This window comes from Dermabacter sp. HMSC08H10 (assembly GCF_001807585.1).
Taxonomy (GTDB): domain Bacteria; phylum Actinomycetota; class Actinomycetes; order Actinomycetales; family Dermabacteraceae; genus Dermabacter; species Dermabacter hominis.
The window spans coordinates 57,672-105,923 of record NZ_KV789426.1; the positions used below are offsets into that span (position 1 = coordinate 57,672).

The following is a 48,252-nucleotide window of genomic DNA, read 5'->3' on the forward strand; positions in this document are numbered from 1 at the left end:
CTTATGGGTGATGGGCACGGTTCCTACCCTCGTGTTGGCAACGATCCTGGCGCTTATGCTCAACTCAACGCTCAGGTTCTCGACGACCTACAAGGTCATCTACCTCATCCCGAACATCACCTCGATGGTCGCGATGGGCATGCTCTTCAGCTCAATCTTCTCCAGCCAGTTCGGCATCGCCAACGTTCTCATCAACCTGGTGGGATTCGACAACATCGCCTGGCTGCAAAACGAGTGGGGCATCAAAATTGCGATCTCGTGCCTCACCACCTGGGCGTTCGTGGGATATAACGCTCTGCTGATCTTGGCTGGGCTTCAAGCGATCGATAAGTCCCTCTACGAAGCCGCGGCACTCGACGGGGCGAACTCGTGGCAAATCTTCTTCCGCATCACGCTCCCGCAGTTGCGGCCCATCGTGCTGTTCGTGACTCTCATGTCCACGATCGGCTCCCTTCAAAGCTTCACCGAGTCGCAAGTTCTGACGTCCTCCAATAATTCAGGGGCAGCAAACTCCGGCGGCGTCAACAACTCGGGCCTCACAATGGTCATGTACTTCTACTCGGTGGCATTCCAAGAAAACCGCTACGGCTACGGCGCCGCAATCGCGTGGGGAGTCTTCATCGTGGTCATGTTCTTCTCGATCATCAACTGGCTCGTCACGCGCGAGAAAAAGGACTAGGGGAGCAACGTCATGAGTTCGACTACGCAAGCAAAGCCCCTCGCGAACGCGGTTCCACGCAGGCGAAAGCCCATTCACCTTTCGACCGTGCTGAAATACGTCGCCCTCACGATCGGCGCGCTCATTTCGCTGTTCCCGTTCTACTGGATGTTCATCCTCGCGACACACCCTTCATCTGCGATCTTCAAGTTTCCGCCAGATGTTCTCCCCGGCGATCGACTCGGTCAAAACATCGGAACGATCACCTCGAAGATCAACATCTGGGCAGCGATGGGCAACACACTTGTCGTAGCAGTGTCCGTGACGGTCCTCGCCCTCATCATCGCGTCCCTCACCGCGTTTACGTTTGCGAAGTTTAATTTTCCGGGTAAGCGTGGTCTGTTTCTCATCGTCATGGCGACGTTCCTATTGCCGAGCCAGCTCGCGAGCATCCCGCAGTTCCTCTTTATGAGCAAACTCGGCTGGACCGGCGATCTCAAAGCCCTCGTGTTCCCCTCACTCGCGAGTGCCTTCGGCGTGTTCTGGCTTCGGCAATACGCCACTAATTCCATCCCCACCGAGCTGCTCGAAGCAGCCCGCATGGATGGCTGCGGGTTTTTCCGCCAGTACCTTCACGTGTGCCTGCCGATCATCAAACCGGCACTCGCGTTCCTCGGAATGTTCACCTTCATCGGCGCGTGGAACGACTTCATGTGGCCCCTCATCGTACTCACCGACCCCAGCAAGCTGACTCTTCAGGTCGCGCTGAGCCAGCTCAAGACCGCCCACGGCAGCGACTACGGCATGCTCATGGCCTCGGCGCTCATCGCGGTGGTGCCGCTCATCATCGTGTTCATCATCGGCGCGAAGCAGTTCATCGCCGGCATCGCAGAGGGAGCCCTCAAGTAGCCCTCCCTCGCGCGTACGCATGACAGCCATATAACGCCGTCAATCCGCGATGGGGAGATCACGCGATGGGTGGAGCATGTGTGGCCCATCGCGGGGCACCACTTTGCTGGTGGGGTTCAGCTGGTGCACGGCGACCGTCGGAATTTCCGACGCCTGCCCCACCTCACGGCGCGTCGGCGTTCTCGCCTCGCTTGACCGCGAAAAGGTCGACCTCCGAGCGGCCTTCAAGAACATCGAGAGCATGCCACACGCGCTCGGCGCCCCACGGCGAAAGAATCGCCGCTTCCCGCGGGTCGATGAGATCCCACGCCTCAAGCTCTTCCTCCTGCAGACGCACTCGATCGCGAAGCTCCGCCTCGGGAACCACCCCGGCATCGAACACGAAATGGACCCCCATCGGTGCGCCGTAAGCGGCACTCGACGGCACCCAGCTCACCGAAAGGAGCCGGCCGACCGGAAGATCCAGGTTGAGCTCTTCGCGCAGCTCCCGGGCGGTTGCCTCTCGCGCGTCCTCGCCGGCATCCACGCCTCCGCCCGGCAAGAGCCAATGATCTCGATAGTTCGGTTTCTCCACGAGGATTCGACCGTGCTCGTCGCGGATCACGGCCGCACCCGAGCTAAAGAGGGTAGGCAGCTGCTGGTAGAAGTAGGGGTTCGGGAGGAGGTCGCTCATGCCTCCACGGTAGCGAGGCGGCCTGAGCCCGGTCAGGGTCGGCGGGCGCCGGCAATGGTTCTCGTCGATGCTCGTCGAGGTCGCCTTACCCGGTGCACCGCTCCCGTGCCGCACCCCGTACGCCACCCCGGGCCACGTAATCTGTATACAGATCTTTTCGCCAACAAAAACCTCTCCCATCAATTTGTAAAAGCCACCCAAAGCCGCGCATCTAATGCGATTACAGTCGGCGCACTCTCGGGCACGAGCAGCCGCCCGTGCACCGCGCACTGCGCGCGGGCAAAAGTCCCCCGCTCGCGCGCTATACTCGAACGGGCAGCGGAGCCAGCGAATTGGGGCACCGCGGCCCTTCCCGCCACCGTCGGCGGGGCGCACACAATTCATAACCCCAACCGTGTGGATAGCTTTATATCCCCGCGGATTTTCACATCATCAATACCCGGAAGTAAGGTTCAGTGCTCCGTGTTCGCGACGGCTGCGGACTCAGTAGCTCCTATAACCTCACGCTTTCCGAATTACGGAGTTTTCCATGGATATCTCACGCCGTTCGCTTCTGGGCGCCAGCGCGCTCACCCTCGGCCCCATCGCTCTCGCCCTCACGGGCTGCTCAACCGGTAAATCTGGCTCCGCTTCGGGCGGAGGCAGCGACAAGGACTTCATTCTGTGGACATGGCCCGAGGGCTTCAGCGAGGACACCCTCAAGGCCGTCAAAGAACAGTTCCCCGACATCAACTTCCGCCAAAATGTCATCGGTGGCGACTTCAAGCAGAAGCTCACGACCACCTTCAGCGCCGGTTCCGGCCTTCCCGACATCACCGGCGTCAAGGGTGAAGACATCGCCTTCTTCCTCTCGAAGACCGACTACTTCGAGGATCTCAACGAGCTCGGCGCGAAAGACATCAAGGGCGACTACCTCGACTGGAAGTGGCAGCAGGCCACCTCGAAAGACGGCAAACAGCTCGGTATCCCGATCGACATCGGCCCCACTGCCCTCTTCTACCGCATCGACGTTTTCGAAGAAGCGGGCCTGCCCTCCGAGCCAGCCGAACTCGAAGCCGCGATTCGCGAGTGGGACGCCTACTTCGAACTCGGCAAGGAACTCATCGCCAAGAAGCCCGGCACCTACCTGATCCGTAACAGCTCCGGCATTTTCAGCACCGCGTACCGCCAAAGCGGCAAGGGCTTTATCGACGAGAACCAGATGTTCATCGGCGATCAGGACCACATCCGCAAAGCCTGGGATCTCGCGGTCAAGGCGAATACTGCCGGCATCAATGCCGCACTCGACTCGCAGACCGCTGACTCCGCGGCAGCTGTCAACGAGGGGCGCCTGCCCGCCGACTTCGGCGCGTCCTGGCACCTCGCCGACATGAAAGTCGACGCCCCCGAAACTGCCGGCAAGTGGCGCGTGTGCAAGCACCCGGGTGAGGCCGTCAACCAGGGCGGTTCGTTCCTGACAATCCCGAAGGGCGCGAAGGACCCGAAGAAGTCGTTCGAGCTCATCTCCTTCATCCTCAACGCGAAGAACCAGGCAGTCGAGTACACCTTCAGCGGCAACTTCCCCGCTGCACCCGAGGCGCACTCGATGCCCGAGGTCGACGGTGCCGTCGAATTCCTCGGCGGCCAAAAAGCCGCGGAGGTCTTCAGCGCCGCCGCCGAAACCGTGCGCCCGCTGTATGAAGACCCGAACTCCGAATCGGTCATCGCACCGTTCACTGCAGAGCTCGAACAAATGGAATCGACAGGCAAGGACCCTGAAAAGGCGTGGAACGACGCGGTCACGGCCGCGAAGCGCATCGCCGAACAGGCCGGCATCAAGGTGAAGTAACAGATATGAGCAATCCCCAACCCCGGCCACTCGGGACGCGCATCAAAAAGGCGCTGCCGCAATACCTGGCCATCTCGCCGTACTTTTTCTTCTTTTTCGTGTTCGGTGCGATGCCGGTCGTTTTCACGATGGCGCTCGCGTTCACGAACTGGTCGGGGTTGGGCGACTTCGACTTGATCGGCTTCACCAACTTCAAGTACCTGGTCTCCGATCCCCTCTTCTACAAATCCCTCGTCAACACCCTGATTCTGTGGGTCATGGGCACTGTGCCGACTCTCGTTCTCGCGACGATCCTCGCCCTCATGCTCAACTCGACCCTCCGGTTTTCGACGACCTACAAGGTCATCTACCTGATCCCAAACATCACGTCGATGGTCGCGATGGGTATGCTGTTCAGCTCGATCTTCTCGAGCCAATTCGGTATCGCAAACGCCATCATCAACGTCTTCGGGTTCGAGAACATCGCGTGGCTTCAAACCGAATGGGGCATCAAGATTGCGATCTCATGCCTCACCACCTGGGCGTTTGTGGGCTACAACGCGCTGCTTATCCTCGCCGGCCTCCAGGCGATCGATAAATCCCTCTACGAAGCCGCCGCACTCGACGGTGCAAACTCGTGGCAGATCTTCTTCCGCATCACCCTCCCCCAGCTGCGGCCGATCATCCTGTTCGTCACCCTGATGTCGACGATCGGCTCGCTCCAAAGCTTCACCGAATCGCAGGTGCTGACCTCCTCGAACTCCGGAGGTGCAGCAAGTGCGGGCGGCATCAACAACTCTGGTCTCACCATGGTGATGTACTTCTACTCGGTGGCCTTCCAAGAGAACCGCTACGGCTACGGCGCCGCGATTGCGTGGGGCGTTTTCGTTGTCGTCATGTTCTTCTCGATCATCAACTGGCTCGTGACCCGCGAGCGCAAGGACTAAGGGGCGCCTCGACATGACAGCTCAGACTCATACGGACACGATTGTGCGCCGCCGGAAGCCGATCCGGATCACCACGATTCTCAAATACATTGCGCTCACGGCGGGTGCGCTCGTCTCGCTGTTCCCGTTCTACTGGATGTTCATCCTCGCGACCCACCCGTCGTCCGCGATCTTCAAGTTCCCGCCGGATGTGCTTCCCGGCGATCGTCTCGGCACCAACATCGAGACCATCACCTCGAAGATCAACATTTGGGCGGCAATGGGCAACACCCTGGTCGTGGCCCTGTCCGTGACGGTACTCGGGCTTTTCATTTCGTCGATCACCGCATTCACCTTCGCGAAGTTCGAGTTCCCCGGCAAAAAAGGCCTCTTCCTCATCATCATGGCCACGTTCCTTCTGCCGGCCCAGCTCGCGAGCATCCCGCAGTTCCTGTTCATGAGCAAGCTCGGTTGGACCGGCGACCTCAAGGCCCTGATTTTCCCGTCGCTCGCAAGCGCGTTCGGCGTGTTTTGGCTTCGTCAATACGCGACGAACTCGGTGTCAACCGAGTTGCTCGAGGCTGCCCGCATCGACGGTTGTGGCTTCCTGCGCCAGTACCGCCACGTGTGCCTCCCGCTCATCAGGCCGGCCCTCGCCTTCCTCGGCATGTTCACGTTCATCGGCGCATGGAACGACTTCATGTGGCCCCTCATTGTGCTCACGAACCCGGATAAGCTCACGCTTCAGGTCGCATTGAGCCAGCTGAAGACCGCCCACGGAAGTGACTACGGCATGCTCATGGCTTCGGCTCTCATCGCCGTTGTTCCGCTCATCATCGTGTTCATCATCGGCGCGAAGCAGTTCATCGCCGGCATCGCTGAGGGCGCGGTGAAGTCCTAGCCCGCTCCTTCATGAGCGGGGGCAATTACTCCCCCGGCGCTCAGGCTTTGCGGGTTTCGACGTTCGCGTCGCCAACGAGTTCGGCAAGCTTCGCGTCGTACCAGGCCGCTGCCTGTTCCGGCGTTTTGTCGCCCACCATCACGGTGTCCATCGCGTCCTGGATAGCGGAGGACACCTCGGGATAGACCGCGAAGGCGGGCCGGTAATGGGCGCCCTCGAGCATGTCGGTGAAGAATCCGACGGTTGGCGAATACCCCCTGTACTCCTCGTTTTGCGCGACGTCCCTCCTCGTCGTCAGCGTGCCTCCCGTGATGTTGCGCTGAACCTGGTGCTTGAGGCTGCATAGCTCCTTGACGAGTGCAAACGAGAGGTCGCGATCACGCGCGTGCGTCGGGATCGCCCAGCCCCAGCCTCCCGCGAGAGTTGTCGATCCCGGGGCCTTGCCGTGCTGGGTGGGCATGAAGGCGACACCGACGTCATCGGGCCACGTGGGCCAGGGGGCGAGGCTGCCTTCGGCCCAGAGGAATGAGATCCACGATCCATCGATGAGGATGCCGAGCTCGCCCGCGGGGAACATCGTGGCCTGCACGGCGTCCATGAGATTAGGGTCGAAGTGCCGGGCTGCGGGGAGCGTGAGGCCTTCGTCGAACTGGCGCTTATAGAACGCGAGCGCGTCGATGAAGCCTTGCGATCCCGCGACCCACTTCTTCGTGTCGGAGTTGTAGAGCGTGTCGTTCGTGCCGTAGAGGAGCATCTCGAGGCCCTGCATCGAGGCTGATTCGCCCTGCGCTTTTCCGCAGTACATGAACATCCCGGTCGCGCCGATGTCGGCGTCGCGAATGACCGCGGCAGTCTCGGCGATGTCTTCCCACGATTGCGGCTGCCACTCGGTGGGAAGTCCCGCCTTCTCGAACACTCTCTTGTGGTAGTAGATGCCGCGCGTATCGGTCTCGGTGGGAATAAAGTGCACGCGCCCCTCGGTGTCCTTGGCAGCCTCCTTGGAGGCCGGGTAGAAACTCTCCCAGGCCTCCCACGCGTCAACGAGATCATCGATCGGTTGGAGGTAACCGGCGGCGATGTCGGACTGGAGAATGAAGGAATCTTCGAAGACGACGTCGGGGCAGCTGCGCGGCGAGGCCATGAGCAGCTCATTTTTCGTGAAGTAGTCATTCGTCGCGGCAACGATCGGCACAAGCTCAACGCTCACTCCCGCGTGCTTCGCGGTAAAAGCCTCGGCGACGTCTGTCAGCCATCGCTGGAGGTTCGTGTCGGAGCCGAACTGTTGGAACGCGATCCGCAGCGTCGAGGCGTCGCGTTCGCTCGCGCACCCGGTCAGCATCGACAGCGGGAGCGTTGCCGCCACACCACCCGTCACCGTGAGGAAGTTTCGGCGCGACGGCCGGTCCGTGACTCTCGCGGCGTGGTGCATGATGGCGGTCCTCTCGTTCGCGGGCCACCGGAGTGCGTGGCTGAGCTGCCCCGTACTCCACGCGAGGGGCCGGGGAGACTCCCGTAGCCTATCGATGACCGGGCTGCCTGCGGAACTTTGGCCGGATCGCGGGCACGCGATCGCCTCGCCGCGGTGCTTCACTCACCCCTTAACCGCGCCGTCTTCCACTCCCTTGAAGAAGAAGCGCTGGAACACGGCAAAGAACAGGATGATCGGCACGAGCGCAATCATGGTGCCCGCGGCGATCACGCGCGGGTTGGAACCGAAGTTCGAGTTGAGGTACTGCATGCCCACGGTGAGCGTGTATTTGTCGGGATCGCTCAGCACGAGCAGCGGCCACAGGAAGTCATCCCACCCGCCGATGAACGCGAAGATGGCGACGACACTCGCCATGCCCCGCACGTTCGGCCACACCACTCGCGTAATGATTTGCCACGTGTTCGCGCCGTCGATCACGGCCGCGTCAAGGAGCGCCGGCGGGATCGATCGGCACGCCGCCATCATGAGGAGAACGTTGACAGCACCGATGAGGCCGGGAAGCACGACGCCCGCGAGCGAGTCGGCGAGGCCAAGCGACTTGATCGTGAGGAACTGGCTCATGAGGGTCACTTCGCCAGGCAGGAGAAGCGTCGAAAAGAGGATCCCGAGCGCGATTTTCTTGCCCTTGAACTGCAAGCAGCCCAGTGCGTAACCGGCGATCGTCGAGAAGACCACGTTCGCGAGTGCGAGTGACACGGCGACAATGAGCGAGTGCCAGGCGTAGCCGAGGATCGGCACGGTGTTGGCAACCTCCACATAGTTGTGGAGCGTGAAATCACTCGGCAGAAGCGACGGCGGGAACTGATAGATCGGGTCCCTCGGCCCCTTGAAGCTCGTACTGAGCTGCCACAGGAACGGCCCCACCGACACGAAGAACATCGCGACGAGCAGAATGTAGCGCACGATCAAGCCGGCAAGCGTCGGCTTATTAAATCCCCCGGATTCCTTACTGCGCCACGGGCGGTTCGTGTTGCGGTAGGTGCGGGAAGAAGTTCCGACGGCTTCCTTATTCACGGTGCCGGCTCCGGTTTCGAGAGTGGACATTCCGATCAGTTCCTTATCGCGCGTTCGAGTCTGGCCGGTTGTTGAGGTAGGCCACGAGAATGAGCGGCCCCACCGTGAAGAGGAAGAGGAGCACGGAAAGCGCCGATGCGTATCCGAGCCTGCCGTTGAGGCCTGAGCCGACTTGCTGGACGAGCATGACGAGCGAGGATGCCTCGCCACCGGGCCCGCCCGAGCCTTTCGAGAGCACGTACAGTTCGGAGAACACGCGCATGCCGCTCACGGTGATGAGGGCGCTCACGAGAAACATTGCACCGCGCACGCCCGGAACGGTGACGGACCAGAAGCGGCGCCAGGCGCTCGCGCCGTCCATGGCTGCAGCCTCGTGGAGCTCGTTGCCGACGTTGGCGAGTGCCGCGAGGTACACGACCATGTAGTACCCGAGGCCTTTCCATACGGTGAGGACGACGGCCGTGAAAATGAGGCCCCATCGCGAGGCGAGGAACGGCAACGGGCCTTGAACGAGGCCGAGGAATTGCAGGGTTTCGTTGATGACGCCGTGTGAGTCGAAGAGCCACTGGAAGATGAGGGCCACGACAACAACCGAGGCGATGACGGGGAAGTAGAAAGTCGTTCGGAAGAACGAAATGCCGGGAATTATGCGGTGCACGAGGAGAGCGAGCAAGAGCGGCAAGAAGGTCAGGAGGGGGACGCACGCGACGGTGAAGGCAAGCGTCGTTCCGAGCGATGTCCACACGCGCGCATCGCTAAAGAGCGCCGCATAGTTGTCGAAGGCGACGAAGGTTCCTCCGGTGAGCGGGCGCGCATTCGTGAAGCTCAGGACGACCGTGTTGACGAACGGCCACAGAGCAAAAACGGCGACCCACACAACTGCGGGGCCTACGAGGAGCCACGGGACGTACCACTTGTATGAACGCACGCTACTTCTTTCCTTCCAACGGTGCGGCGTAAAGGGGCCGGGCGAGGCCCGAGGGGCTTCGCCCGGCGACGGGTGTCAGCTGAGCTGATCGTTGCCGTACTTTACGGCTGCGTCGAGCGCTTCTTTAGCCGTGATGTCGCCGCGCATGGCGAGCGCCATCTGCTGCCCCATGTTGGTCTTCATGTCTTCGGTCCACATGACGTTCGTGGGGTCGACTGCGGTCTTCATCGACTCGGCGGCCAGCTCGACTGCTTTGTTCTGCAGTTCGATGTCCGATTTTTCGGCGAACTTGCTGGGGTCGGCTGCCGCTTCTTTCGTGCCGGGCAGGAAGCCCTGTGCGAGCTTGACGAACTCGATCTGGTTTTCGGTGTTCGTCGCGAACTTCGCGAAGGCGAGTGCTGCGGCGGGGGCCTTCGACTTTGCGGAGACGGCGATGCCCTGCACGAACAGGGGCGGCTGCCCCATGCGCTTCGTGACGACCGTCTTCTCGATGAGGCCGGGGTTATCGGTCTTGAGCTCGGTGGGGTAGCTCGAGGTCGCGGTTGTCCACAGCACCTTCTCCTGCTTGTACAGCTGGGCGTTACCGGTGTAGTTATCGCTCAGCACCTCGACCGGCATGGCCTTGGCTTTGTACAGCTCCACGTATTTCTGCAGGAAGTCGACGTTTTCGTCGGTATTGAAGTTGAACTTGCCGTCGTCACCAGAGGTGATGATGATTTCGGGGAGCGAGGAGATGATCGGGGCGGATCCCCCCTGCTTGGCGGCTTCCATGGCCAGGTCGTAGAGCTCGTCGAAGGTCGTGGGCAGCGATTCCTCGCTCACGCCGAACTTGCTCAGCGCATCGATGTTCCACCAGGACATGTCGGTACCGAGGTACCACGGGTAGCCGTAGCTGCCGTCGATGCCCGGCATTTCGTAGGCCTTGACGCCGCCCTCGACGTACATGTCTTTGAGCTTGTCGTCGGCCTTCGCGAGGTCGAGAAGCATGCCGTTCTTTGCGAGTGAGTACGCGAAGTTCGGCGGAACGTTGACGACGTCAGGGAGCGCGCCGGAGTTTGCCTGGCCGAGGAGCTTATCCTCGTAGCCTTCGCCGGGCTGATCCATCCACTTGACTTTGACGCCCGGGTTTTCTTTTTCGAACCTTGCAACGAGGTCTTCAAAGTAGGGGCTGAATTTTTCGTTCTTGAGCGACCAGGTCTGGAACGAAATCTCGCCTTCGACCTTGCCTTCTTTGGCTTCCTTGGCGGCTTTATCCTGTTCGGCGCTGCCGCCGCCACCGCTCAGACCGCATCCCGCGAGGGTGAGCCCCATGAGCCCGACGCCTGCACCGAGAACCGCGCGACGAGTTGTTTTCATTGCCGTGTACCTCTTCCTTGAGATGTCGTGAGCGGCACCAGACCGGTGATAACTAAACCGCTAAAGTTAAGTGTACATGCCTCCTCAGCCACACGGAAGACTGAAGGCCCGCAGGCAGCTCGCACCGCCCGCGGGCCCAAACCCCCACAACCCCTATGGAATCCAGTTAAAAACGGGCGCGAAGGGTCACAATCTGGAACGGCCGAGCCGCGATCGTGATCCGGTCGCCGTCAGCGCGCTGGGCCTGGTAGTGCAGCACCGACTCCTCGGTCAGCTCACGCTCGAGAAGATCCACAGCGACGATCTCCTCAGCGCCAGGCACCACAACCACGCCCTCGCCGCGCACGCCCTCGGACTCGTATAGGCGCACGATCACATCGCCCGACTGGTCCTCGGCGAGCTTGAGCGTCTGGAGGCGCAGCGAGGTCCCCTCCCCCTCGATGCGCGCGAGCGCTGCGTCCACGAGGTCCTGATCGACGTCGCGCGGCGCCTGGTTGAGTCGCGTGCCCTCGTCGATTGCGTCGGCAATCGACGCACCCGGAACGAGCGAGTACCGCATCCGGTACTCCCCCTCCTCTGCGCGCGGATCGGGGAACTCGGCCGCGCGGATCACGGTCGCGCGCACGATCGTGGTCGTGCCACCGTCGCTCTCGCGAAGGCATCGGCACACGTCGTGGCCGTACGAAGAGTCGTTCGCCACCGCGACGGCCGAGCCTGCCTGCTCACCCTCGTGCACGCGCACCCAGCGGTGCGCGCACGTCTCGAAGCGACCGAAGTCGTCGAGCGTGTTGACGGGGATGGGGCGTTCGATGTGCCCGAACTGGATCTCGCTCGCCATGTGCGCCGCGCGCAGGTCGAACGGGAACGCGAGCTTGAGAACCTTTTTGCGCTCGTGCCAATCCACGTCGAGCACGACCTCGAGCCCCTTGGCACCGGGCGCGAGCACGTACGTGAGCACGATCCTCGAGCCGGCCCCGTTCGAGGGCGCTCCGGGGTACGGACGCTCCTCGGTGCGCACGCCCTCCGTGCGGGTCTCGTAGGTGGCGCGCACGTGCACCGCCTCGCCTTCGCGCTCCACGCTCACGGGTCCGACGGTTGCCAGGTCCCTGCCAATGCGGCGATAGAACTCGTCGATGTCCCATGAATCCCACGCGTTGGGAGTATCGCGGTGGAGCTGGAGCAGCGCGCCCTTGGCGCCGGGGGCGATGAGCTCGCGGCCGCTTTCGCCGGCGCGGAGGCTCACGAGGTGGCCGTCGGCGTCGATCTTGGCGAACACGTGGCTGTTGCTGAGGGCGAAGCAGCCGTCGGACTCTTCGCACGTGACCTCGCCCGCGTTTTCACCATCGCCGCTGCTCTTTCCCGTACCCGTGTCCTTTGCCCTTGCGATTGCCTCGAGGGCCTTCTCGACGAGCTCCTCGCCGCGCTCCGCGATGCCCTCGTAGTTGTGTTCGGTCTCCTTGTGCACCCACGCGATCGAACTGCCGGGGAGGATGTCGTGGAACTGGAGGAGGAGGACCTTTTCCCACAGCTCGTTGATCTCCGCATAGGGGTACTCGAACGAGTCATCGAGGCGTGCGGCGAGCGCACTCCACTTCTCGACGTCGTGCATGAGCGCCTCACTTCGGCGGTTGCCCTGCTTACCCCGGATCTGCGACGAGTACGTGCCGCGGTGCAGCTCGAGGTACAGCTCACCGTTCCAGCGTGGCGCATCGGCGTATTCGGCGCGGCTGCACTCAAAGAATGTCGTGGGGCTCGAGAACTCGACCTTTGGTGAGCCCTCGAGGTTCGCGGCCCTGCGGCCCGCCGCGAGTTGCTCGCGCGTGGGGCCGCCACCGCCATCGCCCCAACCGGTCGGGCTGAGCGCGATGTGGCTGCGGCCCTTGTCCTTGTAGTTCTTCTCGACGTATGCGAGTTCTTTGCCGGTGAGCTGGCAGTTGTAGGTGTCAGCGGGCGGGAAATGCGTGTACTGCGTCGTGCCGTCGATGCCCTCCCACCAGAACGTGTGGTGCGGGAACACGGAAAACTGGTTCCAGCTGACCTTCTGGGTGAGGAAGTTGGTGTTGCCCGCGGCGGCGCAAATTTGCGGAAGCGCGCCCGAATAACCGAAGGAATCGGGCAGCCAGGTTTCTGTGGTTTCGAGCCCAAACTCGCGCAAGAAGAAGCTCTTGCCCTGAATGAACTGCCGGGCCATTGCCTCGGAGCCGGGCATGTTCGTGTCGGACTCGACCCACATGCCACCCACGGGAATGAAACGGCCGCTCGCGACGTGCGTCTTGATGCGCTCGAACAGTTCGGGGTAGAAGTCGCGGATCCACTGGTACTGCTGCGCCGATGAACACGAGAACGTGAGGTCGTCGTAATGCTCGAGGAGCCAGCACACGTTGGAGAAGGTGCGCGCACATTTCCGCACTGTCTCACGCACGGGCCAGAGCCACGCGGAGTCAATATGGGCGTGGCCGGTCGCGATCACGGTCATCGCGGAGGCATTGGCGGGCTTGTCGAGTTCACGACGCAAAACCTCGCGCGCGTCGTGAGCCGTCGCGTGCAGATCATCCGGGTCGGCGACGTCAAGCGCATCGTCGAGGCAGCGGAGGATGTCCTGGCGGCGCGTGCTGTCCTCGGGGAGTTCATGCATGAGGCCGCTCAGCGCAACGACGTCCTGTTCGAGTTCCCAGATCGCTTTTGAGCGCCACGCGAGGCGAAGTTCCGTGAGGTCGTAGATCGGGTCGTCTCCCGCGCTCTCCCACTCACCGAGCTTCGTCGGCGCGAATGTCCAGTCACCTGCGACGTTGGGATTGGCGGCGAGTTCGAGGTAGTACTCGAAGCTCGTGGTGCCGGGTTCGAGCGTGAGGTACTGGTTGTAGGGATTGATCGCCTTGACGGTGGTGCCGTCGGTATTCCAGATGAGCGCCTCGGCCTGGAAACCCGGCATGTTCGTGAAGGAGAGGTTGAGCTGGAGTTCGATGTCGCGTTCGTCGTCGCTCACCCACGCATCGGGGACCTCACCCGTCACGTGCAGCCACAGGGTTGACCAGGGGCGGCCCCAGCGCGCACCGACCTCAATGGGGCTATAGGTCTGCGCTTTCGCTTCGGCGAAAGGCACGGGCTCGCCGGGCACCTCCCACGCTTCGATCGTGACGGGCGCGGTATCGAGGTGACGCCGGGCGGGAAGTTGTTCAGCGAGGAACCGTCGGACCCGGTCCTCGCTGTGCGCGCGGTTGTTGAACATCGGTTGGCCTTTCGTCGAGGGTCTGCTGCGCGTTCGGGTTGCGGGCGGGCACGGTCGTGATCGGCGTGTGGCGAACGACGGTGCTCGCGCTATCCGAGCTCGAGGCTTCGGTACTCTCCACGGCGAGCGAAGTCCATCCATTCGCCGAAGACATCGGATCCTGTATTGGTGAGGGAGCGGTTCGATCCATCGGCCTTCAGCCCCTCCACGATCACGCTCTGCGTCGAGGTCGGGGTCGTGGCAAGCTCGCCGGCTTTCTCGAGGGCGATGAGGTCGCGTAGGCGCTCGCCCGCGGGTTTCACCGCTCCTTCGGAATCGATGAGACCCAGGCTATATTCCAGATCTGGGAAGTCGGCAAGTGTTCTCGAGACGTCGTGGGAGCACCACCAGGTGATACCCGAGAGGTTTCGGTACCCGCACGCTGCGCGAACGGTTCCCTCGAGGAAGTCGGCGGCGTTCTCGGGGCTCACCCACGGCGTTGGCGCGCCCACTTCCTGGAGCCACACGGGGCGGTCCGACGGTTGCCCGCTCACCCTGTGCCAGAGGTCTGCGACCTCGAGCAGGTAGCGGGCAAAGTGGGGAAGCTCGGGGGCATCGATGCCGTAGCGTTGCGCCGCGCCGCCGAAGATCCACGAGTGCACGGTTGTGGAGTCACCGAGTTCGACGGCCGCGCGGGGAGTGAAGGGGTGAGCATCGACGAACCACGTGTCGTCATCAAAGCAATGGTGGTGGGCTCCCGTCGGGAAGGCTCCGCGCACCTCGGTGAGCATGCCGTCGAGCCAGGCGTAGGCCTCGCTCGGGGAGATCTCGTGGCGTTCGGGGTGCCGTGGGGCGGCGAACTGACCGATCTCGTTGCCGAGCGTGAGGCCCGAGACGTGTGGGCGGGCGGAGAGCTCGGCGGCGAGGGTGCGCGCGAGGGCGCGCTGGCCGTCCACGACGTCGGCGTCGGTGAAAATGTTGCGGCGATGCCACGTACTCACCCACGCGGGGAGGAAATCGAAGCTCGACAGGTGTCCCTGGAGCAGGTCAACCGAGACCGTAAGGCCCGCGTCGCCGGCGGCGTCGGCGACGGCGAGGACGTCGTCGATGGCTTTCGAGTCGATGAAAGTGCGATTGGGCTGCAGGAGCGGCCACAGCGGGAAGATGCGCACGTGGTCGAGGCCGAGGTCGGCGAGGGTCGCGAAGTCGTTGTCGACCGAGCCGAGATCGAGGTTCGCCCAGGAGTGGAACCAGCCTTTTCGGGGGGTGTAGTTCGCGCCCCACGCGTGCTGTTGATTCATCGCGTCACCTCGTTGTCGCTGGATACCCATGCGCTCACCTAAAGCGCTTTAGCTCAAAAGGTATCATGGACTGCATGGCCCGCCCCACCATCGCCGATATCGCCCGCACCGCCGGTGTTTCGAGTACCGCCGTGTCGTTCGCGCTCAACGGGCGGCCCGGAGTCGCCGAACCCACCCGCGAAAAAATCATGGCGATCGCCCGCGACATGGGGTGGACCCCAAACAGTGCCGCTCGAGCGCTGTCCACTTCGCGCGTCAACGCGATCGGCCTCATCATCACGTCGTCCTACGCCGAACTCGCGCGAGACACCTTCTTCCTCCAGCTCATCGCGGGCGTCGAGCACGCACTCTCGTCGAGCCCCGTCGCCCTCGTCCTCAAAATTGTCGAGAACTTCGAGGATGAGCTCACGGCGATTCGCCAATGGCACGGCGAGTCCCGCATCGACGGGCTCATCCTCGTCAACCCTCGCCCCGACGACCCGCGGCCTGCGCTTACGAACACGCTCGGCGTTCCCACCGTCTTCATCGGCAAGCCCGGAACGAACGAGCCGTTCTCCTCCGTATTCATCGACGACGCTCTCGTCATGGACACGCTTATCGAGGATCTTGTGGCCCACGGAACGCGCCGCATCGCCTACCTCCATTCGCACGCCCGCTACAGTCACGGCGAGGCTCGCCTCAAGGCTCTTAGGCGCAGCCGGCCGGGGATCACGGCGATTGAACACGGCATCCCCCTGGGCGAGCTCGACGACACCTGCGCAGCCATTCGCGATTTCGCCTCGATGCTCGACCTCACGGCCGCGACGACGTTCGTGTGCGAGAGCGAGGACCTCACTCTCGCGACCCTGCGCGCACTCAGCGACCTCGATGTCTCCGTCCCCGCAGACGCGGGCGTCGTGTCATGGGAATCGACCCCTGGCCTTACGCTCCGCACCCCTGCGGTCTCGACGCTCGAGCGAAGCCCCGCCGAGATGGGAAGCGCCGCGGTGGAAGTCCTCCGCGACATGCGCGACAATCCCGGGCCCGAGCCCCGCACACGCGAACTCGCGTGCCCGCGCCTTCACGCGCGCGACACTCTCCCGCCGCGCGTCGAGGGCTAGAGAAGCGGCTCAACCACGAGCGCCGGGCGAGAGATGCCCGCAACATCGAGGGCAAGCTCGCAGAACATCGCATTGGACCACGAGAACCATTCGCGCGTGAACGCCGTGGGATCGTTGCAGTCGATGCCTTCGTGCATATAGCCGGTTCCACCGGTCGTTGCGAGGAGCAACTCGAGAATTGCCCGCTTTTCGTCGATATGGGTCGAGGTGAGCCCCTCGACGGATTTCGCGATGGGCCACACGTAGCCCTCGGGCGTATGCGGGGAGCCGACTCCCGCGAGCGCCGATCCCTCGTAGTAGAACGGGTTGGCCGTGCTCAAGACGGCCGCGCGGGTCGCGAGATACAGCGGGTCCTCGGCATCGATTACACCCAGATACGGGAGAGACAAAAGCGAGGGAACGTTCGCGTCATCCATGAAGAGGGCTTCGCCGGAACCGTCGACCTCGTACCAGAACCGGGCACCCCCCTCATCGCGCGTGATTCCGTGCGCCTCAATCCCCTTGAGGATCCCCTCGCGTACGAGGTCGGCACGCTCGCCCAGGGGCAGGCGTCGGACCCCTTCGCCCCGCTCTCCCGGCGCCTCGCTAAACTCGGCCTTCGCGCACGCCTCCACGAGCGCCGGCACGGCCCTGAGAGCGGCGGCCATGAAGAGGTTCCCCGGGATGTTGTAGCCGAGTGCGCACGCGTCATCGCTCGGGCGAAAGCCCTGCCACACGAGCCCACACGGCTCAGTGAGCCGCCCTCGCCCCTCGCGCACGAGCGTGTCGGTGGGCGGGCAGTCGCGGCGCACGAACGTGTACGCCGAGCGTTCTTCGTGGCGGCTTTCCGTTTCGAGGACCTCGAGGACGGCATCGAGGGCTGGGAGCGTGTCGGCGGTGATCCAGGATGTGTTGCCGGTTGCGAGCAGGCGCGCGGCGAGGTCAATCGGGTAGGCGAGCGAGTCAATCTCGAACTTGCGCTCCCACACCCACGGGCTCGGCTCGGGTTCGTCGTCATCCCAGCGGTTGGAGTTGGCTTCCTCGTTGAACGCGTTTGCGTACGGGTCGATGAGAATCATGCGCCAGTGGGTCGCGAGCAGTCCGCCGATCAAGTCACCGAGGGTTTCGTCCTCGCCAACCAGGCGAAGGAGTGGCGAGAGTTGCGCGCACGAATCTCGCAGCCACATCGCGGGGATGTCGCCCGTCATCACAAACGTGTCCCCCTTGCCGCGCTCACGAACCGTCGTGCGGGCGGTGTTGTCAAGGAATCGCACCACGGCCTCGGCGACGTCCTCGCCAGCAGCGTCGCGCACGCGGGCAGACACGCGTTCAAGGAGTTCAGGGGCGAGTTCAATGCCTTGGGGGTGGGGGGTTCCGACGGTGGCAAAGCGGGGCACTCTTAGCTCATTTCGCTCGGGGTTCTCGGCCGCCAACAGTGGCGGATGTCGACCTTCTTCCGGTCTTCGATGCTCCCACTTTCTCGCATCCCTCACGGTTGAAGCAACACGGCTCGCACCTGTCCCACGCCTTTACATTCCCAGGTAGGGGCTTTAGTCTCGTGTGTGAATCGCGCCATAGATACGCGATTGGCCCATATGCGTCTACAACGGAGTGAGACATGGATCGCCCCCTTTCCCGCCGCACCCTTATTCGCGGAAGCGTCGCCTTTGCCGCAACCACAGGTGCGCTGTCACTGGCGTCACCTGCACTTGCACACCCGCACCGCCCCGGACGCGGCTCGAGAATTGCCTCGGTCGCCTATATCGAGGTCAACAGTAATTCGATTCTGAACGTCGGCAATTATGTTCTTTCCGACGGCACACCAGCATTCGACTACGTCGTTATTTTCGCGGCGAATATCAACTACGACGGCGAAAAAGCCTACCTTCACATGAACGACAATGTTCAACGGGTCCTCGACAATGCAGAGACCACGATCCGCCCTCTCCAGCAGCGCGGCATCAAGGTCCTCCTTTCCGTCCTCGGCAACCATGAGGGCGCTGGCTTCGCGAACTTCCCGAGCCGCAAGGCGGCCGACGACTTCGCGAAGCAGGTCTCGCGTACCGTTCGCCGCTACGGCCTCGACGGCGTAGACCTCGACGACGAATGGGTCGAATACGGCAAGAACGGCACGGGCGAGCCGAACGATTTTTCCTTCCTCGCGATGCTGTCATCGCTGCGCAAGCGACTGCCCAACCGAGTGATCTCGTTCTACTTCATCGGCCCGAGTTCCGAGCACGCCGAGTATCGAGGCCTCAGCGCGGGCCAACTCGTCGATTACGCATGGAACCCGTACTACAACCAGTACAACGTTTTCGACGTCCCGGGACTGCCGAAAGAGCGCTACGGCGCGGCCGCGATCGACCTATCGAGGGCGAGCGGGATCTCCCTCGGCGGGATTGAAAAGCTCGCCCAGCGCACGGTTGACGACGGCTTCGGGGCGTTTGTGACATACGAGCTTCAGCCTGGCGATCAGTCAGCGAAGGTCAGCGCCTTCACCCGTGCGCTGTATGGAAGCGAAGCCACCTACACGGGCGAATTCGTCCTATGAAAGGAGCCGCGCGATGCGTCCATCAGTCAAGGTGACGGAGCGATCCTCACGGCGAACCTTCCTGAAGGTGACCGGCGGAATCGCCACCACACTCCCCCTCGCGATGCTCGCAGGCTGCTCGGGTGACCGCGATTCGTCCACGCTCAAGGTCGCTTATCAGCAGTTTGGTTCGGGCACGACCCTCAAGCAGTGGCTCACGAAGATCATCGCGGAGTTCACGAAGAAGCATCCCGGCGTGAGCGTCGAGCTCGTTCCGATTGTCGCCGCGGAGAACGATTACTTCACGAAGAACGAGCTCTTGATGTCGTCGCCGCGAAGCTGCCCCGACCTCGTTTTCGAAGACACCTTCATCCTGCTCTCCGACGTTGCCGCCGGATACATTCAACCGATCGACGATCTCGTCAAGGGCTGGGAGGGCTGGGACAACCTCTACCCCGCCTCCCAAGCGGCAGCCGTCGATCCCGAGGGACGCGCGCACTGCGTTCCCACTGAAACGGACACGCGCGGCATCTACTACAACAAGAAGGTCTTCGAAAAGGCCGGCCTTCCCACCGAGTGGCAGCCGCACACGTGGGAGGAGATCGCCGAAGCTGCCACGACCATTCGTGACGCGAACGTCGATGCTGCCGGCATGTTCATGTACTGCGGGAAAACCCAGGGCGAAAAAGCCTCGATGCAGGGCTTCGAAATGCTGCTGTATGGCACGAACGACACCCTCTACAACCCCGAGACGAAGAAGTGGGTCGCAGGGTCGCAGGGCTTCATCGACACGCTCGCGTTTTACAAGCGCCAATTCGATGAGAAGCTCACGCTGCCCGTTTCCCAACACCTCGACCCGAATATCGCCGAAGCGATCCAATCGACGATGTTCCCCGCCGGCAAACTCGGAATCCTCATTGACGGCTCGTGGATCTCCAACCAGTGGGCTGAGGACGGCCCCGCACCGTGGCCCACGTGGCAGGACGACGTGGGCCTGGCCCAGATGCCCACGCAAAATGGAGAAGAACCGGGGCTGACCACCCTCGCCGGCGGCTGGGGATGGACGATCCCCACCCACGCGCGCGACCGAGATCTCTCGTTCGAACTCATTAAGGAACTGTGCACGCTCGAGAGTCTCGTCTACCGCAATAAGAGCGGCGCCAACCTCACGACAAGGAGGGACGTCGCGAAAAACGAGGAATACAGGACTTACTCGCCAACCGTCGGATTCTTCACCGACATTTTCGAAGCCGCCTATTACCGGCCAGCGTTTGCGGTCTATCCCGAAGTGTCTTCCGCTCTTCAAGACGCAATGGACACCGTGATGGTGGGCGACAAGACTCCCGAGCAGGCAGCCGCCTGGTACGACACCAAGCTCACCGAGCTGGTGGGCAAGGACAACATCGAGGTGCGTAACTCATGAGTACTTCCGTAGATGCCGTCGCAGCGGCGCCAACAAGTGCGCCAACCAATCGCAAACGGGCTCCCCTCGGGAATCACCTCACGCCTCGCCGCGGCCTCCTCATGGTTCCCGCGTTCCTGCTCATCGCGATTTTCATGCTCGGCCCGATCGTCTATTCGATCTATCTCGCGTTTACAAATAAAGCCGTGCGCGGCGAGAACGCGAAAGCCGTGGAGTTCGTCGCGCTGGACAACTTCATCACCGCCTTTAGCGACGATCGGTTCTGGAACGCCGTCGTCCTCACCCTGATTTTCACCCTGGTGTCCGCGGTTATCGGCCAAAATCTCCTTGGCATGGTTCTCGCACTCCTCATGGAGAAGGCCAACCGCCTCGTGACGTTCATCGGCACGTCGATCGTGATTCTCGCGTGGATCCTTCCAGAAGTCGTCGCGGGCTACCTCCTGTACACCTTCTTCGCTGATCAGGGCTCCCTCAACACGCTCCTCACGAGCATCGGGCTTCCGGGTCAGGATTGGCTCTTTAGCGCGCCGATCCTCGCGGTGTCATTCGCGAATATTTGGCGCGGAACAGCGTTCACGATGCTGATCTACTCGGCGGCGCTCACGTCGATTCCCAAGGACGTGTACGAATCAGCGGAGATCGACGGCGCCGGAGCGTTCACGCGACTTATGCGCATCACAGTTCCGCTCATGCGTACCGCGATCGCTACGAACCTCATGCTCATCACGCTGCAGACCCTCTCTGTGTTCGGTCTGATCTTCATCATGACCGGTGGCGGGCCGTCCGGTCGCAGCCAGACCCTCCCCCTGTACATGTATGAGCAGGCGTTCTCGTACGGCCAGCTCGGCTACGGCACCGCGGTCGCGCTCATCCTGCTCGCGATTGGGGCGATCGCCTCACTCATCTATCTGAAGCTTCTGCCCGAGGAGGACAAGCGATGACCACCGCAGCTCCCACGAAGGCCCGTGCGAAAAGCGACCGCGGAAACCAGCCTCACACGGCGCGCGGGCGCCTTACGTCCGCTCTGTCCTCGATCGTCATCGCCCTCATTAGCGTAAGTTTCGCGATCCCCATTCTGTGGGTCGTGCTTGCGTCATTCGATACCGAAGCGACTCTCGCGGTGAAAGCGCCGGAACACTGGAGTCTCGGTAACTATCAGGCAATCTGGAACGAGCAGACGACGTTCCGCCCGCTCCTCAACTCGCTTGTGCTGTGCGGGTGCGCAACGCTCATCACGATGACGGTCGCGGTGCTATGCGCCTACGCCTTCTCTCGGTACCGCTTCCGGGCACGGCGCCCGCTGCTTCTCGGCATCCTGTTTTCCACGGGCCTTCCGATCACGGCGATCATGATCCCCGTGTATTCGATGTTCGTGCAGGTCAACCTCGTTGACTCGATGCCCGCCGCGATCCTGTTCCTTGCCACGTCGTCGCTTCCCTACGCCATCTTCCTCACGAAAGGGTTCATCGATTCGGTGCCCGTCGAGATTGAGGAAAGCGCGTGGACGGAAGGCGCAGGTGTGGTGCGCACGATCCTCTCGGTCGTTCTTCCACTCATGAAGTCGGGCCTCGCCGTCGCCACGATCTTCACCTTCGTGGGCATGTGGGGCAACTTCTTCGTGCCGTTCATGCTTTTGCTCAGCCCCGAGAAACTCCCGGCAGCCGTCACCCTCTACACGTTCTCGTCCCAGTACGGCCAGGTGGCGTACGGCCAGCTCGCGGCGTTCTCGATCTTCTACTCCGCCCCGATCGTGGTGCTGTATTTGGCGCTCGGCCGCAGTCTCGGCACGGGCTTCGCGGCCGCCGGCGGCGTCAAGGGCTAGGTGGTCCGACGGTTGCTTTAACCTGAAGGGCGCTCCCGGCATCAATCGCCGGGAGCGCCCTTTGTGTACTAGGCGGCGCGTGCCGCGTGGAGCGTTACTTCGCCTCGTGCACCTCAGCGTCGCCGCCGGCCACGCTCGAGTCGCTCGAGGTATCGGTAGCCTTCACCTTCGGCGTGCTCGCCCTGTGGGAGGCGCGCACCTCCTGCGCTTTGTCCTTAGCCGTCGACGCCGCGCCCTTCGCGGCGCTCTTGGCCTGCTCGGCAACCTCGGGGGCCTTGTCCTTCACGGTCTCAGCCGCGTCCTTCGCGACCTTCGAGACGGTTTCGCGCGCCTGGCCAACCTTCTCCTGCACGCGCGGGTCATCGACGTACTGCTTGGCGGTCGCCTCGAGCTTCTCGTAGGGCTCACGGCCCATCTTCGAGCCGATCACAAAACCGATAGCGATGCCAGTTGCAAGAATGAGCTTGTTCTTCATGGTTCCTCCTCCAAGAGGGATGTCTACGGACACAGCCATCGTGGCACACGGTGCTGGAGGGAACCCGGCCGTCAACTCTCGCTGCCCGAAAGATCAATCCGCTCGATTCCGCAGTACACGTTGAAGCGCCCATCATCACCCTCGCTTCGCACAAAGCCGCACAGCGTCATCCCGAGCCGCTTGGCCGTGTCGATTGCTAGCGAGGACGGCGCGCTTACGCAAGCGACGAGCGGGATGCCCGCCATGGCAGCCTTCTGGACGATCTCGAAGGAAGCGCGTGAACTGACGAGAAGTACGGCGTCGTTGAGGGGCAGGCGATCCTCGAGGAGGGCCCAGCCGATCACTTTGTCGACGGCGTTGTGGCGGCCGACGTCCTCGCGCAGCACCAGACGCTCCCCCTCCGGGGTCAAGAGGGCCGCGGCGTGCACACCCCGCCACCGCAAAGGACGAGCACTCTCATACGTGAGGGATCCGTGCTCTGCCCCCGAGGGCGGCAAGTCCACGTGAGAAGGACCCGGCCCCGAAACCGGGACCGGGATCCTGGTGACGCTAGCAGCTCGTTGCGAGCGTCTTCGCCACTTCCACGCTACCTCCCCGAGGCAGCGCCATCGTTGCGCACAGACAGAGGGGAAGCGTATCGCCTAGGACCGCCTCTCGCCTTCGTTCCGGGGAAGGAATCTAAGCGTCTCCAGCCGCCAGCCAGTCCGACGCGGCAGCAAACAAATCCTCGTCGCTCACGGCAGAGGCGAGCGCCTCGACGGCCTCAACATCCTGCAATCGCGCAACAAGGGTTTGAAGCGCCTCAAGCTGCGAGTGCGCCTGCTTGAGGAGCATCATCACGACGAAGCGAGCCTCGATACTTGAGGAACTCGAGCCCATCTCGCGAAACTGCACGGGATGCGCGAGGGTTGCGACAGCAACTCCTTCGATGAGCACGTGTTCGGGATCGGTATGAGGGAGTGCGGTGGGGACCGCCGTAGGCAGGCCCGTGGGGAAGCGTTCCTCCCTCGCGATAACGGCCTCCTCATAGGTAGCCGCAACGGCGCCAAGCTCGCGGAGGCGCCGGGCCATTGTGGTCAGCACCTCGCGGTCACTCTCCGCTTCAAGACGCGCAAACGCCGCGCCGGGGACAATTCCGAAGCTCACTGTGCCACCTCCTGTTTGGTTTGCTCGCGATCACGCCGGTTCATGACCGTGCGCACTGCAAACAGGGAGCCGAAGGAGAGGACGAGGGCAACGATCATACCGGGCACGCCAGCCTTCGCTGCGGCAAAGTAGAACGCGGTGAGGGGGTTCGAGCCATCCACGAGCGACGAGATAGTGTGCTGCCCCTTACCGAGCGAGAAGCCAGAGGCGACCGCAACCTCAGTAAAAACAGGAGCAATCCAGGTCGACACGAAAAGACCGAGACCGATGAGAACGGCACCGCCAATGGTCGAACGGACGATGTTTCCGCGGAAAATCGCCACCATGATCGCGACAATGAATGGGATAGTTGCGAGGTCCACGAGCGGGAGGACGCGGTTACCGAGCGGGGCAAGTCCGACGGCGAGGAACAGCGTGATCGGTACGAGCAGAAGTGACGTCGCGATCACGGATGGCTGACCGACCGCGACGGCGGAGTCAAGACCGATGTAGAACGTTCGACCCGGGAAACGCTTCTGCACAAAGTCGCGCGCGGCCTCCGAGATCGGCATGAGACCTTCCATCAGAACTGAAACCATACGTGGGAGGAGAAACATAACGGCGGCTAGAGAGATCGCGAGCGTCAAGATCTTTTTGGAATCTTCCGCCGGATGCGCAAATCCGAAGCCTAGAAGGCCGATGAGCAGACCGAGAATGAGGCCCATCACGAGGGTTTCTCCGAAGATTCCGAAACGCTTTTGAATCGCCTGCGGAGTGGCATCCAGCTTATTGAAGCCCGGAATGCGATCAAAAAGTGCATTGAGTGGGATCGCGAGGAGACCATAAGGAGCCGAAGTTCCGTGAGGGAACGAGATATCAGGGAGCCCGAAATACTTTTGGACGATGGGGGCCGTGAGGTCCGCGATCGCAAGCATGACAGCCATGTGGCACGCCGCAGCAACAAGTCCCCACCAGAAGCTATGGGTAATCGCGCCCACGAGCGCGCCGATCATCGCACTGTGCCAGAAGTTCCACAGGTCGATATTGAACGTGCGAGTGAGACCGGTGAACAGAAGAATCATGTTCAGGGCAAGCGCGAGCGGAATGATCGCAGCACCTATGGTAGAGCCGAACGCGATCGCAGCGGAGGAGGGCCAGCCGACATCAACGACGTCGAGCCCCACTCCAAATCGTTCGGCCATGGCCTGGGCCGCGGGGCTCACCTGCTGACCCATAAGGCCGATCACAAGATTGATACCGATGAAGCCAATGCCGATCGTGACACCGGCCTTGAATGCTTTCTTAAAAGGAAGACCGAGAATCAGACCAAAAATAGTTATGAGAATGGGCAGTACAACGCTCGCTCCGAGGTCGTTGAGGTAGCCGGAGAGGCCGATGAAAAAGTCTGCCATGACGGGAATTCCTTACGCGACGAGAACCCGGGGAAAAGGGACGATCCGCGCTTACCCTTGTGGGGTGAGTGCAGCCGAGGTGCGGGGCGATTTAAGAGAGCGCGTCCGCGATTTCGCGAAGTGTGGCCTCTTGCCCCATTCCGGTAATGAGGCTGAGAGCGCGAACGACGGGGATCGTGACGGAGTCGGGGACGTCGGTTGTCGAGACGATCAGATCGGCGTCAACTCCGGAGCCGACAAGGTCCATGACCTTACCTTGCTGGATCTGGGCATCAATGCCCTCCGCTTCGAGGAAGTCACGCACCTTCGAGACCACGACGGTTGACGTAGCGACGCCCGTACCGCACACAACCAATACTTTCTTCATTGAAACTCTCCTTCGAGTGAGGCGTTGGGAGCAAGTGTACACACGCCCTCGCGACCCTTCTCAAGACCTAGGGTCAGTAAAAAGTTCGACGGAACTTCTAGTGGACAACACTTGCGTCACGAGAATCAGTGTGCCAGGGTGTAGGCAATGGCGCAACTTATCGCCCCCCTTTCTGCAATTTGTTGCAATTGGCATTTATCACCGAGGATGAAATGGCACAGAACGCAATGACGCTGACCGGCCCCCTACTGATTGTCAACCCCAAGGCGTACCTCTACGGCGACGAAGCTCTGAAGTTAGCGGTCCTCGTCGACGAACTCGCCGGGCGATTCGAAATCCCCACGATCTACACTGCTCAACACGCCGACCTACGGCTCATCACCGAGCACACAACGAACCTCATCATCACCGCACAGCACATGGACCCGATCACCCCTGGCCGCGGCATGGGACATATCCTGCCCGAATCGCTCGTGGCCGCCGGTGCCCGCGCCGTGGTCCTTAACCACGCCGAACACCCCCTCACGATCGCTCAGCTCGACGCCACTATCGAGCGCGCACGCGAGGCCGGGCTAAAGACCATCGTTTGCGCGGATTCGGACGCTCAGTGCTACGCGATCGCCCACCTCGGGCCCGATGCGATGATCTGCGAGCCGACCGCAGCGATCGGTACCGGACAAATGGATGAGGGTGACTATGTCGAACGTACGACCGCAGTCGTTAAGTCCGTCGACCCGAGCATTCTCGTCATTCAAGCCGCGGGCGTAAGTCGCGGAGCTGACGTTACCCGCGTACTCAAGCAAGGGGCCGACGGGTCGGGCGGTACCAGCGGCATCATCAAGCATCCCGACTGGCGGGAGATCCTCACCGAGATGTACACCGCAATACGAGACCACCGCGACGAGAAGTAACCCCATATCCCCCACCGGAAAGAAGCCATCATGCTTATCTCACTTACCGATGCTCTCGCCCGTGCCGAAAAAGATAATGTAGGGCTTGCCGCCGTCAACACCCCTTTCTTCGAAGCTCTCGCCGCCACCATCAAGGTTGGCGAACAGACCGGGCAGCCAATCATCCTGCAACACGCCCAAGTCCACGAGCCATACTCCCCAATCGAGGAGATCGGACCCGCCATCGTCGAGCTCGCAAAACGCTCGAGCGCCCCTTTCGTCGTTCATATAGACCACGGCGAAGACATCGACTACATCGCTAAGGGCCTCGAGATCGGCTTTAATTCGTGCATGATCGACGGCTCGCTGCGCGAGTATGAGGAAAACGTTCGCATCACCCGCGAGGTCGTCGCTATGGCTCACGAGCGCGGGATCGCAGTCGAGGGCGAGCTCGGCGTCATGACCGGCAACGAGAACGGTGACCCTTCCCAGGGCGTCGCAGACGCAACTCTCTACACCCAACCCGAACAGGCCCGCGACTTCGTTGAGCGGACGGGCGTCGACTGCCTCGCCGCGTCGTTCGGTACCGTTCACGGGCTCTACCGACAAAAGCCCCATCTCAACCTGCCGCTCATCAGCGAGTTGCGCGAAGCGGCCGGAGTACCGCTCGTCATGCACGGTGGCAGCGGTCTGAGCGAAGACGAATACCAAGCATCGATCGCGCGAGGCGTGCGCAAAATCAATTACTACACCTATGCTGCACGCGCGGCATACGAGGCGGCTACACCACTCGTCAACGACGACAAGATCTTCCTGTTCACAAACCTCGCGAAGGCGGCGCGCGATGCCGTCGAAACCGACGTCCGCCACTTCGTCGACACCATCTCAGCACGCACTGACGCGTTCTAACCGGCGAGAAACCTTGGAAAGAAGGCCCCCATGACCACCTACACAACAACTCTCGAGCTGCGCAGCCACGGCGGGACCGCGAGCTTCATCGACGTCACGGCTCAGGTCCACGAAACCATCGCCGCCTCCGGAATTACTAACGGCGTGGCCACCATCATTTCGCCCCACACGACGTGTGCCGTGTACTTCGACGAATTCGCACACGACACGGTCGAGGATGGTACCGATTACCTCCAAGTCGATCTCGACGCGGCTCTTAGCCGCATGTTCCCCGCCCAGACGAGCTTCCCTCCCCATGGCGGATACAACTACCCGGGCGAGGCCCACTACCAGGCGGTCGAAAGCTGGCCCTCGGCGGCGACCTTCCTCCCCGGGGGTGACCGCAGCCAACTCCTCAACGCCGACGCGCACCTCAAGGCGAACATCATCGGCGCTTCCGAGACCGTCGCCGTGCTCGACGGGAAGGCCGCTTTCGGCGAGACCGGCTACATCTTTTTCGTCGACTTCGACCGAGCTCGTGAACGAGCTCGCAAGTGTCACATCGTTGTGACCGGGGACTGACCCCACCGATCGCGGCCCGCACGTCCTCATCGCCTGCACGGCCGCGATCACCCTCCTCCCCTAAGGCCCCGCCCGCAAGCGGGCCCTCCTCCCGTTGGTTCCGCAGCGAAGCGGACCCCACAGCTAGGAGTTCTTATGAACAACAACCCAGTTATGAAGGCGTTAACGTGGGCTGCCGAGCATTTCATCGGCGTGTTCAACGCTTCCGCGGAATCGTTCGTCGATCTGGTGACCGGGGTGCTTCCGCTCCTGATGGTCATGCTGACCTTCATGTACGCGGTCACAACGTGGATCGGTGAAGAACGAGTGACGCGAGCCGTCCAGTGGGCCGGCAAGTACGCGATCACCCGTTACACGCTTATGCCGATCCTCGCCGTCCTGCTGCTCACCAACCCGATGGCTTACACGTTCGGCCGCTTCCTTCCCGAACGCTACAAGCCTGCGTTCTACGACTCAGCAGTATCGTTCGTGCACCCGGTAACCGCACTTTTTCCCCACGCTAACGCAGGCGAGATATTCGTGTGGACGGGTGTCTCGGCAGGCGTTCTCAAGGTTGCCCCCGAGAAGTATGCAACGCTCGCGATCCTTTACTTCATCACCGGCATCATCGTGATCTGCATCCGCGGCTTCGCTACTCAGTGGATGACCAACCTTCTCATCAAGCGCGGCGGACACGAAGCGCCCTTTAAACAGTACGACGCCGACTACGCAGCCGGACGCATCCAGGGAGGCGTGGCATGACCTTCTCATCGATTCGCATCACGAAGGGCAGCAGCGGCTGGGGCGATGGCCTCACTCTCACACCGACCGACGCCAAGAAGACGATCATCTCCGTCACCGGCGGCGGTATTCACCCCGTCGCCCAGCGCATGGCCGAGCTCTCGGGGGCCGATGTCGTCGACGGGTTCATCAATCACATCCCCGATGAGGACGTTCTCGCAGCCGTCATCAACTGTGGCGGCACCGCCCGCATCGGCGTATACCCCAAGAAGCGCATCCCGACGGTGGATGTCTTCCCTGGCTCACCTGCGGGCCCGCTCGCTCAGTTCATTACACCCGACATCTTCGTGTCCGACGTAGGCCCGAGGCAGGTCGCGCTTGCCGACGAAGCGGCGGTCTCCGCCGCCACCGCCGAGACCGCCGCCGCAGAACCAGAGAAGAGCGTCGCGGACACTAAGACTGCGGCCAAGGAGCAGGCCGCTGCTCAGTACAAGCCTTCGGGCTTCACGGGCATCGTCGTGGGCTTCGGCAACTTCATCGGTTACGTCATCAACACGCTTTTGAGTTCGGGGCGTCAGGCGCTCGACATTATGCTCAAAACCGTTATCCCTTTCATGGCGTACGTCGCGCTTCTGATCGGTTTTGTGAACTACTCAGGCGTCTCGGACTGGCTCGCCGACCTTGTCACCCCACTCGCCTCGAACCCGTTCGGGCTGATCCTCCTATCGATCATTGTCGCTCTTCCGTTCCTGTCGCCGATCCTCGGCCCTGGCGGCGCGATCGCACAGGTCGTGGGTGTTCTCATGGGCACACAGATCGGAATCGGTGCACTCCCCGTTCAGTACGCCCTGCCCACCTTGTTCGCGATCAACGGCCAGGTCGGCGCCGACTTCGTCCCCGTAGGTCTCTCTCTCGGAGAGGCGAAGCCAGAAACGATTTCGGTCGGGGTTCCCGCGGTGCTCTTCACACGCCTCGTGACCTCACCCATCGCGGTCATCATCGCCTTTGGCTTCTCGTTCTTTATGTAGCGAAGCCTGATCCATCTCTCACCACTAGGAGTCCTACGACATGTCCAACGAATTGTGGAGCGCCAATATCAGCCAGATCGGTGCCGATGCGGAAATGATGTTCTCCGAGGGTGTCATTATCCTCTTCGGAGAGCCCGTTCCCCCCTCCCTCGCAGAAGTTGCACTTGTGCACACCGGAGGCTCGACGTTGACCCGCGACCTGGTCGTGGGCGACGTGGTTTACATCGACGGTCACAAATACACAGTGACGGCGCTGGGCGAAATCGCTAACAAGAATCTTGCCGAGCTTGGCCACATCGTCCTATACGTCAACCAACCCGACCAATCGGTGCTACCGGGCGCCGTTCTCGTCTCAGGACCCGACGAATTCACGACGCCGCAGGTCGGCGCCAAGATCCGCGTCATGGGAGCCTAGTGATGCGCGGCGTCGAGTGGCTATTCCCGGTTCTGCTCTTCCTCGCGTTCGTCGTCTCTGCGATCCTCACGCTTTTGCAGCAGCGTCGGTACACGCGAGAGATCAATGCGGCAGCACAGGCCTCGACCGGACCTCACGACGTCCTCGTCACCGGCCGGGGCCGCGGCGTTAGCCGTGGAGCCATCGTCATCTTCGTCGTTGACCAATCCGAGGGCTGTATCACACGCGCAAGCGCCATGGTTGGATCCACCGTGTTTGCGCGCTTCCGCGCCTTTCCCACTCTCCTCGGTCCCACCGCTGGGGCACAGGAGCGGGCGAATGGGAAGCACCTGAAGAAAGCCGTTGCCGTGGCACTTGCGCAAGTTCCAGCCAACCCCACGGTTGCTCTCGCGGAATGCAAGCGTTCAGAGCGAGAACGTGCTGACCGAGCACGCCGCGCCCGTGCAGCGACACGGAGGAGCAACCACAAAGGGCGAGGGGAGGACCTGGCTGCTAACGCCGTTGATGCCACCACCTCCCCACTCGCACCGCGCACGCCTCGGCCTGAACGTTCTGCACACGTTGGAACTCCCTGATACTCACCACATTCATCCCGCTAGAAAGGACACAACCGTGGGATACACAAAGGATCTTCTTACACGCGAGGCTCGTGAGGGCCGCCCGATTCGCGTCGGAGTCGTGGGCGCAGGCCAAATGGGCTCCGGCATGATCGCGCAGATCTTTCAAACCTCCGGTATGACCGTCGCCGCGGTCGCCGATATCGTCGTCGATAAGGCCGAAGCAGCACTCAAAGCGGCGGGGGCGACCGATATCGTCGTCGCCGTCGACGATATCGAGACCGCGAAAAAGGAGGTCGAGAACGGCTCGGCGGTCGTCATCAAGGACGGTCTCAAAATGCCTGAGCTCCCCGTCGATATCGTCGTCGAGGTTTCAGGCGTTCCAGAGATCGCCGCGCAAATCGCTTACACGTGCATCACCCACAGCAAGGATGTTGCGCTTATGACGGTCGAGGCCGACATCACGGTCGGTCCGCTCCTGTCATCTATGGCAAATGCGGGCAACGCCGTTTACACGATCTGCCGCGGCGACGAGCCTGTCGAGGCGCTCAAGCTCGTCGAGTACGCGCAAGATCTCGGTCTCGAGGTCGTCGCCGCCGGCAAGGGCAAGAACAACCCGAACAAGCCGACTTCGATCCCTGCGGACAACGAGGAGGAGGCTGCGCGCAAGCACATGAACCCAAGGATGCTCACCGAGTTCACCGACGGTACTAAAACCCAACTCGAGATGGCGGCTTTGTCGAACGCCACCGGCTTCCCGGTCGAGCAAGCCGGCATGCACGGCGTCGAGTGCAACATCAAGGACCTTGCCACAACCCTCATCCCGAAGGCCGACGGCGGTATCCTCAATGCCGACAAGGGCCCGGTCGTTGAATACACTACCGGCGACGTTGCCCCCGGCGTGTTTGCGATCGTGAAGTCCACTAGCGACGTCGTGACTCACGAGCTCGACTACCTCAAACTCGGCAAGGGTCCTTACTATCTACTCCTTCGCCCGTGGCATATCGCCTCGATCGAAGCTCCGCTCTCGATCGCGGAGGCCGTGATCAACCGCAAGGCGGACTTCCAGTCGACCACCGTCACGACCGAGGTCGTAGGCCGCGCAAAGTTTGACCTCGAGGGCAACCTCGAGCTCGAGGGGCTCGGCGGTAATCACTTCTACGGCTGGGCTGTCCCGTCCGAGGAAGCACGCGAAAAGGGTTACGTTCCAATCGGTCTGCTACAGCGCTCGGTGCTCAAGAAAGCCATCAAGGCCGGCGAATACATCACATACGACAACCTTGAGCTCGACGAGTCACGCCCACTCGTGGCCATGCGCCGGCTCCAGGACTCGCTCGTGGCGCGGGGCGTAATCTGATTCCCTACCCTCTCACTCAGGCGGGTTGACGGCTACACTTGGCGTCAACCCGCCGCTCGTTTTCCCTCCTCCGATCCCCGAAAGTCCCGCATGGCACTCAAACGCGACCGACGCACCCTCATCGATGTCGCCCGCCTCTACTACGTCGACGGCCTCGATCAATCCACGATCGGCGAATCACTAGGGCTTTCGAAATCGACCGTCTCGCGTATCCTCACAGCAGCGAAGGAAGAGGGAATCATCCAGGTAAGGATCGTCGGAGACGACGTCGAACGGAACGAGGAGCTTGAGCGACAAATCACGGAGCTCTACGACATTGAGCGCGTGTTCGTCGCCGCATCTGGATCAGATCCGTATGAGGCGACCTCCCGTCTCGCGGCCCAGCGATTCATAGAACTCGCGCCGCATGCCGGACGGATCGGATTCGGCTGGGGCCTCACGATCCAACGTATGATCCAGGCAATCCCAACGCGGTCGCTCGGCGCGGAACACGTGCTCACTCCACTCGTGGGAGGGATGCCCACCGCGGATACAGCACCGAGCGGCAACAACATGATCGTCGCGCTCGCCGAACGACTCGGCTGCAGATCGGAACGCTTTGATGCACCGGCGGTTGTCGAATCGAGCCGCACGTGGAACGCGCTCATGAGCGAATCAAGCGTACGCACCGCCCTCGAGAATGCGCGCGCGACCGACCTCGCGTTCGTCGGCATTGGCACGCATGGAGTACATACGTCACGCTTGGTGATCGACGCGATGAAGCTCAACGAGGAGCAGCTCGCGCAATACCTCGCCCAGAATCCGGCGGGAGACATGTGCGGTCATTATTTCGACCCGGACGGCAAGCCGCTCGGAAGCCCTACGACGAATCGGGTGATTGGATTGACGATCGAGAATCTCCAGAATCTTCCGCGTGTGATTGGCATCGCCGCGGGTAACGATCGCCTTCCGGGTCTCACGGGCGCGATTCATACGGGCGCTCTCGAGGAGCTGTGTATTGACGAGGAGATTGCGCGTTCGCTCGTCCGTGCAACGGGTATCGGGCCCGGGAGAGCGGACTCCGGTGAGCGCTGCGTGTGCTCCGCGTGCGGGGCGCCGCACCCGCGCGCCGTACGCTAGCTCTTGCTCGCTGCCAGGTCGATCCTCTCGGAGCCCGCGTAAACGTTGAAGCGCCCGTCATCGTCACCTTCGCTGCGCACGAATCCACACAGGGTGATGCCGAGCCTTTGGGCGGTATCGATTGCGAGAGAGGAAGGGGCGCTCACGCACGCGATGAGGCCTATGCCGGCCATCGCGGCTTTCTGCACGATTTCGAAGGAGGCGCGTGAACTGACGAGAAGCACGGCGTCGTTGAGGGGCAGGCGATCCTCGAGGAGGGCCCAGCCGATCACTTTGTCGACGGCGTTGTGGCGGCCGACATCCTCGCGCAGAACGAGGCGCTCCCCCTCCGGTGTCAAGAGGGCCGCGGCGTGCACACCGCCAGTTTTCGAGAACGCTGCTTGGCCGTCGCCTAGCTCGCGTTGCGCCCGAAGGAGGGTCGAGGGGTGCATGGCAAACGTCGGAACGAAGTCGTGACGTACCCGCTGCGTCACCTGGTCGATTGAAGCCGAACCACACACACCACACGCGCTCGAGGTAAGGAAGGGCTTCGTGATCACCGGGGCTGTGGTGATGGTGCGGGTGGTGAAGTCCATGACGTTGTAGGTGTTGCGTTCGAAGCCGGAGTCGTCTTCGACGACGGCGCCGTCGCAGTAGCGAGCTTCGCGAATGTCGTCGCGGTTCGTGATGTAACCCTCGGCATGAAGGAAACCGTGGATCAGTTCGACATCGTGGCCCGGGGTGCGCATCGTCATGGAGAGCTGCTGGCCGTTGAGACGAATGTCGAGGGGTTCTTCAACGGCGACGGCATCGGGCCGCTCAGAGTGGTAGAGCTTGCCGTCCCGGATTCGTATGCGCGTCAGGCGCGTCGATGCTGTCACTCGTCCCATAGCACCTCAGCTTAACTGCATTCGTTCGCTGCGGCACGGCCTGTACCCTTGCTTCGTGACCGTGAAGGATTCCTCGTCGAGAACTGCTGCGCTCGCCCATGCGTTGCGCGGCTCGAAGTTCCTGATCGTGGGCGGCCTCGTGTTCTTTTTTGATGCGGCGATGTATAACGTCCTCGTGTTTTGGAGCCCGACGCACGGCTGGGGCGAGGGGCTCATGCACGGCCAGCCGATCCTCGCGAAGGTCCTCACGATTGCTGCAGCTAGCTGCCTCACGTATCTCGGTAATCGCTTTTGGACGTACGGGGATCGCGATAAGCCGCACACGGCACGCTCGGTTTTCGCATTCGTCGTCGTGAACGTGATCGCGAGCGCGTTGCAGCTCGGCTGCCTGGGGTTTTCCCGCTATGTTCTCGGGCTGGATTCGGCCTTCGCGGATAACGTGAGCGGCACGTTCATTGGTCAGGTGGTCTCCACAACGTTCCGGTACTTCACGTACGGGAAGTTCGTTTTTCCTGAGGCGGAGGGGTCCGACGCCACCTAGACTCGAGGTGAAGCATCTTTTGAAAGGCGTGGATCATGAACATTTCACAGAGTCGTGACGGATCTGAGCACGCTGCTCCGCGGTGGGCATGCGATGTGACGCGCGATCGTGGGAAAGGGTCGCCGTCGGCGTCGGGCGAGTCGGTCATTCTTTCGCCGCATGCGATTCGCGTCCCGGGGCTTGCTCGAAATCAGAGCGAGGCGATTGAGGAGGCAGGCGATCTTCTCGTTGAACTCGAGGCGATCGATCCGGCGTATGTTGAGGCGATGCATGAGCGCGAGGCCGAGGTGTCGACGTTTATGGGGTATGGCGTTGCGGTTCCCCATGCAACGAGCGAGGCCAAGAGCAATATTCACCGCACCGCGATGAGCGTCGTGAAGTATGACGAGCCGATTGCTTGGGGTGACAGCGGCGAGGAGAAGGTGTCGTTCGTTGTCGCCATTGCGGGCATTGGCGATGAGCATCTGATGCTGCTTCAAGCGATCTCGCAGGTGTTTGCGGAGGAGGATCGCCGCCGGGCACTAGCGGAGGCAGAGGCACCGCTCGAGGTTCTCGCGGTGTTTGACCCTGACTTCGAGGAGACTCGCGGGCTGTGAGGATGGACCGCACAAGAGAGCTCCAACAAGGTCACCTGCAGCGTCATTCGGTAGGGTGGCCTCACTCAAATTTTTCCGCTGGTGTTTGTCCATGTGGCATACCGGCTCGTCGAAAGGCACATCATGGTTGAACGTACCGTCAAAGTCGCTTCGGCTTCGGGTCTCCACGCCCGTCCCGCCGCCATTTTCTCGAAGGCCGCGGGTGAGCAGCCCGCGAAGGTCACGATCGAAAAGGTTGGCGGCGCCCCTATCGACGCCTCGTCGATCCTCATGCTCATGACCCTTGGCGCCGGTGCTGGCGACGAAGTCACCCTCCGTGCCGAGGGCGACGGAGCCGAAGAGTCGGTCAACAAGCTCGCGGAGCTTCTCGAGACGGATCTCGACGCGCAGGCCTAAGCACCAACGACACCTCTGTTGGATGATGAAGGGGGCATGCCGAGCGGCATGCCCCCTTTGCTTATATTCAGCCCGTTAGAGTCCGAGTTCCTCAATGATGGGGAGCTTCGCACGCACGGTCCGCTTGCCTTCGGCGGCGGTCGGTGCGCACACCGCGAGACGAGCGAGTTCGCGCGCGTCTGCCAGCGACACGGTCGACAGGACTTTCGCGACTGCTGGCAGCGATCGCGGCGTCATCGACAGGGAGTTCACGCCGAGGCCCACGAGGACGACCGCGAGCGCGGGGTCGCCCGCTGCCTCGCCGCATACGCCCACGGGCTTGTTCGCGCCATCGCCGAAGGCTTCCGGGTCGCCACCCGCGACCCGCGCACCCGTCGCCGTTGCGCCCACGAGCGCGAGGACGGCAGGCTGCCACGGATCGTTGAGCTGCGCGAGGGAGCCGAGCATGCGGTCGGCAGCCATCGTGTATTGCGTGAGGTCGTTCGTGCCGATCGAGGCGAAGTCGGCTACGCCCATCAGGTGATCGCTTGTGAGGGCCGCGCTCGGAGTTTCGACCATGATGCCTGCGCGCTCGACGCCAGCGGAGCGTGCCATCAACACGAAATCTTCGGTGTCCTCAAGTGTCGAGATCATCGGTGCCATGACCCACGGCTCAGCGCTCGTCTCGCGGCTCGCTTTTGCGATTGCCGTCAGCTGGTTCTCGAGCACCGAGCGCTTCTCCCACGAAGTGCGATAGGCCCGGACGCCAAGCGCGGGGTTCGGCTCGTCGGCATCGGTCAAAAACGGAAGCGGTTTGTCGGCACCCGCGTCGAGTGTGCGGATCACGACCTTCCTGCCCGGGAAGTGCCGAAGCACCCCCGCATACGCCTCGGCCTGCTCCTCGATACTCGGCTCCTCGTCGCGGTCGAGGAAGCAGAACTCGGTTCGGAAAAGGCCCACGCCGTCAGCATTCGCCTCTGCGGCTAAAGCCGCGTCCTTTTCGCCACCCACATTGGCGAGCAGTGGAACGCGGGTACCGTCGGAAAGCTCCGCTCCCCCACCTGAGTACGTAAGGGGATTTTTCACGAGCTCGTACCAGGTGACGGAGAGTTCCCGCTCTCGGTCGCCGAACTCACTGGTCACAGTGCCGGCGGCGCCATCCACGTACACGACCGTTCCAGGCTCGATGCTCTCGACGCCCTTCGCGGCGACAACGGCAGGAATCCCAAGCTGGCGCGCAAGGATGGCGGTGTGCGACTGCGGGCCACCGTCGGAGGTGATAAGCGCCGAGACGATGGTCGGGTCGAGGGTTGCGGTATCGGCGGGGGCGAGGTCGATCGCGGCAAGTACGAAGCGCTCGGTCGAGAACGGGATGCCGGGCGCCTGTTCACCGCGGAGGTGGGCGACGATGCGGGCGCGGACGTCCTTCACATCAGCAACGCGCTCGGCCATGTAGCCGCCGAGGCCCTCGAGCATCGTGGCAACCTGCTCGCCGGCTTCCCACACGGCGCGTTCGGCGCTCATACCGGCGGTGCGTACAAGCTGCTCCGCGCTCGTTGTGAGCGTTGGATCCGCCGCCATTTGCGCCGTGGCTTCGAGGACGGCCTTGCCGTCGCCGTGTGCTGCCTCGGCGCGCTTCTCGAGGTCGGCCTTGACCGCGGCAGCGGACTCGGCGATTCGGGCGGCCTCGGTCTCGCGCGGTTCGCCCTCGGGGAGGGCGTCGTTGAGGGGAGGTTCGGCAACCGGCGGCGCCATGACCTTGACGGGGTCGATCACGCGTCCGGGGCTTACTGCGACGCCTTTGTAGTCAGTCATTGTTCTCCGATCTTCGCGCAACACCGCTCACTCTCACTCGCGAGCGAGCGCGCTCCCGCGGTGTGCATTACGGTCAATGTGGGGCGCGGTGCGCGGCACGTTCGGGACCTGCAGGGCGAATGCTCGCACCAGAACGGTCTCGGGCGTCCACGAGTCGCCCCCTATGAACTCCCTCACGGTATCGCAACATACTGCGAGAAATGCCGGAATGTGGTTCCCAGAAGCGCCCCGGATCACACACGGACTTCATGCTTTGACCTCTTGGAACGCGGTGGCGGTGGGGCATTGGATGCGTTTTCACGGCCATGAAATTTTCGCAAAACCTAGCGCGGCGCTACGTTTCGTTCACTTCGTTCACTAGAATGGCAACGTTCAATGTGCCGCTATATTGAACGCGTTCAATTTGGTGGTCTCCGCGTTCATCTCGGAGATCAGCGATCCACTCGGCAACGACGCCCCTGTTGTTTAAAGGAGAACAGCAATGATCGCACGGAGGACTTTCCTCACTCTCACGTCCGCTGGTATTGCGCTTGGCGCGCTCGCAGCATGTTCCAAATCCTCCGGTGGCGGTTCCGCTGGCGGGGCCGACTCTGTCGAGGTGTTCACGTGGTGGGCCCAGGGCTCGGAAAAAGCGGGCCTCGATGCTCTCGTCAAGGTATTCAACGAGCAAAACCCCAAGATTAAGTTCGTCAATGGTTCCGTCGCGGGTGGCGCGGGCAGTGCCGCAAAGGACATGCTCCAGTCGCGCCTGCAGACCAAGAATCCGCCCGACACTTTCCAGGCGCACGCCGGTGGCGAGCTGACCGATTACATCAATGCTGGCCAGATCGAAGACGTCTCTGGACTCTACGACGAGTTCGACCTGCGCAAGGCCTTCCCTGACAGTTTGGTCAAGCTCCTCACGGTGGATGGCAAGATCTACTCGGTGCCGTCCAACATTCACCGTTCGAACGTCGTGTGGGCATCAGCAGCCGTGCTCGAAAAGGCCGGTATCGACCCGAAGGCTGTTCCCGAGACGTTCGATGCCTGGCTCGCCGATCTCGAAAAGGCCAAGGCTGCGGGTGTCACCGCGCTTTCTCTCGCGGCACCGTGGACGCAGGTCAACCTGCTTGAAGCAGTGCTCATGTCCCACCTCGGCGCGGACGCCTACAACGGCCTGTTCGACGGCTCGACCGACTGGGCAGGTGCGGAGGTCACCACGGCGATCGCGGCGTTCGAGAAGCTCGTGAGCTACACCAACTCCGACCGAGATTCGCTCGACTGGCCCGAAGCGACAGCCCTCGTGATCGACGAGAAGGCCGCCTACAACGTCATGGGTGACTGGGCCGTTGCGGCATTCCAGGAAGCCGGCAAGGAAGACATGAAGGACTATGTCTACTTCGAGGTGCCCTCGGCTGGTTCTGGCGACAAGATCTTCGGCTTCCTCGCGGACTCCTTCACCCTGCCCGTGGGTGCACCACACGCCGACAACGCGAAGGCGTGGCTCAAGACCATCTCGTCGGTCGAAGGCCAGGAAGCCTTCAATCTCGCCAAGGGCTCAATCCCGGCGCGCACCGACGCTGATGTCTCGAAGTTCCCGGCGTATCAGCAGTCCGCGCTCGAGTCCTTCGCACACGACAAGATCTGTGCCTCGATCGCCCACGGTGCAGCAACATCGGTCGCGTGGCTCAACGCCATTTCCGACGCAACGAGCAAGTTCACCTCCGGCGCGACCGACGCCAAGGCGTTCCAGGCCGAGCTCGTGTCCGCTGCCGAATCGAATATGAAGAAGTAAGCTCCGCTTTCACATCGGTTTCGGGGCCGGGGATCTCATGTCCGACGCTCGCCCGGCCCCCACCGATGCCACTTCCACCCTAGGACCAGGCATGAAAAAGTATGCGGCGCCACTGCTGCTCATCTCGCCTTCGCTCATTCTCGTGGGGGTCTTCGTCTACGTGCTTATGGCGCAGAACGTGTGGACCTCTCTCACGGACAACCACACGGCGGCGCAAGCAAACGGCGTGCAACCCAGTAAGTTCGTTGGCCTCGATAACTACATCGCTCTTCTCTCGAGCCCCGATTTTCGCCACTCACTCATGAACCTCGTGATTTTCACGGCGGTGTTCCTGGGCGGCGCGATGATCACCGGATTCGTGTGGGCGTGGCTACTGGATCGCCCCATCAAAGGTGGTCGAGTGTTCCAAACCATCTACCTTTTCCCCATGGCCGTGTCCTTCGTGGCCTCGGGTGTGGTGTGGCGCTGGCTCCTCAACTCCAACCAGGGCGAGAGTGCAAGCGGACTGAACCGCCTCTTTCAGATGGTGGGGCTCGGCTTTCTCCAAAACCCGTGGTGGAACAACATCACGTGGGGCATCGCCGCGATCGCCCTTCCGGCGATTTGGCAGCTGAGCGGCTACGTCATGGCGCTCTTTCTCGCCGGCTTCCGCGGCGTTCCCGATGAGCTTCGCGAAGCGGGGCGCATGGACGGCGCGAGCGAGTGGCAAATCTACCGCCACGTGATCTTCCCGCAGCTCACCCCCATCATCATGAGCGCTCTCGTGATTATCGCGCACATGAGCCTCAAGAGCTTCGACCTCATCATGTCGATTTCGAAACCCTCGAACTACCAAACCAAGATCCCCGCCGTGGACATGTTCGTGTTTAAGTCGAGCTTCGATTACGCGAACGCGGCTGCCGTCGGCACGATTCTTCTCATCATCGTGGGTGTCCTCATCGTTCCTTATCTCATTCAGCAACACAGGGAGCGTCAGTCGTGAACACCTCCTCGGTTTCCCCCTGGCGGTTCGTCCGCCTTGCCCTTCTCCTCATCGGCGTCGTCCTCGTCCTGATTCCCGTCTATGTCCTCATCGTCACGAGCTTCAAAACGGGCGGCGATGCCTCGGCCGCCCGCGCCTGGGCGCTGCCGAGCGAGTGGACGCTTGAGAACTGGGCGGAAGCCTGGGAAACGCTCTCGCCTGCGATGGGACGTTCGTTTGCGATGGTCATTCCCTCGACGATCATCTCCTCGGCTCTCGGGTGCATGAACGGCTTCGTGCTGTCCCGCTGGCGTTTCCCCGGGGCGGATCTGGTGTTCACGTTCCTCCTGTTTGGCATGTTCCTGCCCTACCAGGCCGTGATGATCCCCCTGCTCTCGCTCGTGCTTTCTCTGCCCATCGACTCGGGCGTTCCCTCGCTTATTCTCGTGCACGTCGTGTTCGGTATCCCGATCTGCACGCTCATCTTCCGCAACTACTTCGAGACGGTTCCCGAATCGCTCATCGAAGCCGCCAAGGTTGATGGCGCGGGGATGCTCCGCACGTTCTGGTCCGTTGCGCTGCCCATCTCGATTCCCGGTTTCGTGGTGGTCATGATCTGGCAGTTCACGAACGCGTGGAACGACTTCCTGTTCGCGGTGTTCTTCGCGACACCGATGAACGGCCCAGTGACCCTCGCCCTCAACAACCTCGCCAACGGCGCACTGCTGGCCAATTACGGGGTGTCGATGGCGGGCGCACTTCTTGCTTCGGCTCCCACCCTCGTCGTGTACATCCTGCTGTCGAAGTACTTCATTTCGGGCATGATGAGCGGCTCCGTGAAGGGTTGAGAGCGGGAGGGCCGCGTAAGCGTCAGCATCCCGGGCACGCGCGGGGACCGTCGGACCTCAAAGGTCCTGGAAACTCCCCCGCTCGTGCCCTAAGATGTCGAGGGCTGCACATGCAGGTCGTATGCCAACGGCCCCCTCATTTTTATTTTCTCAGCGCAGGAGGCTCGCATGGCACGCACGCAAGGTTTTGATCCCGAAAAATACATCGAGCTGCAGTCGAAGCACATCGCCGAAAGGCGCGCTCAGATCGGCGGGAAGCTCTACCTCGAGATGGGCGGCAAGCTTTTCGACGACCTGCACGCTTCGAGGGTTCTTCCCGGGTTCACACCGGATAACAAGATCGCGATGCTGTATGAGCTGAAGGATGAGCTCGAGATCCTTATCGCCATCAACGCCCACGATATTGAACACGACAAGATGCGCGCCGACCTTGGTATCACGTATGAGGAGGACGTTCTGCGCCTCGTGGATGTGTTCCGCGAGCGCGGTTTCCTCGTCAACACGATCGTGCTCACGCAAATGGACGATCGTAACGAGGCGGCGTCGCAGTTTAAAACTCGCATGGAGCGGCTCGGTTTGACGGTCGTGCGCCACCGCACGATCAAGGGCTACCCGGACCCGACCCTCGTCGTGTCCGAGGAGGGGCTTGGTCAAAACGAGTGGGCGAAAACCGAGCGCGACCTCATTATCGTGACGGCGCCGGGGCCGGGATCGGGCAAACTCGCGACGTGCCTGTCGCAGATTTATCACGACCACAAGCGTGGAATCGCCTCGAGCTACGCGAAATTTGAGACGTTCCCGATCTGGAACCTTCCGCTTGAACACCCCGTGAACCTCGCCTACGAGGCGGCAACGGCGGATCTCGACGACGTCAACCTCATCGACCCGTTCCATCTCGAAACGTACGGTGAAAAGGCCGTCAACTACAACCGCGATATCGAAGCGTTCCCCCTGCTCAGGATCCTCCTCGAACGCATCCTCGGGCAGTGCCCTTACGCTTCTCCGACCGACATGGGCGTGAACATGGCCGGGTACGCGATCACCGACGACGACGCCTGCCGCGAGGCCGCGACGCAAGAGGTTGTGCGCCGCTACTTCAAGGCCCGTGTTTCCGAAAAAAAGCTCGAACTTCCCCCGCTCGAGTCGCAGCGCATCAAGCTCGTGATGGCCAAGCTCGGCGTGGACGAAACGATTCGCCCCACAGTGAAGCCTGCTCTCGCCCTCGCCGAAAAAACCGGCGGGCCTGCTTCGTGCCTCGAGCTTTCCGACGGCACCCTCATTACAGGCAAGACCTCAGACCTGCTCGGTGCTTCCGCTGCCATGCTCCTCAACGCGCTCAAGCATCTCGCGGGGATTCCCGAGGATGCCCTTTTGCTGTCGCCCGAGTCGATCAAGCCGATCCAGACTCTCAAAGTCGATCACCTGGGCTCACGCAATCCGCGCCTGCACACCGACGAAGTGCTCATCGCCCTATCGGTCTCCGCGGGAAGCGACAAGAATGCAGCCGCCGCGCTCGCGCAAATCAAGAACCTACGCGGCTGCGACGTGCACACGACGACAATTCTCGGCTCCGTCGACGAGTCCGTTTTCCGCTCGCTCGGGGTTCTCGTCACGAGCGAGCCCGCCTTCGGCAAAAAGAGCCTTTTCCACAAATAGCGAGCAGACAGCCAGGTGGGCCGGCTCTCAAGGAACCGGCCCACCTACGCCATCGCGTCCGTGTGCTCACATGGTGTTCACAATGAGCCCGATGTGGGTATAGAAGTTCATCGCGCCAAAAAGACCCCAAGCGATGCCAGCGAGTGCGAGGCTCCATCCTGCTACGACGGCAAGCGGCGTGAGCGCCCCCTTCTCGCGGATCTGTTTCGTGATGAATGGGAAACAGATCGCTCCAAAAGCCACGAGACAGAAGAGAACGGCCAGTGCGCCGTTTTCGAGCATAGGCATGCTTGCGAACGCACCCGAGATGGGCTCTTGTGGAGGTGCTGCAAAAAGCTGGTACACGAGACCCGCAAGTGCAATGCCAATCAATGCAAGGCCGAGGAGCACGGTGAAGAAGCCTACTGGGCTCGCAATGCGCGCGAGATGCACAAGAGGGTTCGGGGCGTCGAGGACGCTATCGCGGCGACGCCACAGGTAAAGTGAAGCGCCAAGAGCCAGTGCACCGAGCGGCAGGCAGGTTTCGCCGAAGACGATGTTGTCGAACGGAAAACCGCCCTCCGCGAGCGGCCATGTGAGAATCATGTGGAGGCCGGTCGTAAAAAGAATGAGCCCGAATACTCCAAAGGCAACGGCATAGCCGTCGAGAAAAGCGGCGAGCTCGCGGCGCTCTTCTGCTCCTTCCGATACTCCTTCGATGCGCGAGAGCGTACTGTGTTTCGCTAACCCGCGCACGAATAGTACGAGCGCGAGAAGGGTGGCGCCAGCAGCGATGGCCATAATCGTGTTGTAAGTAGGCATCGACGACCAGTCGATGAGCCCGGGCGTACTTTCACCGGTGAAAAATGTTCCCATTGGACCTCCTTGGAGCGTTGATTTTGCTTAAAACTAGCATTCGCCTGCAGGTTTTTACCTAGAGACGTTGCGAACGAGCCGGCTGACCGGTCCAACAGGCGGCCATTGCTAAATATCGCGTCAAATATCAATGCTGACGAAGGTCTTCTGTACGGGCGGTGCAGGAGCAAAGGCGCTTTCATTTATTCTTATGGCATGCAACCACCACTGGGACAACCCAATCCCCCCTCTGCATCCCCGGAACGCAAAAACAGCACGCTTCTGTGGGTGCTGCTCGGATGTAGCGGCGCGTTGTTTGTGCTCGCAGCACTCACTGTTGCCGGGCTTCTTGCCTTCATGTTCCTGGGCGATAGGGAAGAGCAAGCGTCGGACCCCTCCCCCGATACCTCAAGCTCCCAGGCTGTGTCCCCCAAATCCGGAGAACCCGAAACGGTGGGCGATACCCACCTTGCTTATTCCGAAGCCCGCGGGGAAGACCCGGATCACGATTACGTCGTGCGCGCCCGCTACGAAGATGAGAGCGGCGGCGGGTTCGAGATCGGGATCGAGAATGATACGGGCCGCACGTTTGAAGAGGACACCGCCGGCCTCATGAACCGGCAAGACATCGGGCCTTGGGTGTGCGGGACGCAGTACGAGATGAACGTCTGCATGGCCGACGACGAACGTGGAAGAATTCTCCTCGTTCCGCTTGATACCGACGCCGCCCTCAGCACCATTGCGGCCTGGGGTGAAGAGTTTATGGAGCAACTCAAATAGCCGAAGTAGGTCTCGCCCCGCACACCACGCCGTAGATTAACGGAAACCCTAGTATCCCTTCGGTGTGATGTGTAATACTGACGAACGGCACAGCGTTACAGTCAGCTACGCTATCCCTTGTGCGCGTGCGCACACCGCCCCACCCGATGAGGACCCCGCACATGTCGAACAACCAGTGGAATCAGGCTCCAATCAATCACGGTGCGGTGCAGGGGCAGCCCGCTATGGGATACCCGGGCGCTATGCCACAGCAAAAAAAGAGCAATACCGGCCTATGGGTCGGCTTCGGCTGCGGCTGCCTCTTGCTCCTCGCTCTCCTGATCGGCGTCATCGTGCTCGCAGTGATGCTCATGGGCGGGGATGATTCAAAAGAATCGGGAAACGAACGCACGACGACATCGGCTGCAGCACCGGCACCAAATCCAGCGCCCGCCCCCAACGGCGGCGACAGCCCGGCACCAAATCCCGCTCCGGCTCCCAACAATCCTGGCAACGACCCAGGGTCTGCTCCCATGCCACAACAGCCCTCGGGCGGCAGCAGTTCAAATAAACCGCAACAAGTCGGTGATTACACACTCGCCGGCGTTGGAACAGGCAATACTGTCGGTGCGGATTACGTCGCTGCCTACAGCAACAGCGCAATGGACATGATCGAAGTGTCGGGCGCGGCAAATCCCACGCTCAGCCCCGAGGATGAAAAGAAAACCATCACTGACGGACAAGAAATCAACGGCTGGACGTGCGGGACCTTCCAAGGAGACCCGAGCCAAAACATTTGCGTGAAATCTTCCAACGGCACCGACGTCGTGAAGGTGATCGGCACGCCAGATGCCCAAACTCTCGCCAACTTCGGTGATCAGTTCATCGCAGCCGGAGGAGCGAGCTCATGACCCAATTCACGCCACACGGCGGCCACCTTCCCGGAATACCGACCGCAAAGAAGAGCAGGACCGGCCTGTGGGTTGGCCTCGGCTGCGGCTGCATCGTGCTGCTCGCCCTCATCGTCGGCGGCATCATCCTCGCGTTCGCGCTCATGAGCGGGAATGATTCGAAGGAATCGGGCGGCGACGACACGACCACGTCGTCTACAGCTCCCGACCCGAGCCCACAAGACGACGGCCAAAGCGATCCAGCGTCGGCACCACCAAGCGATGAGGGCGGGGACGAACGGACCTCGCAGCCCGCACCGACACCGGAACCCGAGCCCGACGACGGCTCCGGGCCAGTCGAAGCTCGGGGCGGCGAACCCCAAAAGATCGGAGACGCCGTTCTCGTCAACTCCGGGGAGCCCCACCAAGCCCCTCAAAACTTTGACTTCCATTCCGTGTACCAAATGCCCGACGGCACCCAGATCGAAGTTGGAGTCGGCAAGAACACCGACCGTAACGCTGAGAGCGTTGCGAAGACCCTCCCTAACCCCCAAAAAATCGGCAAATGGACATGCGCCGTGGAAGAGTCCAGCTCACTTACCGGCTGCATCACGCAAGACGCCACTCACGGCTACGTGGCGATTGGAGCCAAGACGCTCGCCCCCAACGAACTCGCAGCATGGGGCGACGAACTCCTTGGAGCGTTGAATGAACAACAATAATTGGCAGCAGACCCCCGATCCCCACGCAGAACCAACCGAGTACCAGGCTGGCAGCCCTTACCAAGCACCACAGGGCGGCACTCCAATGACCCAACCGGGCCCGGTACCCCCGGAAAAGAAAAACAGGATGGTTCTGTGGGTCGCGATCGGGATGGGCGTCGCATTCGTGCTCCTTCTCATCGCCGGTGGAGTTCTCGCCTTCATGCTCATGAACAACAAAGACAAGGAAGCGTCGGACTCTAAAGACGACACGACCACGAGCGCACCCGCGCCCGCCCCGAACCCCAAGGCTCCCGTGAGTGATGGCGGTGGGGATAACCCTGTACCTAACCCCAACCCGGCTCCAGCACCTGGTCCGAACCCAGCGCCGCAGCCGAACCCCAACCCGGCTCCGAATCCAGACCCGAATCCCGGACCTCAACCTGCACCGGCCCCAGGGCCCAACGGTCCTGACCCTGGCCCCCAGCCGGCGCCGGGACCGAACGGGCCGGATCCCGCCCCGGGCTCGAATCCCAGCGGCGGCTATACTCCCCCGGATCAAGTGGGAGATTTCAAAGTCGACGAAAGCCAACCGAAACTAGATTTCGGTGATGTTGAGAAGGTGTACTCCTCACCAAACAGCTCTGCGATCTTCTGGGTCGAGGTATTCCACGATACCGAGAGCGGTCGACTCTTTGTCCAAGATCTTGACGCGACCGGAAAACAGATCGGCAACTGGAAATGCCAAGAAGACGCCTTCGTAGAGAACGGCGGCGACTGTTACGCCCAGGGCCCTGGCGGCGCGATCGTGCTCATTATGGCCTCCAATGTGAAAGACCTCAACGAGATCGCCCAGTTCGGCGATCAGCTTGCGACCGCGCCACACTAAAGCACCCGAACGGGAGCACACACAGCGTGGGGGTGAGATGTGCGAGCCAAGGCAAAGACGCCGAGGTGCATTCCGTAAGCAAAAGCTCGTCAGGATCCTCCCGCCTGCGTTTTTCAACCCCTGGTGCTCTCACCGCAATTTTGAGATAGGCAACTCTAGGTTTCCATCGATGTGATGTGTAATACTGACTGGCGCCTGCGCCTACATTGGCGTCTGCGACACGTCCCGTCCGCTTCTCGCACCTTCGCGGCCCAGCACAGCAGGAAGACATCGAACATGAGCAACCCCGAGTGGCAGCCAGGAGCTGCTTCGAGTGCAAATCCGAACGGCAACCAAGGCTACGACCAGCAGCCCTCATACGATCAGGGCAATTTTCAAGGGCAATACAACCAGCCCGCGGGATACCCCGGCGGCGGTATGCCTCCACAGAAGAGGAGCAAGACTGGACTGTGGGTTGGAATCGGCTGCGGTGTTCTCCTCCTGCTCGCTCTCCTGGTCGGTGGAGGCGTCCTCGCGTTCACGCTCCTCAATGGCGACGACAAAAAAGAGGTTCCCGCCTCAGAAGTGAGCTCCGCGGAAAAGGACCTCAAGGGCAAGGACGACAAGGGGAACACGAATAACAACGGGGGTTCAGCTCCTGCTCCGAACCCCGCGCCCGGTGGAAACAGCAGCGACAGCCCTCAACCTGACGACGTCAAGAATATCCCCCAGCCGATGCCCCAACCTGGCACCGGGGGCAACGACCCGCAACCCGGGGACGGCGGCAATAGCCCTCAGCCGGGACAAGGCGGTGGAGACGCTCCGCAGCCCGGCGGTGGAGGCGGAGTGGCATCGGGGAACCTTCCTCAACAGGTTGGCTCGACAAGCCTCGACCCCTCGTTCGGCGATGCCGGAATCGGCGACGTTGGCGGAACCTACGTCTCTCAGGATATGACTCTTGTCTATATCGCTTCGATCATCAATGACAAAGACACCCAAGACATGTTCACAAAGTACGGAAGTGGAGAAAAGAAGACCGTAGGCAGCTGGACATGCGAATCCAAAACCACGAATAGTCATACGTGCTACAAACAGAACTCTTCCGGCGCACTCGTCTATATCATCGGTGCAAACGCCGGAGCGCTGAGTCCCGAAGACGTTACCGCCTGGGGCGACGAGTTCATTTCGAAGATGGGATAGACATTCTCGCCTGGACTTCCCACTCCTCAAAAACGACAACAAAAGTGCAAGAACCCTTCGTAAGGTAATTGCAAACTACTCAGCGGCTCCGCCAGCGCATTTAGCCCATGCCATCCCGCCCGAAAGCGGCGATGATCTCGATAAAGGCGAAAACCTCGCGGAGCCGCACGAGTCCAATGGCATGATTCCGTCGGAGCGTAGCAACACTTGAGCACAGACTCGGTGGCCAGACAGGCAGGGGCCGCTCCAGGACAAGATGCCGGCGAAGCTTCGGGCACCGGCTCCTGACTATCGCCTCACCTACAAAGCATCTAACACCGGCGAAAAGGTGGGGCAATCAGCCTTTCTCCTCGATGCCCTCGATCGACGGATAAGTTCAGTGACTAAGCGAGCGAGAGCGCTCAGCTAGCTGACTCTCTTCACCATGCGGGCAGCGCGATCGGTAAACACACGGATGATGCAAGCATTCGCATGAAGGCAAAAGAAAACCCCGAACCTTAGCTCAGGGGTATTGGCTCCAAAAATTCGGGCGTTAAATGTGGGGAGCCCCGACCTTAGCGGCCGGGGCTCCACCCTCAAAGAATAGTTCGGCGGTGTCCTACTCTC

The 48,252-nt window shown here is 61.8% G+C and carries 46 protein-coding genes and 1 pseudogene (1 of these 47 cut by a window edge); 31 read left to right on the forward strand and 16 right to left on the reverse strand.

The window, feature by feature from the left end:
• Positions 1 to 679, forward strand: the 3' portion of a protein-coding gene (locus tag HMPREF3176_RS07525) for a carbohydrate ABC transporter permease (protein WP_202974885.1). Its footprint begins 242 nt before the window's first position; only the last 679 of its 921 coding nucleotides appear in the window; its start codon lies off the left edge, out of view; its stop codon occupies positions 677 to 679.
• A gap of 12 nt (positions 680 to 691) precedes the next feature.
• Entirely contained in the window at positions 692 to 1,567 is an 876-nt protein-coding gene (locus HMPREF3176_RS07530; protein ID WP_070459373.1) for a carbohydrate ABC transporter permease, read from the forward strand.
• Positions 1,568 to 1,730: 163 nt separating this feature from the next.
• Here the strand turns inward: HMPREF3176_RS07530 and HMPREF3176_RS07535 are convergent, their stop codons facing one another.
• Positions 1,731 to 2,240, reverse strand: coding sequence for an NUDIX domain-containing protein (locus tag HMPREF3176_RS07535; protein WP_070459377.1), 510 nt, complete (start codon positions 2,238 to 2,240; stop codon positions 1,731 to 1,733).
• A 529-nt stretch (positions 2,241 to 2,769) separates the two neighbouring features.
• Between HMPREF3176_RS07535 and HMPREF3176_RS07540 the strand changes: the two genes are divergently transcribed.
• Genes HMPREF3176_RS07540 through HMPREF3176_RS07550 form a run of 3 tightly spaced genes read left to right on the forward strand, consistent with a single transcriptional unit; the run spans position 2,770 to position 5,874 of the window.
• Positions 2,770 to 4,068 (forward strand): extracellular solute-binding protein, encoded by a 1,299-nt coding sequence (locus tag HMPREF3176_RS07540; RefSeq protein WP_070459380.1) that lies wholly within the window; start codon positions 2,770 to 2,772, stop codon positions 4,066 to 4,068.
• Between the two features lie 5 nt (positions 4,069 to 4,073).
• Entirely contained in the window at positions 4,074 to 4,994 is a 921-nt protein-coding gene (locus HMPREF3176_RS07545) for a carbohydrate ABC transporter permease (protein WP_210386461.1), read from the forward strand.
• Positions 4,995 to 5,007: 13 nt separating this feature from the next.
• A complete protein-coding gene (locus HMPREF3176_RS07550; RefSeq protein ID WP_070435582.1) occupies positions 5,008 to 5,874 on the forward strand; it encodes a carbohydrate ABC transporter permease in 867 nt (288 codons plus the stop codon).
• A 40-nt stretch (positions 5,875 to 5,914) separates the two neighbouring features.
• Here HMPREF3176_RS07550 and HMPREF3176_RS07555 read toward each other — a convergent pair whose 3' ends face one another.
• The 6 genes from HMPREF3176_RS07555 to HMPREF3176_RS07580 all read right to left on the reverse strand — a co-directional run bounded on the left by HMPREF3176_RS07555 (position 5,915) and on the right by HMPREF3176_RS07580 (position 15,170).
• Positions 5,915 to 7,303, reverse strand: coding sequence for an extracellular solute-binding protein (locus HMPREF3176_RS07555; protein WP_070459383.1), 1,389 nt, complete (start codon positions 7,301 to 7,303; stop codon positions 5,915 to 5,917).
• 162 nt (positions 7,304 to 7,465) lie between these two features.
• On the reverse strand, positions 7,466 to 8,407 hold the full coding sequence (locus HMPREF3176_RS07560; protein ID WP_070459386.1) for a carbohydrate ABC transporter permease: 942 nt from the start codon (positions 8,405 to 8,407) through the stop codon (positions 7,466 to 7,468).
• A 13-nt stretch (positions 8,408 to 8,420) separates the two neighbouring features.
• The gene (locus HMPREF3176_RS07565; protein ID WP_070459389.1) at positions 8,421 to 9,305 is read right to left on the reverse strand and encodes a carbohydrate ABC transporter permease; all 885 of its coding nucleotides are present in this window, start codon (positions 9,303 to 9,305) and stop codon (positions 8,421 to 8,423) included.
• A 75-nt stretch (positions 9,306 to 9,380) separates the two neighbouring features.
• The gene (locus tag HMPREF3176_RS07570) at positions 9,381 to 10,661 is read right to left on the reverse strand and encodes an extracellular solute-binding protein (protein ID WP_016663747.1); all 1,281 of its coding nucleotides are present in this window, start codon (positions 10,659 to 10,661) and stop codon (positions 9,381 to 9,383) included.
• 166 nt (positions 10,662 to 10,827) lie between these two features.
• Positions 10,828 to 13,890 (reverse strand): alpha-mannosidase, encoded by a 3,063-nt coding sequence (locus HMPREF3176_RS07575; protein ID WP_070459392.1) that lies wholly within the window; start codon positions 13,888 to 13,890, stop codon positions 10,828 to 10,830.
• Positions 13,891 to 13,979: 89 nt separating this feature from the next.
• Positions 13,980 to 15,170, reverse strand: a complete 1,191-nt coding sequence (locus tag HMPREF3176_RS07580; RefSeq protein WP_070459395.1) for a glycoside hydrolase 5 family protein — start codon at positions 15,168 to 15,170, stop codon at positions 13,980 to 13,982.
• A 74-nt stretch (positions 15,171 to 15,244) separates the two neighbouring features.
• Between HMPREF3176_RS07580 and HMPREF3176_RS07585 the strand changes: the two genes are divergently transcribed.
• Positions 15,245 to 16,270: a LacI family DNA-binding transcriptional regulator gene (locus tag HMPREF3176_RS07585; protein WP_168161963.1), complete on the forward strand. Its 1,026-nt coding sequence runs from the start codon at positions 15,245 to 15,247 to the stop codon at positions 16,268 to 16,270.
• Here HMPREF3176_RS07585 and HMPREF3176_RS07590 read toward each other — a convergent pair.
• On the reverse strand, positions 16,267 to 17,646 hold the full coding sequence (locus HMPREF3176_RS07590) for a glycoside hydrolase family 125 protein (RefSeq protein WP_070459400.1): 1,380 nt from the start codon (positions 17,644 to 17,646) through the stop codon (positions 16,267 to 16,269). The genes HMPREF3176_RS07585 and HMPREF3176_RS07590 overlap by 4 nt on opposite strands.
• A 221-nt stretch (positions 17,647 to 17,867) precedes the next feature.
• Here HMPREF3176_RS07590 and HMPREF3176_RS07595 point away from each other — a divergent pair, with 221 nt between their 5' ends.
• From HMPREF3176_RS07595 to HMPREF3176_RS07610, 4 genes are read left to right on the forward strand one after another with little or no spacing between them, the layout of a single operon-like run.
• Positions 17,868 to 18,800: an endo-beta-N-acetylglucosaminidase H gene (locus tag HMPREF3176_RS07595; protein ID WP_070459403.1), complete on the forward strand. Its 933-nt coding sequence runs from the start codon at positions 17,868 to 17,870 to the stop codon at positions 18,798 to 18,800.
• A gap of 13 nt (positions 18,801 to 18,813) precedes the next feature.
• On the forward strand, positions 18,814 to 20,202 hold the full coding sequence (locus tag HMPREF3176_RS07600) for an extracellular solute-binding protein (protein WP_070459406.1): 1,389 nt from the start codon (positions 18,814 to 18,816) through the stop codon (positions 20,200 to 20,202).
• Positions 20,199 to 21,143, forward strand: coding sequence for a carbohydrate ABC transporter permease (locus HMPREF3176_RS07605; RefSeq protein ID WP_070459409.1), 945 nt, complete (start codon positions 20,199 to 20,201; stop codon positions 21,141 to 21,143). The genes HMPREF3176_RS07600 and HMPREF3176_RS07605 overlap by 4 nt, the downstream gene beginning before the upstream one ends.
• Positions 21,140 to 22,024 carry a carbohydrate ABC transporter permease gene (locus tag HMPREF3176_RS07610; RefSeq protein WP_082738825.1) on the forward strand — a complete coding sequence of 295 codons (885 nt, stop codon included), beginning with the start codon at positions 21,140 to 21,142 and terminating at the stop codon, positions 22,022 to 22,024. Before HMPREF3176_RS07605 ends, HMPREF3176_RS07610 begins: the two co-directional genes overlap by 4 nt.
• A gap of 94 nt (positions 22,025 to 22,118) precedes the next feature.
• Here the strand turns inward: HMPREF3176_RS07610 and HMPREF3176_RS07615 are convergent, their stop codons facing one another.
• The 5 genes and pseudogenes from HMPREF3176_RS07615 to HMPREF3176_RS07635 all read right to left on the reverse strand — a co-directional run bounded on the left by HMPREF3176_RS07615 (position 22,119) and on the right by HMPREF3176_RS07635 (position 25,403).
• Positions 22,119 to 22,499 (reverse strand): hypothetical protein, encoded by a 381-nt coding sequence (locus tag HMPREF3176_RS07615; protein WP_061212447.1) that lies wholly within the window; start codon positions 22,497 to 22,499, stop codon positions 22,119 to 22,121.
• 71 nt (positions 22,500 to 22,570) lie between these two features.
• Positions 22,571 to 22,939: pseudogene (locus HMPREF3176_RS07620) on the reverse strand (formate dehydrogenase accessory sulfurtransferase FdhD); the annotation flags it as partial.
• A 238-nt stretch (positions 22,940 to 23,177) separates the two neighbouring features.
• On the reverse strand, positions 23,178 to 23,645 hold the full coding sequence (locus tag HMPREF3176_RS07625) for a PTS sugar transporter subunit IIA (protein ID WP_070459412.1): 468 nt from the start codon (positions 23,643 to 23,645) through the stop codon (positions 23,178 to 23,180).
• Positions 23,642 to 25,036 (reverse strand): PTS galactitol transporter subunit IIC, encoded by a 1,395-nt coding sequence (locus tag HMPREF3176_RS07630; protein WP_070459415.1) that lies wholly within the window; start codon positions 25,034 to 25,036, stop codon positions 23,642 to 23,644. Before HMPREF3176_RS07630 ends, HMPREF3176_RS07625 begins: the two co-directional genes overlap by 4 nt.
• Positions 25,037 to 25,127: 91 nt before the next feature.
• Positions 25,128 to 25,403 carry a PTS sugar transporter subunit IIB gene (locus HMPREF3176_RS07635; protein WP_070459418.1) on the reverse strand — a complete coding sequence of 92 codons (276 nt, stop codon included), beginning with the start codon at positions 25,401 to 25,403 and terminating at the stop codon, positions 25,128 to 25,130.
• A 212-nt stretch (positions 25,404 to 25,615) separates the two neighbouring features.
• Between HMPREF3176_RS07635 and HMPREF3176_RS07640 the strand changes: the two genes are divergently transcribed.
• The 9 genes from HMPREF3176_RS07640 to HMPREF3176_RS07680 all read left to right on the forward strand — a co-directional run bounded on the left by HMPREF3176_RS07640 (position 25,616) and on the right by HMPREF3176_RS07680 (position 32,959).
• Positions 25,616 to 26,314: a triose-phosphate isomerase gene (locus HMPREF3176_RS07640; protein WP_141742388.1), complete on the forward strand. Its 699-nt coding sequence runs from the start codon at positions 25,616 to 25,618 to the stop codon at positions 26,312 to 26,314.
• 30 nt (positions 26,315 to 26,344) lie between these two features.
• Positions 26,345 to 27,202 (forward strand): class II fructose-bisphosphate aldolase, encoded by an 858-nt coding sequence (locus HMPREF3176_RS07645; protein WP_070459420.1) that lies wholly within the window; start codon positions 26,345 to 26,347, stop codon positions 27,200 to 27,202.
• Positions 27,203 to 27,232: 30 nt separating this feature from the next.
• Positions 27,233 to 27,763 carry a YjbQ family protein gene (locus HMPREF3176_RS07650; RefSeq protein WP_070459423.1) on the forward strand — a complete coding sequence of 177 codons (531 nt, stop codon included), beginning with the start codon at positions 27,233 to 27,235 and terminating at the stop codon, positions 27,761 to 27,763.
• Positions 27,764 to 27,898: 135 nt separating this feature from the next.
• Positions 27,899 to 28,504 (forward strand): PTS glucitol/sorbitol transporter subunit IIC, encoded by a 606-nt coding sequence (locus HMPREF3176_RS07655; protein WP_070459426.1) that lies wholly within the window; start codon positions 27,899 to 27,901, stop codon positions 28,502 to 28,504.
• The gene (locus HMPREF3176_RS07660; protein WP_070459429.1) at positions 28,501 to 29,511 is read left to right on the forward strand and encodes a PTS glucitol/sorbitol transporter subunit IIB; all 1,011 of its coding nucleotides are present in this window, start codon (positions 28,501 to 28,503) and stop codon (positions 29,509 to 29,511) included. The genes HMPREF3176_RS07655 and HMPREF3176_RS07660 overlap by 4 nt, the downstream gene beginning before the upstream one ends.
• 40 nt (positions 29,512 to 29,551) lie before the next feature.
• Entirely contained in the window at positions 29,552 to 29,926 is a 375-nt protein-coding gene (locus HMPREF3176_RS07665; protein WP_070459432.1) for a PTS glucitol/sorbitol transporter subunit IIA, read from the forward strand.
• A 2-nt stretch (positions 29,927 to 29,928) separates the two neighbouring features.
• Positions 29,929 to 30,501, forward strand: a complete 573-nt coding sequence (locus HMPREF3176_RS07670; RefSeq protein ID WP_070459435.1) for a transcriptional regulator GutM — start codon at positions 29,929 to 29,931, stop codon at positions 30,499 to 30,501.
• A 37-nt stretch (positions 30,502 to 30,538) separates the two neighbouring features.
• Positions 30,539 to 31,840, forward strand: a complete 1,302-nt coding sequence (locus HMPREF3176_RS07675; RefSeq protein ID WP_070459438.1) for an NAD(P)H-dependent oxidoreductase — start codon at positions 30,539 to 30,541, stop codon at positions 31,838 to 31,840.
• Positions 31,841 to 31,930: 90 nt separating this feature from the next.
• The gene (locus HMPREF3176_RS07680) at positions 31,931 to 32,959 is read left to right on the forward strand and encodes a sugar-binding transcriptional regulator (RefSeq protein ID WP_070459440.1); all 1,029 of its coding nucleotides are present in this window, start codon (positions 31,931 to 31,933) and stop codon (positions 32,957 to 32,959) included.
• Here the strand turns inward: HMPREF3176_RS07680 and fdhD are convergent.
• The gene (gene fdhD, locus HMPREF3176_RS07685; protein WP_070459443.1) at positions 32,956 to 33,828 is read right to left on the reverse strand and encodes a formate dehydrogenase accessory sulfurtransferase FdhD; all 873 of its coding nucleotides are present in this window, start codon (positions 33,826 to 33,828) and stop codon (positions 32,956 to 32,958) included. The two genes, HMPREF3176_RS07680 and fdhD, sit on opposite strands and share 4 nt — an antisense overlap.
• A gap of 55 nt (positions 33,829 to 33,883) precedes the next feature.
• On the opposite strand from fdhD, the gene HMPREF3176_RS07690 reads away from it, so the two are divergent.
• The 3 genes from HMPREF3176_RS07690 (at position 33,884) to HMPREF3176_RS07700 (ending at position 35,361) form a co-directional block, all read left to right on the forward strand.
• Positions 33,884 to 34,369 carry a GtrA family protein gene (locus HMPREF3176_RS07690; RefSeq protein WP_070459446.1) on the forward strand — a complete coding sequence of 162 codons (486 nt, stop codon included), beginning with the start codon at positions 33,884 to 33,886 and terminating at the stop codon, positions 34,367 to 34,369.
• Between the two features lie 35 nt (positions 34,370 to 34,404).
• Entirely contained in the window at positions 34,405 to 34,965 is a 561-nt protein-coding gene (locus HMPREF3176_RS07695; protein WP_070459449.1) for a PTS mannitol transporter subunit IIA, read from the forward strand.
• A 123-nt stretch (positions 34,966 to 35,088) separates the two neighbouring features.
• A complete protein-coding gene (locus tag HMPREF3176_RS07700; RefSeq protein ID WP_034371649.1) occupies positions 35,089 to 35,361 on the forward strand; it encodes an HPr family phosphocarrier protein in 273 nt (90 codons plus the stop codon).
• 75 nt (positions 35,362 to 35,436) lie between these two features.
• Here the strand turns inward: HMPREF3176_RS07700 and ptsP are convergent, their stop codons facing one another.
• Positions 35,437 to 37,155, reverse strand: a complete 1,719-nt coding sequence (gene ptsP, locus HMPREF3176_RS07705) for a phosphoenolpyruvate--protein phosphotransferase (RefSeq protein ID WP_070459451.1) — start codon at positions 37,153 to 37,155, stop codon at positions 35,437 to 35,439.
• 481 nt (positions 37,156 to 37,636) lie between these two features.
• On the opposite strand from ptsP, the gene HMPREF3176_RS07710 reads away from it, so the two are divergent.
• From HMPREF3176_RS07710 to HMPREF3176_RS07725, 4 genes are all read left to right on the forward strand, one after another.
• On the forward strand, positions 37,637 to 38,929 hold the full coding sequence (locus HMPREF3176_RS07710) for an ABC transporter substrate-binding protein (protein ID WP_070459454.1): 1,293 nt from the start codon (positions 37,637 to 37,639) through the stop codon (positions 38,927 to 38,929).
• Positions 38,930 to 39,020: 91 nt separating this feature from the next.
• Complete coding sequence (locus tag HMPREF3176_RS07715; RefSeq protein ID WP_070459457.1) at positions 39,021 to 39,911, forward strand: carbohydrate ABC transporter permease; 891 nt, start codon at positions 39,021 to 39,023, stop codon at positions 39,909 to 39,911.
• Complete coding sequence (locus tag HMPREF3176_RS07720) at positions 39,908 to 40,738, forward strand: carbohydrate ABC transporter permease (protein ID WP_070459460.1); 831 nt, start codon at positions 39,908 to 39,910, stop codon at positions 40,736 to 40,738. The genes HMPREF3176_RS07715 and HMPREF3176_RS07720 overlap by 4 nt, the downstream gene beginning before the upstream one ends.
• Positions 40,739 to 40,906: 168 nt before the next feature.
• A complete protein-coding gene (locus HMPREF3176_RS07725; RefSeq protein ID WP_070459463.1) occupies positions 40,907 to 42,394 on the forward strand; it encodes a DUF1846 domain-containing protein in 1,488 nt (495 codons plus the stop codon).
• A 66-nt stretch (positions 42,395 to 42,460) separates the two neighbouring features.
• On the opposite strand, the gene HMPREF3176_RS07730 is transcribed toward HMPREF3176_RS07725, so the two are convergent.
• Entirely contained in the window at positions 42,461 to 43,249 is a 789-nt protein-coding gene (locus tag HMPREF3176_RS07730; protein WP_070459468.1) for a DUF981 family protein, read from the reverse strand.
• A gap of 267 nt (positions 43,250 to 43,516) precedes the next feature.
• On the opposite strand from HMPREF3176_RS07730, the gene HMPREF3176_RS07735 reads away from it, so the two are divergent.
• The 5 genes from HMPREF3176_RS07735 (at position 43,517) to HMPREF3176_RS07755 (ending at position 47,646) form a co-directional block, all read left to right on the forward strand.
• Positions 43,517 to 44,008, forward strand: coding sequence for a hypothetical protein (locus HMPREF3176_RS07735; protein ID WP_141742390.1), 492 nt, complete (start codon positions 43,517 to 43,519; stop codon positions 44,006 to 44,008).
• Between the two features lie 161 nt (positions 44,009 to 44,169).
• A complete protein-coding gene (locus HMPREF3176_RS10365) occupies positions 44,170 to 44,898 on the forward strand; it encodes a hypothetical protein (RefSeq protein WP_070459474.1) in 729 nt (242 codons plus the stop codon).
• Positions 44,895 to 45,599: a hypothetical protein gene (locus HMPREF3176_RS07745; RefSeq protein WP_016663713.1), complete on the forward strand. Its 705-nt coding sequence runs from the start codon at positions 44,895 to 44,897 to the stop codon at positions 45,597 to 45,599. Before HMPREF3176_RS10365 ends, HMPREF3176_RS07745 begins: the two co-directional genes overlap by 4 nt.
• Before the next feature lie 127 nt (positions 45,600 to 45,726).
• Entirely contained in the window at positions 45,727 to 46,467 is a 741-nt protein-coding gene (locus tag HMPREF3176_RS10370) for a hypothetical protein (RefSeq protein ID WP_040386433.1), read from the forward strand.
• A gap of 276 nt (positions 46,468 to 46,743) precedes the next feature.
• The gene (locus HMPREF3176_RS07755; RefSeq protein WP_016663711.1) at positions 46,744 to 47,646 is read left to right on the forward strand and encodes a hypothetical protein; all 903 of its coding nucleotides are present in this window, start codon (positions 46,744 to 46,746) and stop codon (positions 47,644 to 47,646) included.
• Positions 47,647 to 48,252 lie beyond the last annotated feature (606 nt).

Coding starts and splice junctions, on each gene's coding strand:
- HMPREF3176_RS07530 (WP_070459373.1), top strand. CDS start 692: ATGAGTTCGACTACGCAAGCAAAGCCCCTCGCGAACGCGGTTCCACGC.
- HMPREF3176_RS07535 (WP_070459377.1), bottom strand. CDS start 2,240: ATGAGCGACCTCCTCCCGAACCCCTACTTCTACCAGCAGCTGCCTACC.
- HMPREF3176_RS07540 (WP_070459380.1), top strand. CDS start 2,770: ATGGATATCTCACGCCGTTCGCTTCTGGGCGCCAGCGCGCTCACCCTC.
- HMPREF3176_RS07545 (WP_210386461.1), top strand. CDS start 4,074: ATGAGCAATCCCCAACCCCGGCCACTCGGGACGCGCATCAAAAAGGCG.
- HMPREF3176_RS07550 (WP_070435582.1), top strand. CDS start 5,008: ATGACAGCTCAGACTCATACGGACACGATTGTGCGCCGCCGGAAGCCG.
- HMPREF3176_RS07555 (WP_070459383.1), bottom strand. CDS start 7,303: ATGCACCACGCCGCGAGAGTCACGGACCGGCCGTCGCGCCGAAACTTC.
- HMPREF3176_RS07560 (WP_070459386.1), bottom strand. CDS start 8,407: ATGTCCACTCTCGAAACCGGAGCCGGCACCGTGAATAAGGAAGCCGTC.
- HMPREF3176_RS07570 (WP_016663747.1), bottom strand. CDS start 10,661: ATGAAAACAACTCGTCGCGCGGTTCTCGGTGCAGGCGTCGGGCTCATG.
- HMPREF3176_RS07575 (WP_070459392.1), bottom strand. CDS start 13,890: ATGTTCAACAACCGCGCGCACAGCGAGGACCGGGTCCGACGGTTCCTC.
- HMPREF3176_RS07580 (WP_070459395.1), bottom strand. CDS start 15,170: ATGAATCAACAGCACGCGTGGGGCGCGAACTACACCCCCCGAAAAGGC.
- HMPREF3176_RS07585 (WP_168161963.1), top strand. CDS start 15,245: ATGGCCCGCCCCACCATCGCCGATATCGCCCGCACCGCCGGTGTTTCG.
- HMPREF3176_RS07595 (WP_070459403.1), top strand. CDS start 17,868: ATGGATCGCCCCCTTTCCCGCCGCACCCTTATTCGCGGAAGCGTCGCC.
- HMPREF3176_RS07600 (WP_070459406.1), top strand. CDS start 18,814: ATGCGTCCATCAGTCAAGGTGACGGAGCGATCCTCACGGCGAACCTTC.
- HMPREF3176_RS07605 (WP_070459409.1), top strand. CDS start 20,199: ATGAGTACTTCCGTAGATGCCGTCGCAGCGGCGCCAACAAGTGCGCCA.
- HMPREF3176_RS07610 (WP_082738825.1), top strand. CDS start 21,140: ATGACCACCGCAGCTCCCACGAAGGCCCGTGCGAAAAGCGACCGCGGA.
- HMPREF3176_RS07615 (WP_061212447.1), bottom strand. CDS start 22,499: ATGAAGAACAAGCTCATTCTTGCAACTGGCATCGCTATCGGTTTTGTG.
- HMPREF3176_RS07630 (WP_070459415.1), bottom strand. CDS start 25,036: ATGGCAGACTTTTTCATCGGCCTCTCCGGCTACCTCAACGACCTCGGA.
- HMPREF3176_RS07635 (WP_070459418.1), bottom strand. CDS start 25,403: ATGAAGAAAGTATTGGTTGTGTGCGGTACGGGCGTCGCTACGTCAACC.
- HMPREF3176_RS07640 (WP_141742388.1), top strand. CDS start 25,616: ATGGCACAGAACGCAATGACGCTGACCGGCCCCCTACTGATTGTCAAC.
- HMPREF3176_RS07645 (WP_070459420.1), top strand. CDS start 26,345: ATGCTTATCTCACTTACCGATGCTCTCGCCCGTGCCGAAAAAGATAAT.
- HMPREF3176_RS07650 (WP_070459423.1), top strand. CDS start 27,233: ATGACCACCTACACAACAACTCTCGAGCTGCGCAGCCACGGCGGGACC.
- HMPREF3176_RS07655 (WP_070459426.1), top strand. CDS start 27,899: ATGAACAACAACCCAGTTATGAAGGCGTTAACGTGGGCTGCCGAGCAT.
- HMPREF3176_RS07660 (WP_070459429.1), top strand. CDS start 28,501: ATGACCTTCTCATCGATTCGCATCACGAAGGGCAGCAGCGGCTGGGGC.
- HMPREF3176_RS07665 (WP_070459432.1), top strand. CDS start 29,552: ATGTCCAACGAATTGTGGAGCGCCAATATCAGCCAGATCGGTGCCGAT.
- HMPREF3176_RS07670 (WP_070459435.1), top strand. CDS start 29,929: ATGCGCGGCGTCGAGTGGCTATTCCCGGTTCTGCTCTTCCTCGCGTTC.
- HMPREF3176_RS07680 (WP_070459440.1), top strand. CDS start 31,931: ATGGCACTCAAACGCGACCGACGCACCCTCATCGATGTCGCCCGCCTC.
- fdhD (WP_070459443.1), bottom strand. CDS start 33,828: ATGGGACGAGTGACAGCATCGACGCGCCTGACGCGCATACGAATCCGG.
- HMPREF3176_RS07695 (WP_070459449.1), top strand. CDS start 34,405: ATGAACATTTCACAGAGTCGTGACGGATCTGAGCACGCTGCTCCGCGG.
- HMPREF3176_RS07700 (WP_034371649.1), top strand. CDS start 35,089: ATGGTTGAACGTACCGTCAAAGTCGCTTCGGCTTCGGGTCTCCACGCC.
- ptsP (WP_070459451.1), bottom strand. CDS start 37,155: ATGACTGACTACAAAGGCGTCGCAGTAAGCCCCGGACGCGTGATCGAC.
- HMPREF3176_RS07710 (WP_070459454.1), top strand. CDS start 37,637: ATGATCGCACGGAGGACTTTCCTCACTCTCACGTCCGCTGGTATTGCG.
- HMPREF3176_RS07715 (WP_070459457.1), top strand. CDS start 39,021: ATGAAAAAGTATGCGGCGCCACTGCTGCTCATCTCGCCTTCGCTCATT.
- HMPREF3176_RS07725 (WP_070459463.1), top strand. CDS start 40,907: ATGGCACGCACGCAAGGTTTTGATCCCGAAAAATACATCGAGCTGCAG.
- HMPREF3176_RS07730 (WP_070459468.1), bottom strand. CDS start 43,249: ATGGGAACATTTTTCACCGGTGAAAGTACGCCCGGGCTCATCGACTGG.
- HMPREF3176_RS10365 (WP_070459474.1), top strand. CDS start 44,170: ATGTCGAACAACCAGTGGAATCAGGCTCCAATCAATCACGGTGCGGTG.
- HMPREF3176_RS07745 (WP_016663713.1), top strand. CDS start 44,895: ATGACCCAATTCACGCCACACGGCGGCCACCTTCCCGGAATACCGACC.
- HMPREF3176_RS10370 (WP_040386433.1), top strand. CDS start 45,727: ATGGTTCTGTGGGTCGCGATCGGGATGGGCGTCGCATTCGTGCTCCTT.
- HMPREF3176_RS07755 (WP_016663711.1), top strand. CDS start 46,744: ATGAGCAACCCCGAGTGGCAGCCAGGAGCTGCTTCGAGTGCAAATCCG.